The organism is Actinomadura macra NBRC 14102 (assembly GCF_001552215.1).
GTDB lineage: Bacteria > Actinomycetota > Actinomycetes > Streptosporangiales > Streptosporangiaceae > Spirillospora > Spirillospora macra.
The window spans coordinates 112,507-168,800 of record NZ_BCQT01000023.1 but is presented as its reverse complement, the minus strand read 5'-3'; the positions used below and the strand labels follow the sequence as shown (position 1 = coordinate 168,800).

Sequence of the window (56,294 nt, the reverse complement as noted above, 5' to 3'; positions counted from 1 at the left end):
CGACGTGAGCGGCGGCCTGGCCGACCCGGAGATGCCGAGGGTCGTCGCGGCCGCGGGCGTCCCTTACGTCGTGATGCACTGGCGGGGTCACAGCCACGACATGCAGACCCGCGCCGTCTACGCCGACGTTGTTCACGAGGTGCGTGACGAACTGCTGCACCGGGTGGACGCCGTGCTGGAAGAGGGAGTCGATCCGTCCCTGATCGTGCTCGACCCGGGGCTGGGTTTCGCGAAGAGCCCCAAGGCGGGTCACAACTGGGCGCTGCTGGCGCACCTGGATGCGCTCACGGCCACCGGCTATCCCGTCCTTGTGGGGGCATCCCGCAAGAGCTTCCTGACGACTCTCCTGGCGGAACCCGACGGGACCCGTCGTCCCTTCGCGGAATGCGATGACGCCACTGTGGCGACCTCGGCCCTCGCCGCATATGGCGGGGCGTGGTGCGTACGCGTGCACCGCGTCCGCCCCAACGTCGACGCCGTTCGTGTAGCCGCGGCCATGCGCGCCGCCCGTCCGGTGCAGTCCCCGCCAGATGCTCATGTAGCCGAATCTGTCGCGGCGGACGGTCGCGCCGACTCCGGGAGCGACGACCGATGAGCCGTGCCGTGAACCGTGCCGATCTGGACGAGGTCCACGCCGAGTTCTATGCCGCCTTCGAGGCCGGTGACTTCGATCGCATGTCGGCCGTGTGGGCGGATGGACAGTACGCGGCGGGCGTTTCCTGCGTGCACCCGGGCTGGATGATGCTGAGGGGTCGCGACGAGGTTCTGCGCTCCTGGGCCCTGATCATGGCCAACACGCCCTACATCCAGTTCGTGTTGACCGATGTCGAATCCGATGTTTACGGCGATCACGCGGTGGTGACGTGCAAGGAGAATGTTCTGACCGCCGATGAGGACACCGAGGCGGGCTTTCTCGCCGGGGGCAGCATCGTGGCCACCAACGTGTTCGTCCGGGCGGACGGAGAATGGCGCCTCCTGCTCCACCATGGTTCACCCGTGCTCAACGTCGTCGATGCAGAGGAAGAATGAGTCTCGACCGCATTGAACTGCGTGGCCTGCGGGCCAGGGGGCGGCACGGTTGTCTGCCGGCCGAACGTGAACTCGGGCAGGAGTTCGTGGTGGATGTTTCGCTCGGCCTCGACACCCGCCCGGCCGCCGCGGGGGACGACCTGTCCCGTACCGTCGACTATGGATCGCTCGCCGGCCGCCTGGTCGCGGTCATCGAGGGCGAACCCGTCAACTTGATCGAAACGCTGGCCGACCGGCTCGCGACAATATGTCTGGAAGATGCGACGGTGGCTGAGGCCGAGGTCACCGTCCACAAGCCGAGCGCCCCGGTGCCGCACCCCTTCACGGACGTGGCCGTGAAGATCAGGAGGAGTCGCCCATGACAGCGTCCGACCGCATGCCCGACCGCACCGCGACCGGCGGCCACATGCTGGTCCAGCACCGTGTGGTGTTCTCACTGGGCAGCAACCTCGGCGACCGCCTGGACAACATCCAGGAGGCCGTTGACGCGCTGTTCGACGCGCCCGGGCTCGAGTTCGTGGCGTTCTCCCCGGTCTACGAGACGGCCCCCTATGCGCCGCCCGGCGAGACCCTTCCCGAACAGGGCGACTACCTCAACATCGTCCTGGTGGCCGATACCCGCCTGCCACCGGAGAACCTGCTCGAACGCGTGCTCAACATCGAGAACTCCATGAGCCGCGTACGCGAGGTCCGGTGGGGTCCGCGCACCCTCGACATCGACATCGTGGTCTTCGGTGACATCTCGTCCGACGACCCCGACCTGACCCTGCCGCACCCGCGCGCCCACGAGCGGGCGTTCGTGCTCGTCCCCTGGGCCGACATCGAACCGGACGTGCTCCTGGTCGGGCACGGGCGGGTCGGTGACCTGGCCGAGGCAAAGCAGGCGGAAGGAGGGCCTTCGGCCGTGCGCCGCCGGGCCGACCTGACTCTGCAGCAGCCTGCATGAGACCGTCCCGTCCGCTGTTCCTCGTCGCGCTCGTGGTCGTCCTCGGAGTGATCGCCTGGGCGGTGTTGCGAACGGCCTACGTCTCCTTGCCGCCGCTCCCGTGGACGGCGGTGCCGACGCTGCTGCTGCTGGCGCTCGGCGAAGCCTTCACCGGTGTGAACGTGCTGCGGCGTATCCGGCGCAAGCCGAACACCAAGCCGGTGGAACCTCTCGTCGTCGCACGCATGGCCGCACTGGCCAAGGCGAGCGCGCATGCGGCCGCCGTGCTCGCGGGCATCTTCGCGGGGTTCGCCGCCAGCCTCGCCGACTCCCTGGACAAGCCGACCCCCCGGCACGACTTCTTCGTCAGCGGCGGCACGTTCCTGGCCGCCGCCGTGCTCGTCGGGGCCGCGTTTTTCCTGGAGTACGCGTGCCGTGTGCCCAAGGATCCCGATGAGGAGGAGCACAGCAGGGGCGCCTCCCGCGCCTGAGCATGGACGTCCGAGCGTGCCTGGGACGGGCAGGGGCAGGTACCGGACGCGCCGAAGGGACGGCGTGGACCGCCTACTTGTCGACGTCGCCGACGACGAAGAACATCGAGCCCAGGATCGCGATCATGTCGGCGACCAGGTTGCCCGGCAGCAGCTCCGCGAGGATCTGGATGTTGTTGAACGAGGCCGAGCGGAGCTTCATGCGCCAGGGCGTCTTCTCGCCCCGCGACACCAGGTAGTACCCGTTGATGCCCAGCGGATTCTCGGTCCAGGCGTAAGTGTGGCCTTCCGGAACCTTCAAGACCTTCGGAAGCCGCTGGTTGATGGGCCCGGGCGGAAGTTCGGCGAGACGGTCCAGGCACGCGTCGGCCAGGTCGAGTGACGCGTACACCTGATCGAGCAGGCATTCGAACCGGGCGAGGCAGTCGCCGTCCGCGCGGGTGACGACACGCACGTCGAGATCGCCGTAGGCCAGGTAGGGCTCGTCTCGCCGGAGGTCGAAGTCCAGGCCGGACGCCCGTGCGATCGGGCCGGACACCCCGTACTGGAGGATCTGCTCCTGGGTGAGCACTCCCACTCCGCGTGTGCGCGCGCGGAAGATCTCATTGCCCATGATGAGATCCGCGATGTCGCTCATCCGGGCACGGACCTCGCTGACCGCCTGCCGGGCGCGTCCCGTCCAACCTGCGGGCAACTCGTCCTTCAGCCCGCCCACACGGTTGAACATGTAGTGCATCCGCCCGCCGGAGATCTCCTCCATCACCCGCTGCAGTGCCTCACGCTCGCGGAACGCGTAGAAGATCGGCGTGATCGCACCCACTTCGAGGGGATAAGAGCCGAGGAACATCAGATGGTTGAGGACGCGGTTCAGCTCGGCGAGCAACGTCCTCGCCCAGACCGCACGTGGGGGGACCTCCATGCCCAGCATGCGTTCCACCGCGAGCACGACACCGAGCTCGCTGGAGAACGCCGACAACCAGTCGTGCCGGTTCGCCAGCACGATGATCTGCCGGAAGTCGCGCACCTCGAACAGCTTCTCCGCGCCGCGGTGCATGTACCCGATGATGGGCTCGGCGGCCGAGATCCGTTCGCCGTCCAGCGTCAGCCGGAGCCGGAGCACGCCGTGTGTGGACGGGTGCTGGGGCCCGATGTTCAGGGTCATGTCCTCGGTGGCGAGCTCCTTGGCGCCCGCACCGATCCCGACGATTCGTTCGGTGGTCATGGTTGCGCCTCCGCCGCTCCGATCACCGCCTCATAGTCCCATGGCGAGCAGTCCTCGTTTTCCGGTTGACTAGGGGGCAATGAACGTGAGCCGTGGCGAACCGCCGTTCGAGCCCGCCGCACATCCGGGAACGCAGGGTGCGGCGCATCCGCCCGCGCCGTCCGGGACAGGCCGAGGCGGGATGGGGCACGGGTACCCGGCCGGCCAAGCGCCCGCCGGGCAACCTGGGGGAATCCACTCGCAGGGCGGCGCCGCGGCCGCGCCGCCGATCTACCGGGCGGATCAGGCGTTCGCACCCGGGAGTGGCCTCCAGTGGTCACCCATCTCCAAGCGCCACACCTGGCACCGGCTGCTCGCGGCGGTGTTGTGGGCCCTCCCAATAGGTGCGCTAGGGGCGTTCGTGGTCTGGCGGAACGGTGGCGGTGCGGTGGGCGGCGCGATGTGGATCGGCGCCGTCGTCCTCGCGGTGGCCCTCACGGGGATCGTCGCCGAACTCGACCGCCGGTCGTTCGGGTACGCGGAACGCACCGACGACCTCATCGTCACGCACGGCGTGATCGTGAAGAGGCTCATCGTCGTCCCGTACGGGCGGATGCAGTTCGTGGACGTGACGGCCGGGCTCCTGGGACGGTGGATGGGCATCGCCACCGTGCGCATGCACACCGCCGCCGCGGCAACGGACGCGACCATTCCCGGCCTGCCCTCCACCGAGGCGGCGCTTCTGCGCGATCGACTCGCCCTCAAGGGTGAGGAGCGGAGCATGGGCCTGTGAGCGGCCCTTATGGCAGGCCTGGTCCTCCTCCCGGTGGCCAAGGTCCGCCCTACGGCCCGTATCCGGGAGGCCAAGGACCGTTTGGCCCGCCTGGCCCGCCTCCAGGCCAGCATGGTCAACCCGGTCCGTATGGGCAGCCAGGGCCGCCGGGCCCACCGGGTCCGTACGGGCCTCAGGGGCGGCCAGGTCCGCCCTATGGACCTCCACGTCCTCCCTACGGTCCTTCTGGGCCACCACCAGGCCCGCCTTATGGCCCGCCTCGTCCGCCTTACGGGTACGGTCAGCCTCCCGGTTACCGGGCCGCTCCGCCGGTGCGGTTCTCCGAAGGCACTCACAGGCTGCACTGGGCGACCGCCCCGCTGCGTGCGTTCTTCATCCTCATCGTCTACTTCGTCCTGCTCGGCTTCCCGCTACTGCTGACGCAGACGGACGAGGGCATCACCATCGAGCTCACGCCCGAAGTGATCGGCAGGTTCCTGATCGTGAGCGTCCCCATGACCATGATCGCGGTCGTGTCCGGCCTGTGGGCGTGGCGGGGACTGCGATTCCGGGTGGACGGGGACGACCTGGTCGTGGAGACCGGGGTGCTCCGCAAGCGCAAGCGCCGCATACCGCTCTCCCGGGTTCAGGCCATCGACCTCGTCCGCCCGCTGGTCACGCGGATTTTCGCGCTCGCCGAGGTCCGGGTGGAGCTCGCCGGTGGCGAGCAGAGCGAAATTGCGCTGCGCTACCTCGGACGGCATTCCGCGCAGCAGCTCCGGGCCGAACTCCTCGCGCGCGCGGCCGGACTGCCCGGCCACACTCCTGAGGCCCCCGAACGGCACATGTGGCGCGTCCCGTTCGGCGCACTCTTCGGTTCGCTTCTCGTCCGGCTGCCCGTGATCGGGACGATCGTGCTCTTCCTCGCGTCGCTGGTCTTCCTCGTGGCGTACGCGGAGGGCGGCATGCTGGCCGTCGCCATCCCCGCGTTGCTCGGGCTGGTCCGCGCCGTGGTCGCCCCGCTGGTGATGTACGCCAACTTCACGGTCGCGTTGTCGCCGGACGGTGTCCGGCTGCGGTACGGGTTGCTGGAGACCCGCATGCAGACCCTCCCTCCCGGCCGGGTCCAGGCGATCAGCATCGTCGAACCGGCGATCTGGCGCGGCCTCGGCTGGGCACGAGTCGAGGTCACGGTCGCCGGGTACGCGGGCGAGCGGCAGGCCCTGTCTTCCACCCTCCTGCCAGTGGCGCCCCGGCATGTCGCCATGCACCTGGTGTCGCAGGTGTTCCCCGGAACCACCATCGACGCCGTCCCGCTCGTCCCCGCCTCATCGAAGGCCCTGGCGATCGACCGCGCGGACGGTGCGGGCACTGACGATGTCGTCTTCGTGTCTCGCCACGGGTGGCCGTGCCGTCGCACGGACGTCATCGCGCACGCGCGCGCGCAGAGCGTGCGGCTCACGACGAACCCGTTCCAACGGCTCCTGGGGCTGGCGACCGTCCATGTGGACGCGCCTCCAGGGCCGGTCCAGGTCGCCGCCGCAGACCGCGACCTCGGAGAGGCCCGCGCCATCGTCGAGTCGACCGCCCGCCGGGCCCAGGCCGCCCGGCGAGCTTCGGGCGACCCGACCCACTGGGCAGCCCGCTGACCCCGTTATCCACAGAACTTCATTCCACTTCCGTGCCCACCCTCCGCGACCGACCATGGAAGTGGCCGGCCTGCCCGAGGGGGGAGGGCAGGTCGGCCATCGAAATGATCAGAACGCTCACCTGACCGGGCTTCTCGTGACGCCGCATGTTTCGGACGCAAAGTAGATGTTGATCTCTCAGAGTGCGGATGCGGTGCGGCGATGAGCCCCGTCGCGATGAGGAGGTTGCGGCAATTGGCAACATCTTCTTGTGGCCACGGCGGGCACCGGGTCAGGTGGTGAGGGAAATGACTTCGTGAACGCGGGCTGCGAAGGCGCGGGGGAATGCGGTGTTGCCGTTGTGGCCACCGGGGAACTCTGTGAGAGGCACATCCAGGAGGGCGGCCAGTTCCGTTCCGCACTGGTGGTTCCAGGCATCCTTCGAATCGGCGCCGGCAGCGGCGATGATCCGTGTGTTCCTGGCAGCGATGGTGACTTCGTCGTGACCGAGGGTGCTGCGGCGGAGTTCGCTCACGTCGTTGGTCAGGTAGTAGGTCATGTTGGCTGCGCGGTCTTCGGTCATGGGCACAGTGGTGACACCGGACTCGGTCTTCATGTTGGCGGGATCAAGGCCGGTGGCCGCCGCGACCTTGGCGATGGCCTCGCGCCAGCCGCCTTCACGCGCGGCGGCCTCGATGTCGGCGAGAGTGCGGTCGATCTTCGCGCGGTCCACCGGAGGGAGCAGGCCGGGAGCCGCCGCATGCATCAATAGTGATGCATCTAGGACGATGTAAGTTGAAGGCGTGAACGGAGTCGAGCTGTTCTTGTTGGGGCGGACCTTGATGAAGGTCGGCGAGGAGGCCATGCCGGCGGCGCGTGGCGAGAGGCCTGGGGGGACCCGGGCCGTCCTGATCGTGTTGAGCGACATCGTCGCGCATCCGGACAGCGCCGTCGGTGAGATCGCCGAGCGCACCGGGCTGCCGCAGAGTCAGGTCTCGACCGCGGTCGCACGGCTCAGGGAGGCGGGCTCGGTGGTGACGGCGCCGGACCCGGGCGACCGCCGGCGGTCCTTGGTACGCCGGGCGGACGAGACGTCCGAAAGGGTGGCCGAAGTGCGGGCGACCAGTATTGACGCGGCACTGACGACCGCCCTTGACGGTCCGGAACACCTTGCGGAGGTGACGGCGGCGCTGGAGATTCTGGTGCGTCATCTCTCGCCCGCGTCCGTCGTTCATCTGCGTTCCGGCTGATCAGGAGCGTCGTCGTCGTTTCGCGGCGAGTCCGGTGAAGTCGTTCGTACGTGAGGGCGCCTCGATGCGGGCACGGTCTCCGTGTAGAGGGTTTGTACTGATTCTCGGGTAGGTGTCCTGCGGGACGGGCTTGTGGGGGATTGTGGACGGGTTCGGGGCATCCCAGGGTTCCGAACCTTGCGGACGGTGTGGGGGTTTTGGGTAGGGCCAAGAGACGGGTTCGGGGCTTATCGTCAGGGCATGAGCGAAATGGTCTATGACCCGTGGTCGCCGGAGTTTGTAGCGGATCCTTATCCGGTGTTCGAGTGGCTGCGTCGAGAACGGCCGGTGTACTTGGACGAGGCCACGGGCCAATGGGTGATCAGCCGGTACGAGGACGTGAACGGGCTGCTGCGGGACAGGCGGCTCGGGCGAACGTACCTGCACGTCGCCGGCCATGAGGAGTTCGGGCAGGAGCCGGAGGCGGCGTTCCTCAAACCGTTCTGGGATCTCGTCCGGGCCGGGATGCTCGACATGGAGCCGCCCACGCACACCCGGCTGCGGCGGTTGGTCTCCAAGGCGTTCACCGCGCGGATGGTCGAGGGTCTGCGGCCGATGATCCAGCGGCTTGCCGCGGAGCTGGCGGGTGAACTGGCGGCCAAGGGCGGCGGCGATCTGCTCGCCGAGGTCGCGGAGCCGCTGCCGGTGAACGTCATCGCCGAGATGCTCGGGGTTCCAGTGGGGGACCGGCACCTGCTGCGGCCCTGGTCGGCCGACATCTGCGGCATGTACGAGCTCAATCCGTCCGAGGAGGTGCAGCGGGCGGCCGTCCGGGCCGCCGCCGAGTTCTCCGAGTACCTGCGCGAGCTGTCACGGTCCCGGCGGAACGAGCCGCAGAACGACCTCATCAGTGCGCTCGCCCAGGTCGTCGACGACGGGGACCGGCTCACCGAGGACGAGCTAATCGGCACCTGCGTCCTGCTGCTCAACGCCGGGCATGAGGCAACGGTCAACTCGACCGGGAACGGCTGGTGGGCGCTGTTCCGCCACCCCGATGAGCTGGCGCGGCTGCGGGCCGACCCGTCGCTCGTCCCGACGGCCGTCGAGGAGTTGCTGCGGTATGACACGCCGGCGCCGATGTTCGAGCGCTGGGTGCTGGAGGACATCAAGGTCGGCGGGGTCGACATTCCCCGCGGGGCCGAGGTCGCGTTGCAGTTCGCCTCCGCCAACCGTGATCCGGAGGTGTTCGCCGACCCGGACCGGCTCGACCTCGGCCGGGACCCGAACCCGCACATCACGTTCGGCCTCGGCATCCACTACTGCCTGGGCGCGCCCTTGGGCCGGATCGAGCTCGCCGAGTCCTATGGCGCGCTCCTGCGGGCGGCGCCCGATCTGCGGCTGGCCACCGAGCCGAAGTGGAAGCCCGGCTTCGTCCTGCGCGGCCTGGAGGCCCTGCACGTCGAACGGTGACGCGGGCGTGCTCAGCCCGGCGCGGCCAGGGAGGCGGGCAGGGGAATGGTGACGGTCTGGGCCAGCCAGCCGAAGCCGCCCAGGCCGGCGGGGTCGGTCAGCTCGGCGTCCTCGCCGGCGTGACAGAGGGCGGTGAGGTAGGCGCGGGGGTCGCGGTGGGCAAGATCGATCGGCGGGCGGACGCCGGACAGGCCGAGGCTGCGCAGAGCGGCGCGCTGGGTGGTCAGCCGGCTGGACGTGGCGCCCGCGCGTTCGCCCGCGAGGGCGCACGCGTCGAGAGCGACGTGCGCGGTGACGTCGCATGACCCGTCCGGGACGGCGGGGACGGTCGAACCGTCGCGGTAGCCGGTCAGTGTCCCGGACAGCGGACGGGAGCCGAAGGCGTGTGAGTAGTCCACGGCCACGGCGAGGCCGCTGCGGACCCGTCCTATGACCGAGGCCCATGCGGCGCAGCGCGGATGACCGATCTCGGCACGGTCGCCTGGTTCGGGCAAGGGCCACCAGCGTTCCAGCCAGTCGCGGTCCTCGTCGGTGGGGTCAGGGCCGGTGCGTTCGGCTCCGCTGGACGGGTCGACCAGGACGGTCCGGATACCGTCCGGGGTGCGTTCGACCACGTCCAGCGGGATGTTGTCGAGCCACTCGTTGGCGACCACGAGCCCGGTGATCTCCGGTGGGAGGTCCGGGCGCCAGGCGATCGGGGCCGGGAGTTCGGGGGGCCGGGGGGCGATCTCGACGGCGGTCGGCGCGAGCCGGTCGGCGAGACCGGGGGGTAGGCAGGCCAGGATGTTGGCGAGGAGCCGGCCCGAGCCGGCGCCCACGTCCACGAGGTCGAGCCGGTTCGGGCGGCCGAGCGCGGTGTCGACCTCGACCAGCAGGCGGGCGATGGCCGCGGCGAAGCGCGGGGAGGCGTGCACGGAGGTGCGGAAGTGCTCGGACGGGCACTCACCGCGGCGGTAGAAGCCGCCGTCCCCGTACAGGGCCCGCTCCATCGCGGTGCGCCATGTCAGCCATTCGGTCACCAACGCCGCCACTTATGTGACGTTACCGTGCGTGGCCTCGCAGGGCGGGCCATCCCTGCGGCGGATCCGGCTCCAACTTCCGGCTGATCCGAGGCTGACCTGCGTGTACATACGCTATCGGCATGGTCGGCAGGTTCTGGGAGTGGCTGCGGGGCAAAAAGCCGCTGGTCGATGCGTTCCTCATCGTGCCGGTCATGATCCTGTCGCTTCCGGAGCTGCTCAACGGGGGGCCGGGAACAGACACGCTCTGGTTGGTGACGGCCGCGCTGCTGGCCCCGCTGGTCCTACGCCGCACGTTCCCCCGGACGGTCTTCGCCGTGATCGCGCTGGTGTCGTTCGTCCAGTGCGTCGAGGGTTTCAGGATCGCCCCGGCGAATATCGCGGTCCTGATCGGCGTCTACACGGTCGCGGCCGGGTGCGCGTTCCGGTGGGGGTTGGCGGCGGCGCTGGTGGCGGAGGTGGGGACGGTCATGGCGACCGTCCAGTACTCGCAAGGCGGTGACGACAGGAAGACCACGTTCGTCGTGCTGACAGTGCTGGTGGCGGGTGTGTGGGTTCTCGGCCTGCACATGCGGACGCGCCGCGCCTACCTGCGGTCGGTGGAGGAGCGGGCCGAGCGGCTGGAGCGCGAGCGTGATGCCGAGGTCCAGATGGCGATGTCCGCCGAGCGGGCCCGCATCGCTCGCGAGCTGCACGACGTCATCGCCCACAACGTCAGTGTGATCGTGGTGCAGGCCGACGGCGCGTCCTACGCGATCGACACCGATGTCGGTCGGGCCCGTCAGGCGCTGGAGACGATCTCCTCGACCGGGCGGCTGGCGTTGGCGGAGATGCGGCGGCTGCTCGGCGTGCTGCGGGAGAGCGACGATGTGGGGGCGTACGCGCCGCAGCCGGGGGTCGAACAGCTGGACGAGCTGGTCGAGCAGGTCCGTTCCTCAGGGCTGCCCGTGACGTTCGAGGTGGACGGCGCGCCCGCGTCGATGTCGGAGGGGAGGCAGCTCACGGTGTTCCGGATCGTCCAGGAGGCCCTGACCAATACGCTCAAGCACGGTGGCTTGCAGGTGGCTGCGGACGTGCGGCTGCGCTATGGGGGTGACGCCGTGGAGGTCCGGGTCGTGGACGACGGCCGTGGTGCCGCGGCCACCGATGACGGTCGCGGCCACGGTCTGGTGGGGATGCGGGAGCGCGCGGCCGTGTACGGGGGCAGTGTCCGGGCGGCGCCGCGGCCGGGAGGCGGTTTCGAGGTGGTCGCGCGGATCCCGATTCGTGAGGATGGCCGCGTGATCGGGTGATGCGGGCTGTCCGGGGTGGTAGGGCTTGGCGACGGTGATCGGTTCTTGGGAGGCAGGGTGGACGAGGTGGACGAGGTGGACGAGGCGCCGATCCGGGTGGTCCTGGTCGATGATCAGGAACTGGTGCGGGCCGGGTTCCGGATGGTGCTGGACGCGCAGCCCGACATCGAGGTCGTCGGCGAGGCCGCCGACGGTCGGCAGGCGCTCGACCTGCTGCGCGTGACCCGGACCGACGTCGTCCTGATGGACGTGCGGATGCCGCGGATGGACGGCATCGAGGCGACCAGGCGCGTCGTCGCCGCGTCCGGCCCGAAGGTGATCATCCTGACGACGTTCGACCTGGACGAGTACGCGTTCGCGGCGATCAAGGCCGGCGCGGGCGGGTTCCTGTTGAAGGACGCCGGCCCGGCGCAGCTGATCGAGGCGATCAAGTCGGTGCACTCGGGTGACGCGGTGGTGGCGCCGAGCACGACCAAACGGCTGCTGGACCGGTTCGCGCTGCATCTGCCGGATGCGGAGGAGAAGGCGATCGGCGCGCTGGAGAGCCTCACCGACCGGGAGAACGAGGTGCTGGGCCTGGTCGCGCGCGGGATGTCCAACGCGGAGATCGCCGAGCGGCTGTATGTGTCGGAGGCGACCGTCAAGACGCACATGGGGCGGATCTTGATGAAGCTGGGCCTCCGAGACCGGGTGCAGGCGGTCGTCTTCGCCTACGAGACAGGTCTGGTCAGAAGCGGCCAAAGAGGTAACTCTCTGTAATAGAAATGTTGCTCCTTGGCGGCTATTTTCCACCAACTTGGAGCATTCACTTCTGTTGCCAGAAAGTAACTGGGTAACTACCGTACGCGACGCCCTCCGTCCGGAGGGCGTCGGCACTGTCAATCGGGTCCACTGCACAACCCGACGTACGGGAGGATTCTCGTGATCAAGAAGCTTGCCGCCACCGGCATCCTGGGCTTTGCCGTCGCCGGCGCCGCCCTCGCCGCCGGACCTGCCTACGCCGGCGGGCCCGACCACGGGCACGACCACGGGCACGACCACGGCCACGGCCACGGGCACGGGCACGGGCACGGCCATGACGGCCACTTCTCGAACAACCACACCAGTGGCAACTTTTCGATCCTGGGCGGCAACCAGGTCTTCGCCCCGATCTCAGTTCCGGTCAACGTCTGCGGCAACGCCGTGGCCGTCGTCGGCATCGCGGGGGCGAGTTGCAAGGGCGGCGCTTTCGTCGACAACTGAATCGCCGATCCACCACCGCCGGGCGCCCAGGCCGGATCCTCGGCGATCGTGACCGTCCGCGCGAGTGCCCGGCGGTGCGAATGCCGGGAGTCCCACCGGGGCTCCCGGCATTCGCACGTCCGGCGTCGGCGCGTCGGTGTAATGGCTGATGGCTTCGTACGTCTCAGGTCGTACGGGCCGTGGTGGACGCGCCGCAAGGCTGACCTGAAGCGTGGCCGCGGGGCTGATGGCGGGGAGCGCGCCGATTCCTAGCGTTGAGCAGGATCGTCCGCATCCACGAAGGAGTCGCCGTGACCAGCACGTTCACCAGCCCGCAGGGGAGGAACCCCGACGCCTCCACGGCGGCCGTCATGGCCGACGGCGTGTCGAAGGTGTACGGGTCCGGCGACGCGGCCGTGCACGCGCTGCGCGGCGTCAGCATCGGATTCGTCAGCGGCGTGTTCACCGCGATCATGGGTCCGTCCGGGTCGGGGAAGTCCACGCTGATGCACTGCCTGGCGGGGCTGGACACCGTCACCAGCGGGCGGATCATGCTCGGCGACGCCGAGATCACCGGGCTGAGCGACCGGCAGCTGACGCTGCTGCGCCGCGACCGGGTCGGGTTCGTCTTCCAGGCGTTCAACCTGCTGCCCACGCTGACCGCCGAGCAGAACATCCGGCTGCCGCTCGACCTCGCCGGCCGCAAGGCGGATCAGGCGTGGTTCGACCAAGTCGTGGATGTGGTGGGGCTGCGCGACCGGCTCGGCCACCGGCCGAGCGAGCTATCGGGCGGCCAGCAGCAGCGGGTCGCGTGCGCGCGTGCGCTCGTCGCCCGGCCCGATGTGATCTTCGCGGACGAGCCGACCGGCAACCTCGACTCCCGCTCCGGCGCGGAGGTGCTCGGCTTCCTGCGCGCCTCCGTGCGGGAGATGGGCCAGACGATCGTCATGGTGACCCACGACCCGGTCGCCGCGTCGTACGCCGACCGGGTGGTGTTCCTGCGCGACGGGGAGATCGTCTCCGAGATCGTCCAGCCGACCCCGGACGCGGTGCTCGACCAGCTCAAGAGGCTGGGGGCGTGATGCTGAAGACGACGCTGGCGGGCCTGCTCGCGCACAAGCTGCGCCTGCTGCTGACCGCCGTGGCCATCACGCTCGGCGTGGGTTTCATCTCGGGCACGTTCGTCCTGACCGACACGATGGACAAGGGGGTCGCCAAGACCTTCGCGCGGTCGGCCGGAAAGGTGGACGCCGCGGTCCTGCCCGGGCCCAATGCGCCGATCGAGCCGGGTGGTTCGGACGGGCAGGGCGGTTCGGACGAGCCGGGGGTCCCCACCGATGTCCTCCGCCGAGTCCAGGCGCTGCCGGGGGTGACCGAGGTGCAGGGCGCGGTGCGCGGGGACGCCGCACTGGTCGGCAGGGACGGCAAGACGATCGGCGACTTCCCGACCGCGGGGATCTCGGTGCAGGCCGGGCGGCTGCTGCGTGTCGAGGTCGAGAAGGGGCGCCCGCCGTCCGGGCCGACCGAGGCCGTGCTGAGCACGCGGGCCGCCGAACGGACGGCGTTCAAGGTCGGGGACGCGGTGACGGTCCTGGACCATGACGGCCGGCCGCATCGCTTTTCGGTCGTCGGCATCGTTGACTTCGGCATCGACCAGGAAGCGGACGCACAGGGCGCCGTAGGCTTCGACGCCGCGACGACCCTGGCGATGACGGGCGCGAAGTACTACGAGGAGATCGACGTCCTCGGCGCGGACAAGGCGGCGGTCGCCGCGGCGGTCGGCGGGTCGTACCGCGTCTACACCGGCGACGAACTGGCGAAGAAGCTCGCCAAGGAGGCGGGTGCCGACACCGAGATCATCCGGGCCGGGCTGCTGATCTTCGGTCTGGTGGCGATGTTGGTCTCCGCGCTCGTCATCTACAACACGTTCTCGATCCTGATCGCGCAGCGGATGCGGGAGATGGCGCTGCTGCGCTGTGTCGGCGCGACCCGCCGGCAGGTGTTCGGCGGCGTCCTGGTCGAGTCGGCGGTGGTCGGGCTGGTCGGCTCGCTGCTCGGCATCGTCGCGGGCGTCGGGCTCGGCGCGGGCGCGGTCGCGGGGATCGGGCGGCTCACCACGCAGGTTCCGGTGGAAGGGCTGGCCCTCGCCGGACGCACCGTCGCGATCGGCCTGACGGTGGGCGTCGTCGTGACCGTCCTGTCGGCGCTGCTGCCCGCCCGCGCCGCCACCCGCGTCGCGCCGGTCGCGGCGCTGCGTTCGGAACTGGAGCCGGGCACCGGGCGGTTCCGGCTGGGGCTCGTCCGGACCGCGCTGACGATCCTGCTCGCGGTGGCCGGGATCGCGCTGAGCCTGCTCGGAACCTTCCAGATGCCGAAGGGCACGGGTGCGATGTACACCGTCGCGCTCGCGGGCGGGGTGTTCTTCCTCGCGGTGATCGCGGGGATGCCCGCCCTGGTGCGGCCGTTCGGGCGCGTCGCCGGAGCGTTGCCCGCGCGGCTGGGCGGGGTGCCGGCACGGCTGGCGGTGGAGAACGCGCGCCGTACCCCGCGCCGCACGGCCACGACGACGATCGCGCTGACCGTGGGCGTCGGCCTGATGAGCCTGTTCGCGGTGATCGCCGCCAGTGGCAAGGCCACCTCCACCCGCTCGCTGGCCGAGCAGTACCCGGTGGAGTTCCAGGTGCAGGCGCGCAACGGCCATGAAGCCGGCCAGACGCCGCACGCGCTCACCGAGGCGCTGCGCAAGCGGACGGAGTTCTCGCTCGTCTTCGAGCTTCTCAGCAAGGACGCGCAGGTCGGGAGCAGGAAAGCCGAGGTCGCGACGGTGACCGGTCCGGCGCTCGGGACCGTCCTGAAGCCCCGCCTCGTGGACGGGTCGGCGGCGGCGCTGCGGCCGGCCGGGCTCACGCCGGGGACCGCGGTCGTGGAGAAGAAGTTCGCGGACCGGGGACACCTGCGGACCGGTGAGACCGTCCAGGTCAAGACCGCGCACGGCACCGTCCCCGTGAAGATCGTCGCCATAGTCTCCACACCGGCGCCGGTCGGCGAGGTCCTGGTGCCCGAGGCGGACTTCACCCGGTACTTCAGCCTGCCGGACGAGTCGACCATCTACGTCAAGGACCGGGACGGAGTGCCCGCCGACACGGCGCGCAGGATCGTCGAGGACGCTGCGCGGCCCTACCCGACCGCGAAGGTGTTCTCGTCCGCGGAGTTCGAGGAGAGCGTCAGCAACGCGATCGACATGATCTTGATGATCTTCGGTGGGCTGCTCGGTCTGGCGATCGTCATCGCGCTGTTCGGCATCGCGAACACGCTGACGCTCTCGGTCGTGGAGCGGACGCGCGAGTCGGCGCTGCTGCGGGCGCTCGGTCTCACCAAGCGTCAGCTTCGCCGGATGCTGTCGGTCGAGGCCCTGGTCATGGCCGTGATCGGGGCGTCCACGGGGGTCGTTCTCGGGGTGGCGTTCGGCTGGGCGGCGACCCACGCGATGTCGGAGACCTCGGTCTTCTCGCTGCCCTACCTCCAGGTCACCGGTTTCGTGGGGCTGGCCGGGGCCGCCGGGATGATCGCGGCGGTCATGCCCGCCCGCCGTGCCGCCAAGGCGTCGATCGTGGAGTCCCTGGCCACCGACTGACCGCCCGCCGGATCGCATCACGCTGCGTGATCGGCTGGGAGAGGGGACGGGCGGGCTCCGCCCCACCGCGGGGACGACTCGCCGCGGTGGGGCGGAGGGGATGCGGACGGCCCCGGCGCGGTGAAGGCGGGTCCGATCCTTGACCGCGGGCCCTCTGCCGTGGTGTGCGGGCCGGGCGGGGCACCTTTGCGACCCTCACTCCAACTTCACTCTGAGTGACAATGTCGCCACGAGTCGGAAGTGGCATCGCCGATGTGTGATGGTGTTCCGGGCGCGGGTAGTGTCCGCGCCCCGCAAGGTCGTATCGCAAGGTCGCATCGCAAGCCCCGCCGGACGCCGGGCCCAGGACTCGCGGGTACATTGGGTCGCGCACGTCCGGTACCTACCGAGGACTGGAACGAACAGATGGATCCACACGTCACGCCCGCTTCCGCCACGCCCGGAAACGGGCCGGACGGCGGGACCGAACGCCCCGAGGACAGGCCGGCGCGGCTGTCGGTCGGCGTCGTGGGCGCCGGACGGGTCGGGACGGCGCTCGGCGCCGCGCTCGTCCAGGCCGGGCACCGCGTCGTGGCCGCGGCGGCGGTGTCCGAACGGTCGCGGGCGCGGGTGGCGGAGCGCCTGCCCGGCGTCGACGTCGTGACCCCGCACGAGGTCGTGGCGGCCGCCGACCTGGTCCTGCTGACCGTCCCCGACGACGCGCTCCCCGAACTGGCCGCCGGTCTCGTCGCCGCCGGCGTCCCGGTCACGGGCAAGCTGGTGCTGCACACGAGCGGCCGGTACGGGGCGTCCGTCCTGGACCCGGTCACGCGGGCAGGTGCGCTGCCGCTCGCCCTCCACCCGGTCATGACGTTCACCGGGCGCCCCGACGACGTCAACCGCCTCACCGGCATCTCCTTCGGCGTCACCGCGCCCGAGCCGCTGCGTCCGGTCGCGGAGGCGCTGGTCCTGGAGATGGGCGGGGAACCGGTGTGGATCACCGAGGAGCGTCGCCCGCTCTACCACGCGGCTCTGGCCGGTGGTGCGAATCATCTGGTCACGCTGGTCGTCGAGGCGATGGACCTGCTGCGCGAGGCGGGGGTCGCCGAGCCGGCCCGGATGCTCGGTCCGCTGCTCGGCGCGGCGCTCGACAACGGGCTGCGTCTCGGCATCGGCGGGCTCACCGGGCCCGTCGCCCGCGGTGACGCGGGGACGGTGGCCGACCATGTCGCCGAGGTGGGGCGAGTGTCACCCGAGAGCCGCCGCGTATACGTGGCGCTGGCCCGGTTGACCGCCGACCGGGCGCTCGGTGCCGGACTGCTGAAGCCCGAGGACGCCGAGCGGCTCCTCGAAGCACTGGCCGACTGACAGCGAAGATGTGGATGAGCCCGGCGTGACCCGGACCGATCAGGGAGGATCCGTGAGCGAGGGTGCGAGGAAGCCGGTCGTCGCCGAGACCCGTGAGGAACTGTCCGCCGTCCGGTCGGCGGTGGAGGGGACCCTCGCGCTCGTCCCGACGATGGGCGCGCTGCACGAGGGGCACCGGTCGCTGATCCGCATGGCCCGGCAGAGCGCGGACGTGGTGGCGGTGAGCATCTTCGTCAATCCGCTCCAGTTCGGGCCGGGCGAGGACTTCGACCGCTACCCGCGGACGTTCGCCGCCGACCTCCAGGCGTGCGCGGACGAGGGCGCGGATGTGGTGTTCGCGCCGTCCCGCGAGGTGATGTATCCGGCGGAGCCGCAGGTCACGCTGAGGTCGGGGCCGATGGGCGCCCGGGTGGAGGGCGTGACGCGGCCCGGCCATTTCGACGGCATGCTCACGGTCGTGCTGAAGCTGCTGAACCTGGTGCGCCCGGACGTCGCGGTCTTCGGCGAGAAGGACGCGCAGCAACTGGCGATGATCCGCCGGATGGTCGCCGACCTGAACGTGCCGGTGGAGATCGTCGGCCATCCGACCGTCCGGGAGCCGGACGGGCTGGCGCTGTCGAGCCGCAACCGGTACCTGTCCGCGGCGGAGCGCGGTACGGCCCTCGCGTTGTCGCGGGCGCTGCGGGCGGGCGAGGCGGCCGTCCAGGGCGGCCCGGACGCGATCAGGGGCGCGGCCCGTGCCGTCCTCGACACGGCCGTCCACGCCGCGCCGCCGCTCGGGCTCGACTACCTCGTCCTCGTGGACCCGGCGACGTTCGTCGAGGTCACGGCGGCCCACCATGGTCCGGCCGTGCTCGCGGTGGCCGGCCGGGTCGGCGCGACCCACCTGATCGACAACCTTCCCCTCCAGCTCGGCAGCCCGAAGGAGCGCTGAAATGTTCCGGACGATGTTCAAGTCGAAGATCCACCGTGCCACGGTGACGCAGGCGGACCTGCACTACGTCGGGTCGCTGACCATCGACGAGGATCTGATGGACGCCGCCGACCTGCTGCCCGGCGAGCAGGTGCACGTGGTGGACATCGACAACGGCGCCCGCCTGGAGACCTATCTGATCGCGGGCGAGCGCGGGTCCGGTGTGATCGGCATCAACGGGGCGGCGGCGCGGCTGGTGCAGCCCGGCGACCTGGTGATCATCATTAGTTACGCGCAGCTCAGCGACGCCGAGGCGCGCGAGTTCCGGCCGAGCGTCGTGCATGTCGACCGTTCCAACAAGATCGTCTCGCTCGGCTCCGACCCTGCTGAGCCCGTGCCCGGCGGGTCCGGCGTGCGCGGTGACCTCGTCCGCTGATCCGCTGTCGCTGATCCGCCGTCGCCGTCGCCGTCGCCGACTCGTCGATTCGCCGATTCGCCCGTGAGCGGCCGCGCACCGGCCGGTGTGCGGTCGTTCCGCGGGGCGCCTCCCCGTCTTCACCGAATGTGACTTACGTCCGAAAACGGGACCGGCCATGGGAGCTTTCCGGGGTTAATGTCACAATGACGAGAACCGAAACCCCCGAGGAGGGCTCGTGATCCCTTCCGTTCTGGCGGCCCCCGCCCCCGGCTGGACCACCGAGACCGACGTCGTCGTCATCGGATCCGGTATCGCCGGCCTGGTGACCGCGCTGCGCTGCCGGCCGCACGGGCGGGTGCTGCTGGTCACCAAGGCATTGCTGGACGCGGGATCGACCCGCTGGGCGCAGGGTGGGATCGCCGCCGCGCTGGCCCCCGACGACAGCCCCGGCGAGCATCTCGCCGACACCCTCACCGCCGGGGTCGGCCTGTGCGACGAGGACGCCGTCCGCGCCCTCGTCACCGAAGGGCCGGGCGCCGTCCGGGGGCTCATCGACCTCGGCGCCGCGTTCGACCGGGCCAGCGGCGGCGGCATCGCGCTCACCCGCGAGGGCGGCCACCACCGGCGCCGCATCGCCCATGCGGGCGGTGACGCGACCGGTGCCGAGATCAGCCGGGCCCTGCTCGCCGCGCTCAAGGACTCCGGCGTCGAGGTCATCGAACACGCCCTGGTCCTGGACCTGCTCCGGGACGCGGCCGGACGTGCCACCGGTATCACCCTGCACGTCATGGGCGAGGGCCAGCCGGGCGGTGTCGGCGCCGTCCGGGCCCGCGCCGTCGTGCTCGCCACCGGCGGTCTCGGCCAGGTGTTCTCCGCCACGACCAATCCCGAGGTGTCGACGGGCGACGGTGTCGCGCTCGCGCTGCGCGCCGGCGCCGCCGTCACCGACCTGGAGTTCGTCCAGTTCCACCCGACGGTGCTGTGGCTCGGCGAGGGCGCGACGGGGCAGCAACCGCTGATCTCGGAGGCGGTCCGCGGCGAGGGCGCGCACCTCGTCGATCACACGGGCGCACGTTTCATGTCCGGACGCCACGAACTCGCCGAGCTCGCGCCGCGCGACGTCGTCGCCAAGGGGATCATGAACCGGATGCGCGAGACCGGCGCGTCCCACATGCTCCTGGACGGGCGGCACCTCGGGGCGACGATGTGGGAGAACCGGTTCCCCACCATCCTCGCCGCTTGCCGGCACCACGGAATCGACCCGGTGACGGAGCCGATCCCCATCGTCCCGGCCGCGCACTACGCGAGCGGAGGCGTCCGTACAGACCTCTACGGGCGGACATCCGTGCCGGGCCTCTATGCGTGTGGCGAGGTCGCCTGTACGGGCGTCCACGGCGCTAACAGGCTCGCCTCCAACTCTCTCTTGGAAGGGCTCGTCTTCGCTGGACGCATAGCCACCGCGCTCTCAGCCGACCTCACCGCTCTGGTATCGGACGAGCCCTCCATGGGCGACTCGTCGGACGCCTCGCCCGTAGGTGGCGCGCGCGCAGACGGCCTGCTTGCCCCGAGCACACGCGGGGACGTTCAGCGCATCATGACGTCCTCTGTGGGAGTGCTACGCGGCGCCGAGGGGCTCGCTGCGGCGGCACGTGAACTGGCCGACCTGCCCATCCGCTCCGGCGCCGACGTCCGGCCGGGCGTGGAGGCGTGGGAGGCCACCAACCTGCACACCGTCGCGTCCGCGATCGTGGCCGCGGCGCAGCGTAGGGAGGAGACCCGGGGCAGCCACTGGCGGGAGGACTTTCCCGAACGCGCCGACGCGATGTGGCGCGGCCACCTCGTCACGCGCCTGGACGGTAACACCCTTACGACGACCTACGAACCCTGGCGACAGAGCCGACGGGAAGGAGATCGCGGATGACACCGGAGCTGGAGGAGGCGCTCAGGGCCGCCGGGCTCGATCCACAGGCTGTGGAAAACCTTGTCCAGACGGCGCTGGCCGAGGACGGCGAGGTGGATGTCACCAGCGAGCCGATCTTCGCACCCCAGGACACCTCGACCGGGGACTTCACCGCCCGCGAGGCCGGCACCGTCGCGGGCGTCCCGGTCGCCTCGGTCGTGTTCGAACTGCTGGGCATCACCTACGAGACGAAGGTCGCGGACGGGGAGCGCGTCGTCCCCGGCCAGATCCTCATCTCGGTCGGCGGCCCGACCCGGGCCGTACTGCGCGCCGAGCGGACGGCCTTGAACCTGCTGACCCACCTGTCCGGAATCGCGACCGCCGCCCGCCGCTGGACGGACGCGATGGAGGGCACCACGGCCAAGGTCCGCGACACGCGCAAGACCCTGCCCGGCTTGCGCGCATTGCAGAAGTACGCGGTGCACTGCGGCGGCGGGGTCAACCACCGGATGGGACTGCACGACTCCGCGCTCATCAAGGACAACCACATCGCCGCCGCCGGAAGCATCACCAAGGCGTACGAGGCCATCCGCGTCGTCTACCCGTCCCTGCACGTCCAGGTGGAGTGCGACACGCTCGGTCAGGTCGAGGAGGCCCTCACGGCCGGCGCCCGCTCGATCCTGCTCGACAATATGACGGACGCCGAAATGTCAGAAGCGGTCAGGCTTGTGGCAGGGCGGGCGGAACTGGAGGCCAGCGGTGGGCTTACCCTGGACAGGGCCCGAGACGTCGCCGTGACCGGCGTGGACTACCTTGCGGTCGGCGCGCTGACGCACTCGGCGCGCGTGTTCGACATCGGCCTTGACTTCTCCTGACCAGCGGGGACCTGATGCTGCTCACCATCGACGTCGGTAACACCCATACCGTCCTCGGCCTGTTCGAGGGCGATGAGGTGATCGAGCACTGGAGGATCAACACCGATCCCCGGCGGACCGCCGATGAGATCGCGGTGGTCCTGCAAGGCCTCGTCCAGCAGAGCCCATTGCTCGCCGAGACCGACATCAGCGGCATCGCGCTGTGCTCCACCGTCCCGTCCGTCCTGCACGAGATGCGGGAGATGTGCCGCCGCTACTACGGCGACGTGTCCGCGGTGATCGTGGAACCGGGGGTCAAGACCGGGGTGCCCGTCCGGATGGACAACCCCAAGGAGGTCGGGGCCGACCGGATCGTGAACGCGCTGGCCGCCGTGCACCTGCACGGCGGGCCCGCGATCGTGGTCGACTTCGGCACCGCCACCACGTTCGACGCCGTCTCCGCCAAGGGCGAGTACGTGGGCGGCGCCATCGCGCCCGGCATCGAGATCTCGATCGACGCGCTGTCGTCGCGCGGCGCCCAGCTCCACAAGATCGAGCTGGTCAGGCCCCGCAGCGTGGTCGCCAAGAACACCGTCGAGGCGCTCCAGTCGGGGATCATCTTCGGTTTCGCCGGGCAGGTCGACGGCATCGTCGAGCGGATGTCGGAGGAACTGGCGGACGTGCCGGAGGAGGTCACGATCATCGCGACCGGTGGCCTCGCGCCACTCGTCCTGGAGGAGTCCCGCAGCATCGACGTGTTCGAGCCGTGGCTGACCCTCGTCGGCCTCCGCCTCATCTACCAGCGGAACACTCCCTGACCACCCTCAGGACGCACTGACGTCCAGGGGCAGTACAACCAGCCGAACCCGTCGAACTAGCCGAACCCGTCGAACCCGTCGAACCCTCGGACCCACCGGGCGCGCGGGTTCGCGCGCCGGGCGCGCGGACCCGTGAAAGCGGTTCGCGGGGCATCGGACGGGCTCGATAGCCTTGAGGCGTGAGTGACGAGACCAACGACACCGCTTCCAAGGGGGACTCCTCCGGCGCCGGGCGGGACGAGCTGCCCGAGCAGATGCGCGTCCGCAGGGAGAAGCTCGACCGCCTCCGCGAGAGCGGGATCGACCCGTACCCGGTGAACTTCCCGCGCACGGCGACCATCACCGAGGTCCGCGCGAAACACCCCGACCTGGAACCGGGCACCGAGACGGGCGAGAAGGTCGGCGTCACCGGTCGCGTGATGCTCGTCCGCAACACCGGCAAGCTGTGCTTCGCCACCATCCGCGACGGCGGCGGCGACATCCAGGTCATGCTGTCGCTGGCCAACGTGGGTCAGGAGCAGCTCGACTTCTGGAAGCGCGAGGTGGACCTCGGCGACCACATCGGTGTCGAGGGCGAGGTCATCACGTCCCGGCGCGGCGAGCTGTCCGTCATGGCGGACCGTTTCGCGATCACGTCCAAGTGCCTGCGGCCGCTGCCCGACAAGCACGCCGGCCTCACCGACCCCGAGGCGCGGGTGCGGCAGCGGTACGTCGACCTCATCGTCAACGACGAGGCACGCAGGATGGCCCGGATCCGCAGCGCCACCGTGCGCGCGGTGCGTGACTTCTGGCACGAGGAGGGGTACCTGGAGGTCGAGACGCCGATGCTGCAGCCGATCCACGGCGGCGCGGCGGCACGTCCGTTCCAGACCCATATCAACGCCTATGGCATGGACCTCTACCTGCGCATCGCGATCGAGCTGTACCTCAAGCGGCTCGTCGTCGGCGGCATCGACAAGGTCTTCGAGATCAACCGGAACTTCCGGAACGAGGGTGCGGACTCCACGCACAACCCCGAGTTCACCATGGTGGAGGCGTACGGCACCTACCTCGACTACAACGACATGGCCGACCTGACACAGCGGATGTACCAGCAGGCGGTCGTCGCCGCGCTGGACACCACCGTGGTCGTCCATGACGGCGTCGAGATCGATCTCGGCCTGCCCGAATGGCCGCGGGTCACCCTCCACTCCCTGGTCTCCGACGCGCTCGGCGAGGAGATCACGCCGCACACGCCGATCGAGGCCGTCCGCAAGCTGGCCGACGGCCGGGAGATCAGCTGGGACCCGAAGTGGGGGCAGGGCAGGCTCGTCCAGGAACTGTTCGAGGAGCTGGTCGAGCACACGCTCGTCCAGCCGACCTTCGTCATGGACTACCCGGTCGAAACGTCGCCGCTGACCCGCCAGCACCGCGAGGAGCCGCTGCTCACCGAGAAGTGGGACCTCATCGGCTTCGGGACGGAGCTCGGCACCGCCTACTCCGAGCTGGTCGATCCGATCGAGCAGCGCCGCCGGCTCACCGAGCAGTCACTGCTGGCGGCGGGCGGTGACGCGGAGGCCATGCAGCTGGACGAGGACTTCCTGCGCGCGCTGGAGTACGCCATGCCGCCCACCGGCGGGATGGGTGCCGGCATCGACAGGATGATCATGGCGTTCACGGGCAAGGGGATCCGCGAGACGATCCTCTTCCCCCTGGTGAAGCCGGAGTGATCCGGACCGGGAGCGACCGCAGGCCGCGCAGGACGAGGTTCTCCCGGTAGGCGAGGGGCTCTCCGGTGCTGAGGGCCACGTCGTGCTCGAACAGCCTCCTGAGGGCGATCTGGCCCTCCAGGCGGGCCAACGGTGCGCCCAGGCAGTAGTGGATGCCGTGGCCGAACGAGAGGTGGCGTGGCGTGTCGCGTCCCTCGGTGTAGCGGAGCAGGTCGAGCCGGTCGGGATCCTCGAACGCCGCCGGGTCGCGGTTGGCGGCGCCCGTCAGCAGCAGGATCAGGCGTCCGCGCTCGATGGGAGTGCCGTCCAGCTCGGTGTCCTTCAGTGCGGCGCGGAGGGTCAGCTGCACAGGCGGGTCATAGCGGAGTAATTCCTCCGCTGCCGCCGGAACGGCTTGGGGACGGGCCCGGAACGCCGCGAGCTGCTGCGGGTTGCGGAGCAGCGCCAATGCACCGTTCCCGATGAAGTTGACGGTCGTCTCGTGCCCCGCGACGAGGAGCAGCACGCATGTCGCGACCAGTTCGTCCTCTGACAGGACGTCGCCGCCTTCCGAAACGCCGACGAGTGCGCCGAGCAGGTCGTCACGCGGTTCGGCGCGCCGCTCGGCCGCGAGGGCGCGAAGGTAGGCACCGAACTCCTCGCGCGCGTCATTGCGTTGCGCGATCTCCTCGTCCGGCAGCAGGAAGTCAGGGTCCAGACCGCGGGCGAGGCTGTCGGACCAGCCCTTGATCAGGCCGCGGTCCCGGGCCGGGACGCCGAGCATTTCGCTGATCACGATGATCGGCAGCGGGTAGGCGAGCGCCGCGATCAGGTCGGTATCGCCGCTCGTGCCGTTCCCGGCGCTCAGGCCGTTCCCACCGGTCGTGCCGTTCCCACCGGTCGTGCCGTTCCCGGCGGTCGTGCCGTTCCCGGCGGTCGCGACGGCGGCGCGGGTCGCGTCGTCCAGGAGTTCGTCGACCAGCGCCTCGATCCGAGGCCGCAGCCGTGCGACGAGTCGCGGGGTGAACGCCTTGCTCACGAGACGTCGCAGCCGCGTGTGGTCGGGTGGGTCCATGAGCAGGAACGAGCGGTTCCGCGCGGGTACCTCGCGCCACAGACCGCCGTTGTCGGGCCGGTGCCCGAAGGCCGGATCGCGCAGGACCCGCTCGCACAGCTCGTAGGACGTGGTCACCCACAGGCCCACCGAGGTCTGCTGGAGCCGCCCGCCGTCCGCCAGCCCCCGGTAGCTCGGATAGGGGTCGGCTCGGAAGGCCGGATCGGACGGGTCGAACCCGAGCACCGCCGCCGCTTCGACCGCCGCCGGTTCCGCCGCTTCCTCCATGGCCTAAGTCACCATGATCTCGGACACCCTGTCAACAACCGTCCCGATATCCGGGCCCCCCGCGGTAGGGGTTTCCGGTCAGGCGGACTCGCGGATCACCAGTTCAGGGGTGAGGACGACTTGGCGGTGTTGGTGCGACTTGCCCTCCCTGATCTCGGCCATGGCCAGTTCGGCGGCCTCCTCGCCCAGTTCCCGGCGCGGCTGGCGGACGGTCGTGAGCGGCACGGCGGCGCTCGCGGCCAGCTCGATGTCGTCGTAGCCGATGACGGCGATGTCCTGCGGGACCCGGACGCCGAGCCGCGTCAGCTCGTTGATCAGCCCGATGGCCAGCAGGTCGTTCGCACAGAACACGCCGTCCGGCAGCGGCGTCATCGCCATGATCCGCTGCGCCGCGACCTGGCCTTCGGCCGGGCTCAGTGCGTCCTGAACAAGGGTGTTCGGCTTACCGAAACCCGCCTCGACGAGTGTCCGCGCGGCGCCGTCGCGGCGCTCGACGCAGGGCCGCGGTTCCGGCGCGCCGGTCACGAACGCCACGTGCTCGCGGCCCAGGCCGAGCAGGTGCGCGGCGGCGATCTCTCCGCCGGCGACATGGTCGACCTGTGCCGAGCACACGTCCTGCCCGTCCCGGTCGATCAGCACGACGCTGAGACCGGCGACGCGTAGCCGGGCGATGTCGCCGGAGTCCAGCCCGACGGGAATGATCAGCACGCCGGCGGCGCGCTGATCCTCCAGCAGTTCCAGTGAGCGTCGCTCCTTGGCCGGGGAATGGTCGCTGGAGAGCCAGAGGGCGTCATGGCCCGCCGCGTTGAGCGCTTGCTCCGCGCCACGCACGACGTCGGTCGCATACGGGTTGGTGAGGTCCTCGACGACCACGCCGAAGGCCCGGCGTGGTTCGTCGCCGAACTCGCCCGCGGTGCGCTCAGGGCGCTGCCGGAGCCGCCGGGCGGACTCGTTCCGCACGAATCCGAGCTCCTCGATGGCCGCACGGACGCGGTCACGGGTAGCTTCGGCCACGAGGTCTGGCCGGTTTAGGACATTCGAAACGGTCCCAACTGATACTCCCGCACGTCTTGCGACCTCACGAATACTGGTCTGTGGCAACTCGCTCCTCGTCCGCCCCGGATCTGTTTTCGCAGGTAGTGGAGTTTTTTCTGACCGACCCCCGCCCAGTTGATCACACAAGGCGACCATACGAGCACAGACAGCATTTAACCAACGCTTGACGGGCCGGATCCGGCCGCCTAGCGTTCCGAGCCGAAGCGTAGCTTGAAACGATTCACGATCTTCGTCCGCGGCGAGATTTCGTGGGTCCACCGAGAAGGGACGGTTCGGATGGCTGGCGATCATGATCCGTCCCCGACGAGACGCACCCCAAACCGGCGGGGCCTCCCCACACCCTCGTGGGCTGGCCCGGACCTGGGAGCACGTCATCGTCCGGATGACCAACGAGTGAATCGTCACCCGGAGTTCCCCCGCTCGACCCCGCAATCGGCCTATCGGCCACCTCCGGCCAAGCGCGTGAGACAGAAAAGGAACCCGATGATCTAAGTCCGGAAGGCTCCGGACCCGGCAACCCAACGCGTACAGATCGAGGCCCAACCCGTGCCTGTGCAGCGGACGGCTGCATCCCCGCGGTCATCAACCACGGACGAGGGAGGACGGAGTGGAACAGGCCACACTGCTGCGACGTGGCACCGACGATCTGCGGCTGAACGAAGAAGAGATTCGGCTGCTCGCCCAGATCGCCAGTGGTGTCACCGCCGATGTGGCGGCACGCAAGCTTGAACTGAGCGCAAGGACCTTGCGCCGCCGGTTGCGAACGATCTGCGACCGGCTGGAGGTCAACACCCCTATCGAGGCCGTGGTGTGGGCGGCCCGAAGGCAGCTCATCTAGCAGGCGTGCACGACGACGCCCGCCAGGGGACGGCGGGCGTTACAAGGAGGACCCAGGCGGCCAACACTCGCGAACTCCGTCCGACCCCGCAGCGGCGGCGCCGGCGCTCTGACAGGTAGGTCCCTGCAGGAGGCGTCGCCGCGGACGTTGTTTCGTGCACCACCGTTTTCTGCACCACCGGTTTCTGTAACACCGCTTTTCCAGCATCACTGTTCCGCGCGCTGTTTCACTAGCACCACGGTTTGAGCGTCACCCGTTGCGGCGGTTCGGGCCCGGACCAAGCCCACCGCCCATACGGCAGCACACCCGCATGGCAAGCACTTTTGCCAGGCAAGCACTTTTGTACGACAGGAACATTTGCACGACCGGCATCTTCGGCCGGCAGGCACCTCACCGTCGGCGGCTCGGCACGGGCGCGCAACCGTGCACGAGCGCACAACCCTGTACCAGCACATCCCTCTGCACGGACTACACCTGCCCAGGTCACACATACACCCAGCACTGGACACACCCTGCACGGCAGGCACCTCTGCACGGCGGGCACGCATGCATCTCACACGCGCCCGCTCGGCGTACGCATCCTTGCTCGGGGCTCAGGCGACCCGCACTCCGCCCGCGAAGGGGCGTCCCGCGATGGGGGCGATCTTCACGACGTCACCGGTGTGCGGGGCGTGGATCATCTTGCCGCCGCCCACGTACATCCCCATGTGATGTAGATCGGAGTGGAAGAACACGAGGTCGCCTGGTTGGAGCTGGTCCTCGGAAACGTGCGTGCCGGCGTTGTACTGGCTGCCGGTGTAGTGCGGCAGGTTGATGCCGACCTGCTTGTAGGCCCACATCGTCAGGCCCGAACAGTCGAACGTGGACGGGCCGGCCGCGCCCCACACGTACGGACGCCCGATCTTGGTCATCGCGTATCGCAGCGCCTGCGCGCCCTTGCCGGTGCCGATGACGGGAAGCTTGGCAAGCTCCGTGGGGTCCCGCTTGACCAGCTTGCCGCGGATCTTCTCGTAGGTCTGCGTGACCTTCTTGCGCTGGGAGTCGAGATCCGCACGGAGCTGGGACACCTGGCCCGCGCGCGCTTCGGCGGCTTTGCGCGCACGCTGGGCGGCCTGCATGGCCTGCATCAGCCCGAGGACTTTCGAACTGTCCCGGGTGGCGAAGAAGTTCAGTGTGGCGGCCTGGTCGAGGACGGCCTGAGGGTCCTGGGAGGCGACGAACGTGACCGTGGGGTCGGAGCCACCCTGCATGTAGCTGGTGGCGGCGAGCGCTCCGACCTTGTCGCGGATGCCCTTGAGTGACTCTTCCTGGCGCTTGGCGTTGTCGGCGGCGACCTTCGCGGCCCGCTGCGACTGCTGGAGCTTGACCTTGAGCCCGTTGTACCGCTCGGTCATCTGCTCCAGTTGGTCGGCGAGCTTGAGAGCCTGGGACCGGAGATCCTTCGTCGAGGGCTCCGGGTCGGCGTGCGCGACCGCGACGGTGTGCGGCGCCATCACGTGCGGTGCGACGGAGACGGCGGCGAGTGCCCCCGCGACGGCGATCGATCGTCCCCGGAACCGGGCTGCACATCCCTGTCGGGGACGCGCAGAGCGTGAAAATGATGCAGACCGCGACGGCTCCACCAATTCTCCTCTCCTCGTCCGCCTACCGGGTTAGCTGACGGGTTCGGGCCGGAGCAGCCCGTCCGCGGGCACGCGTGATCATCCACGCGTGGGTGCGGATTCACCCCTTCCGGATGTCGGCCCCAGGACGGTTCCCGGGGCGCTCCGGGAGTGGGGTCCCCGGCTCCACGGGGCGCTGGTTACGACCCGGGGACTCGGCGGGTCGGCCTCCGCCATGCGGCAGGCCGACGTCAGCGCAGGACACTAACGGAAGCCGCATTGGATGCCAACCAGAACATGCGAACTCCCAGGTCATGGTGTTAGTTCGCGGCATGGCGCCGGTTCTGTCCAGAGTCGGCCTTGTGCTTCAGATCACTTTTCGCCATAGCCGTCCCTTGGAACTAGTTGTTTTTAGCTAGTTACTTGCGGCCAACGCGATGGGCGGGCCGGGACCGACGTTCAGTGACCGTCCGCCGTTCGATAGTGTCGCCTGTTTGTGGAGGTTGTGATCAGGCGTGCCCGTACCGCCGACGTGCAGGAGATCCGCAGGCTGGTCGACCTGCACTCCTCGTCGGGACGACGCCTGCTCAAGAAGTCCACGGTGATGCTGTACGAGGACGTGCAGGAGTTCTGGGTCGCCGAGGACGTCCAACGCAGGCCGTCCGGGACGCTCGTGGGCTGCGGAGCGTTGCACGTGATGTGGGAAGACCTGGCCGAGGTCCGCTCCGTCGCTGTGGACAAGGGGTGCGAGGGGCGCGGCATCGGGCACCGGATCGTCACGCGGCTCCTGGAAACGGCCCGGGAACTGGGCGTGCGGAGGGTGTTCTGCCTTACCTTCGAAGTGGAGTTCTTCGCGCGCCATGGCTTCCAGCAGATCCTCGGGACTCCAGTGGCGCCAGAGGTGTACGAGGAACTTCTCCGCTCCTACGACGAGGGCGTGGCCGAGTTCCTCGACCTCGATCGGGTCAAGCCCAATACGTTGGGCAACACCCGGATGCTGCTTCGCCTGGAGGACTGACCCCCAATGAGTGATTCCCACGACCGCGGACGGCCTTACCAGCCGCCACAGGGGCAGGGTTCCTACGGACCGCCACCCCCGTACCAAGGTCCTCCACAGCGGCAGCAGCCACAGCAACAGCCACAGCAACAATGGCAGCAGCAGCCGCAGCAACAGCAGTGGCAGCAGGACCAATGGCAGCAGCAGTCGTACGAACAGCGGTCGTACGAGCAGCACGAGCCGTCCTATGACGAGTACGGCGGCTCCGGGGACGCCGCCGACCTGCCGCTCGCGCCCATCTACCGGCGCGCGGGCGCGCGTGTCATCGACAACGCGCTCGTCGCGGTCTTCGGCTTCGCGCTCGTCCTTCCGATCACGGTCGGGGCGTTCGGCTTGGGCAAGGCCGGCAGCAAGGCGGAGGACGAAGGGGGCATCTGGAACTGGCCCATCATCTTCACCCTCTTCTTCGTCCTGTCGGTACTGCCGTTCATCTACGAGGCCGTCCAACTGTCGATGTGGGGACGGACGCTGGGGAAGCGCATTCTCGGCCTAGGCGTCGTCCAGGTGCGGCCAGCCGGTGCCGCGGTGACGACCACCCAGGCGGTATGGCGCGCCGCCGTCACCCATGTCGCCTACCAGGTCGGTGTGTTCTTCTTCCTCATCATCGCGGTGATGGTGTGGAGCTACGCCGCATACGGGATGCTGCTCGTCTGGGCGGGTGCGTTGATGGCCCACCTCTGGGCGATCTGGGACCAGCCGTTGCACCAGGCACTGCACGACCGTTTCTCCGGGACGATCGTCATCGACGAGCGTGTGGACGACTCCGAGTATCACGAGTACGCGGAGTAGATCTGCGATGGACGCCTCACAGCGTTCCGGTGAGCCGTCCGAGGCGGATCTGACCGTCCCGGACGAGGAATCGCTCGCACGCGCCGAATCCGGTCACGTCGATCCGGGCCTCGTAGATCCGGCCCCCGCCGATCCGGATTCCGTCGATCCGGATCTTGGCGATCCGGTCATCGATCCGGATCTCGCCGATCCCGGACAGCGTCTCCTCGCGCGCATCGTCGACACGCTCGTCGTCGGGCTGCCCGTGATCATCGTCGTCCGGGAACTGGTGTCCGGGCAGCGCGTGGACGTGGTGGCGCCGCCCGCCGTGGCGGGATGCCTGCTGGTGTACGAGGCCGTCCAGTTGGCCGTATGGGGTCGAACCCTGGGCAAGCGGTTCGCCGGTATAGAGGTCGTCGCGGCGGCCTCACAGGCCGATACAGGGCCCGCGACGGTGCGCCGGCGCCCGGGACGCCTCGGGGCTCTACGGGCCCTGGCGCGGACGGCGGTCTACACCCTGCCGATCGCGGTCCGGCCGGTACCGGTCCTCGGCCTCCTTGCGAGCATCTTCTGGGTGGCGAACGCGGGGCTGCTGTACGAGGGCACGCGCCGCCAGGCCCTTCACGACAGGCTCGTCGGCACCGAAGTCCGGAAACGCGCGTCCGATGACCCGCCGCCTGCCTGACCCTTCCCGACCGATCCTCCACGGCCTGCGCTTAAGGACGCCTTGCCGTGCCCTTAAGGCGGTGCTGCCGCGCCCTAATGTTGCGCTATCGCGCCCTTACGCGTTGTGATGCTCGGCTAGATCCGGCTCTGTCACGCTGAGGCTCCACCGGGCAGTTTTGCACCGCACCATCAGACGGCGTGCTGCCACGTCTTTGGAAGGCAACACTGTTCCTTCCCAAGCGGCCCAGTCTTCTTCTCAGGATGTACAGGTGCCTCCTGACAGACGGCCGCTGCGTGCTTCCGGTTGGCTTCCAGGGCGCGCCCCATGTGCCTTCGCGCGAGTGTTAGAGCCGTCCAGGGCGCGGTTTTCGCGGTGATGCGCGGTCTTCGTTCACGAGGATCCGCGCAAGGGGCCGCTGGGTGTGTTAAGGCGCTCTGGGGGGCGACGGGAAACAGGGCTCTCAGGGCGAATGCCGCGCTCGTTCCGGTTACGGCCGCGAATCGAGGAGGATGTGTCCTGTCCCGGACGCGCCCTCCGCTTTGAGAGACGCTTCCCACACCCGTGGCGGCGCGGCTTCTTAGGACGATGGACTAACCCTGCATGGGACGCCGTCTCGCTTGGAACGGGCCTTTCGGTCGATGCACCCCGGCGAGCGCGGCTACGGATCGACGCGGCGCGCCCGTGTTCCGGACCTGGGGTTGAAGAAGCGGGGCAGGGAGTGGGATTGTGCCGCTTATCCGCTGATTTCGCGATGGGCTGTCGCCGGCCTGGTCGAGCAGGGATGGCGGATCGTGACTTCCCGTCACTCGGAGGTGGCAACAGATTTTCGTCGGCGGCGAGCTCGCCGTTATCCAGCGACATGCGCCGGTGGAGGGCGCCGGCCCTCCAGACGGCCAGGTCGTGGTCGCCTTGGACATTCCCTGGCCAGCGTACGGTAAGTCCCGTTACGTCAGGGTTAATCGTTGGCGCCGAGGTCGGTGTTGCCCTGCCTGTTAAGGTCCGTGCGGGCTCTTTTCCGGCCCGACGGCGCAGGCTCGGGAAAGCGACACGTCCCGAAACCCAGAGCAATCCGCGATCGGTGGCCCAGGTCAGGACCGGTGGACGGTGACGCCGGTCACGCCGAAATCCCGGCTGCGGCCCCACCCGTGTGCACAATTTCCTCGCAGGTGGCCCGCCCGACGCACGGTGCCCGACGCGGTCACGGTGGATTCGGTGGAGTCATGATTACGAAGAGTTACCCAGGTCCAACAACTTCATCGCGAGTGTTGAATTGTCATCGGCGGAGTTCTCGGTATATCTTTGTCAACCGAATGCAAGTTTGCTCCAGCCGAAAGGTCTGTCCCCATGGCACAGAAGGTTCAGGTGCTTCTCGTCGACGACCTCGACGGTGGCGAGGCGGACGAGACCGTAGCGTTCTCGATCGACGGCGCCTCCTACGAGATCGACTTGAGTGGCGCCAACGCAAAGAAGCTGCGGGATTCCCTGCACCCGTTCGTGGAGAAGTCGCGTAAGGCGGGCACGGGCACCCGTCGGCGCCGCCAGCGCGGCGCGTCCAGCCGCGAGCGCAGTGCCGAGATCCGTGCCTGGGCCAAGAACAATGGCATCAAGGTCAATGAGCGCGGCAGGATCCCGGCCACAGTGATCGAACAGTACGAGGCGGCCAACTGATCCGCCCGCCCGTCGGCCGGCCCGTCTCCGTTCGCGAGGCGGGCCGTTCGCTTGTGGCGTAGCGCCCGGCGGGTTAGCCGGGACCGCGGGGAGGTAGACCTCGCGCGGGGCGGAACACCGCTCCATTCGGCAATCCCTGGACGTGCCTTGATCGACCTGCGAAAACCCCCCGTTCGCTTGGGGCGTAGCGGGAACATGACGCACCGATGCGGTAGTTGGATGAGACTGAACAGCGCTTAGCTGGGGAACGTCTTCTGGTGGGAGTGCACCGGGCGGCCTCCTCGGGGCGGGCTAGCATGCGGAAGGACAGTTCCGGACGTTCCGGACTCTGCCCAACCGCTCTGTGAGGAGCGACGAGATGTTCGAGAGGTTCACCGACCGCGCGCGGCGGGTTGTCGTCCTGGCTCAAGAAGAAGCCAGGATGCTCAACCACAACTACATCGGCACCGAGCACATCCTCCTTGGTCTGATCCACGAGGGCGAGGGTGTCGCTGCCAAGGCACTGGAGAGCCTGGGCATCAGCCTTGAGGCCGTGCGCCAGCAGGTCGAGGAGATCATCGGCCAGGGCCAGCAGGCGCCGTCGGGCCACATCCCGTTCACTCCGCGCGCCAAGAAGGTCCTTGAGCTGTCACTGCGCGAGGCGCTGCAGCTCGGCCACAACTACATCGGCACCGAGCACATCCTGCTGGGGTTGATCCGTGAGGGCGAGGGCGTCGCCGCTCAGGTCCTGGTGAAGCTCGGCGCCGACCTCAACCGGGTGCGCCAGCAGGTCATCCAGTTGCTGCACGGCTACCAGGGCAAGGAGCCGGCCGCCTCCGGTGGTCCCTCGGAGTCGGCCCCGTCCACCTCCCTCGTGCTCGACCAGTTCGGCCGCAACCTGACGCAGGCCGCGCGTGAGGGCAAGCTCGACCCGGTCATCGGCCGGGACAAGGAGATCGAGCGGGTCATGCAGGTGCTGTCCCGCCGCACCAAGAACAACCCCGTCCTGGTGGGCGAGCCCGGCGTCGGTAAGACCGCCGTCGTCGAAGGTCTCGCGCAGAAGATCGTCAAGGGCGAGGTGCCCGAGACGCTCAAGGACAAGCAGCTCTACACGCTCGACCTCGGTGCGCTGGTCGCCGGCTCCCGCTACCGCGGTGACTTCGAGGAGCGCCTGAAGAAGGTGCTGAAGGAGATCCGCACCCGCGGCGACATCATCCTGTTCATCGACGAGCTGCACACGCTCGTCGGGGCGGGCGCCGCCGAGGGCGCGATCGACGCCGCCAGCATCCTCAAGCCGATGCTGGCGCGCGGTGAGCTGCAGACCATCGGCGCCACCACCCTGGACGAGTACCGCAAGCACCTGGAGAAGGACGCCGCGCTGGAGCGCCGCTTCCAGCCGATCCAGGTCGCCGAGCCGTCGCTGTCGCACACGATCGAGATCCTCAAGGGCCTGCGGGACCGCTACGAGGCGCACCACCGTGTGTCGATCACCGACAGCGCCCTGGTCGCGGCCGCCCAGCTCGCCGACCGCTACATTAGCGACCGGTTCCTGCCCGACAAGGCGATCGACCTCATCGACGAGGCCGGCTCGCGGATGCGCATCCGCCGCATGACCGCGCCGCCGGACCTGCGCGAGTACGACGAGAAGATCGCCGACGTCCGCCGCGAGAAGGAGTCCGCGATCGACGCGCAGGACTTCGAGAAGGCCGCCGCGCTCCGCGACTCCGAGAAGCAGCTGCTCGGCCAGAAGGCGCAGCGGGAGAAGGAGTGGAAGGCCGGCGACATGGACGTCGTCGCCGAGGTCACCGACGAGTTGATCGCCGAGGTCCTCGCGACCGCCACCGGCATCCCGGTCTTCAAGCTGACCGAGGAGGAGAGCACCCGCCTCCTGCGCATGGAGGACGAGCTCCACAAGCGCGTCATCGGCCAGGAGGACGCCATCAAGGCGCTCTCCCAGTCGATCCGCCGTACCCGCGCCGGGCTGAAGGACCCCAAGCGTCCCGGCGGCTCGTTCATCTTCGCCGGCCCGTCCGGCGTCGGTAAGACCGAGCTGTCCAAGACCCTCGCGGAGTTCCTGTTCGGCGACGAGGACGCGCTGATCCAGCTCGACATGTCCGAGTTCATGGAGAAGCACACCGTCTCGCGGCTGTTCGGCTCCCCGCCCGGCTACGTCGGGTACGAGGAGGGCGGCCAGCTCACCGAGAAGGTCCGTCGCAAGCCGTTCTCGGTCGTGCTGTTCGACGAGATCGAGAAGGCCCACCAGGACATCTTCAACTCGCTGTTGCAGATCCTGGAGGACGGCCGTCTCACCGACGCGCAGGGCCGTGTCGTGGACTTCAAGAACACCGTCATCATCATGACGACGAACCTGGGGTCCAAGGACATCTCCAAGGGCGTCTCCATGGGCTTCGCCCGCGCGAACGACGAGCAGGGCTCCTACGACCGGATGAAGGCCAAGGTCGGCGAAGAGCTCAAGCAGCACTTCCGTCCCGAGTTCCTCAACCGCGTCGACGACACGGTGGTCTTCCACCAGCTCACCCCGAAGGAGATCATCCAGATCGTCGACCTGATGATCGCCCGGGTGGACGAGCGGCTCCGCGACCGGGACATGGGCATCGAGCTGCGGCAGGAGGCCAAGGACCTGCTCGCCGAGCGGGGCTATGACCCCGTCCTCGGCGCCCGGCCGCTGCGCCGGACGATCCAGCGGGAGATCGAGGACAACCTGTCCGAGAAGATCCTGTACAACGAGCTCAAGTCCGGCCAGATCGTCATCGTGGGCACGGAGGGCTCCGGCGAGGAGGCCAAGTTCACCTTCAAGGGCGTCCCCAAGCCGTCCACCGTCCCTGACAGCCCGCCGCCCATCGAGGGTGCGGTCAACTTCAACAAGGACTGACCCGCCGCCTCTGAGGCCGCACGAAGGGCCCGTACCCCATTCCGGGGTGCGGGCCCTTCGACGTTATCCCCAGAATCCCGTTCGACTTCCTTCACCCCGGCCAGCCCCAGAGCATGAGACGTAACACCAAGCGCGACTGAGGGGGAGCCATGTGCCGATCACGGCGACAGGAGACGGGCCGGCGGCGCCAGACAGGGCGAGTGGCGGGGCGAAGCGGCAGAAGGTCAGCTGAGGCGGCGGCGGATGCGCTGGATCCGCTCCTCGGCCTGGACGGGATCGGCGTTCCCCCGTGTTGTCCGGCGGCGGAGCTGGAACTCGACGACCTGGGCCAGTGGTGCGTCGGCCGCCTTGCGCCACCAGGAGGCCGGTGGGCGGCCGGCGAGCCGCCGCTCGAACTCGTCGTCCTCCAGCCCCGCGGGGGCCTTGAGCGCCGTCCTGACGACCTGGCTCGCGCGATGGCGCGCCGCGCGGTGTCCCTGCTTGCGGCGTCGCGGGATGTTCTTGCGGGAGCCCTTGTCGTTCTCGCCGTAGAAGTTGCGGCGGTCCTTCACGTAGCTCAGCCGCTTCTTCTCCTGCGGGCTCTTGCGGCTCATGGAGGGGACGGTAACGCGGGCGCCCTGATCACGGTCAACCGCTTTTCGGGCGGCGGCCGAATGTCAGAGGCGAACATTAGAATTCGAACATGCGATCGAATGTGGTCGGTTCGGCGGCCGAATTCCGGCGACGTAAGGAGCAGATCACGCGGGCCTCCCTGCGGGACGTGCGGGCCCCGGCGCCACCGCAACTCCCGATCCTGCGGTCTCGGCTGCAAGGAGAACTGCTCGCCCGCCTGCTGCTGGGCCCGGAGCGCGAGATGACGATGCTCGATCTGGCCGTGATGCTCCGGGCCGACCTCGGCTCCGTGATGCGAGAGGCGGAGCGGCTGGCGCACGCGGGCGTCCTGACCCTGCGACGCACCCTGGCGGGACGCGTGATCGCCCGCGACACCTCCAGCCCGCTGCACGAACCGCTCGCCCAGTTGATCATGTTGACGTTCGGCCCCGCGGCCGTCGTCGCGGAGGAGTTCGGCCGGCTTCCCGCCGTCCAGGAGGTCCATCTCTTCGGGGTCTGGGCCGAGCGCTATGCGGGCATCCAGGGCGTGCCACCCGTCGACATCGAGGTCCTGGTCATCGGGCGGATCAGCCCTGACGTCGCGTTCGACGCCGCGCAGGAGGCGGCGGCCCGGCTCGGCCTGCCCGTCCACCCGGTCGTCCGTACGGCCGCGCAGTGGCGGGCCGACACCGACCCCTTCCTCCGCGAGATCCGCGCCGCTCACATGATCGACGTGACCCCCAGGCCGAGGTGACGCGCAGGCGCGGGGTCAGGGCGTCAGCCAGGTGTTGATCTCCTCGTGCAGGCGGGCCTTGGTAGACGCGGGCGCGAAGGACGCGTCCACGGCGTTGCGGGCCAGGCCGGCCAGCACGGTGTCGTCGTAGCCGAAAGTGTCTCGGACGCGGGTGTACTCGATCGCCAAGGGGGTGCCGATCAGGGCGGGGATGTCGGTGTTGACCGTGACAAGGAGGCCGGCGTCGCGGAGCCGGGGCAGGGGGTGCTCGGCGAGGGACGGGGCGAAGCCGAGGGCGACGTTGGAGGACGGGCAGACTTCGAGGGGGATCTTCCGGTCGCGGACCTCGGCCACCAGGTCCGGATCGTCCAGGACGCGGATGCCGTGCCCCAGACGTTCGGTGCGGTCGTCGAGGGCCTGCCGGATGCTCACCGCGCCCTCGCCCTCACCCGCGTGGTGGACGATGTGGAGGCCGGCCTCGCGTGCGGCGGCGAAGACCGCGGCGAAGGGGCCGGCCGGGAAGGACTCGTCGCCCGCCAGGCCGACCGCCACGACGTCATCATGACGTTTCGCCAGGTCAAGGGTGCGCCAGGCGCGGTCGAGCGAGCGGCGGCGGGAGTGGTCGAGAAGCAGACGGACCTCGGTCCCGAAGGCTTCGCGCCCCGCGGCGAGGCCCTCGCGGACGGCGGTCAGCGGCATGTCGAGGTCACCGAGGCGTTCGCCATGCGCGGCCGCGGTAAAGGACGCCTCGGCGTAGCGGGTGCCCTGGCGGGCCTCGTCCTGGCAGAACTCGTAGGCGACCCGGCGGAAGTCGTCCGGACGGCGCAGGCATGCACGCACCAGATCGTTCTGCGCGAAGAACGCGGCGAAATCACCGAACGTACCGATGTCGTCGGGCACCCGCACCCCGTTGGCCGCCCCGATGTCGCGGAGCGTGTCCCACCGAACGGTGCTTTCGAGGTGGACGTGCAGGTGGACCTTGGGCAAGGTGAACAGATCACGCACGGACGTACGCTATGAGGCGGTGACATCGCCCGCGAGGCATTTTTCTGCGGTGCTGGTGCTATTGGGGGGCGACCCCCAGACCCCCGACTGCGCGGCTCGCCACTGCTCCGCGTGCTGGTCTCGTAGCCGAGAGCTTGGTTCACTGCTTGCTCCGCGAGTCTGTGCCGCCCCCAACCGTGCGATGATTCGGCCGGTGAGCACCCCCCGAAGCCACGCCGAGATGACCTCCCCTGATTGCGCCACCACCTGGCCGGACGGCTGGACGCTCGTGCCATGAACCGTGTCTACCGCGTCGCCGATGGGCGGCGCATCGACGGTGTCGCGCGCCCGGTGTTCATCCACAACTTCTCGTATCACCTGACGAACCTGCTGATCTTCGCGGACGGGGCGATCCACTGCTGGGAGTGGGTTGACCTGGACGGGCTGCGCAAGAAGCTGGACAGCGGCTGGGTCGTGACGGACGTACCCGAGGGCGGGGAGATCAGCGCGTTCGAGCTGGGCCGCTGGAAGGCCGTCGATGCGCGCTTCGGTCTCACGGCCGAGATGCTGTTGGCCGAGGTCGCCGACGACATCGAGCGGCTGAACGGCCGTCCGGACTCCACGGGACGGTGCCTGGCGAAACTTGACCGCTACCTGGAGACGCGCGAGGAGGAAGACCGCCGCGCTCTGCGTGAGGCTTATCTAGCGATCCCGTCGCACAAGCGGCACTACGCGCTAGGGGACATGGACGCCAAGGACCGTCCGCTGGTCGTCCTGGCCACCGACATCGGAGAGCGGCCGATAGGCGGCTGGTTCCAGGAGCAAGACGACACGGTCACCGAACGCCTACGTGAGTGGGCGTTCCAGTACTTCGTCGACCGGGACCGTGTCCGTGTGAAGTACGAGAACAAACGGCCTGCGGACGACCCCGAAGAACCCCCCGCCGGGACGGTTCATCTGGGTGGACTGGTGTTCCCCAGGGGCTGGCCAGAAGACGTGGGGATCGCGGTGCTTCAGAACGAGTTCCCGTCCCCGATCGAAGTCGGTTCCGTGATCTACCCGACGGTGACGCACGCCTACTGGGCGCTGTCCACGGCCGATCCGGAGGCACGGGAGCGGATCCGGGCGGCTGAGCATCCCCATGAGGCTCAAACGCTCGCGGAGGGGACGTTACGGGTCGGGAACTGGTCGCAGGCGCGGACGGCCGTGATGGCGGGCCTTCTTCGCGCGAAGTTCGCTCAGCATCCCGAACTGGCCGAGATCCTGCTCAGTACCGGTGACGCTCCGATCGGTTACACCGGCGCCGATTCCGACTATTGGGCCGTATGGGGCGAGCGAGGTCGTAACTGGATCGGACGGCTGCTGGAACTCGTCCGCTCCGAACTCCAGGCGCAAAGGTCCGGAATCGAGATTCCCTGCGCGCCCGCTTGAGGCGCAGGTCAGCCACTTGACGCGGTGGATCTCCAGCGGACCGTCTCATCGTCCCCCTATGATCACGAACTTGCGCCGAAAAAAGGGGGACATCAGTGAGGCGTACGTGGGTGCACGGCACTGCGGGAATCGTGACGGCGGCGGCTCTGGCGGGCTGTTCAACGGGGCAGGCCACGGTCGATACGACACGGGTCGCGGACGTGAAGCAGGCGAGCAAAGTGGCGCAGCAACTGCGACAGGCGATGAACGCAGTGAAGTTTCAGGAGGTCCTCGACACGGCGCCTCCCAGCTCCGCGCAAGTTCGTTCCATGCAGAACCCTGTGGACAAGGAAGCCAATCCCCGGGCGCGTGCGTTCGCCGCGGCGGACCCAAAGCCGATCGTGCAGCAGCCGCAGATGGACGCGACCATCATCGAATTGGACAAGCGTGGACGGCCCGTCTCGTCCGGCACCGTCCTGATGAGCCCGCTCTACAAGGACGGCGTCGTCGTCCCGGTCGACCGGAACCTTTCCACCAAGAGTGTCCGCTGGCGTCAGTGGGATGACGCGGGCTGGTACAAGAACAAGGGGCAGGGCACCCTCGACGTGGTTCCGGGGAGGGAGAACGCGCCCATCGACCACATGCTCGACTATCCGGCATCCGTGCTGAAGCTTATGGTCAATTTCGGGGTTCTCCGGCTGGTCGACCAGGGCAAGGTCAAGCTGGACGACACCTACGCCTACAACCCCACTCAGATCAGTTCCCTCTGCGGCGGTGCCAGCAGCAGGACCATCCGCCAGTACATGGACGCGTCCCTTACCTACTCGTCCAATGCGGCGTCCTGTGCACTGATCAAGATGCTGCATGACAACCAGGCGATCGATCCGCTGAACAAGACCTTTCAGGACCTCGGTCTGGAGACTCTCCAGCTCAAGGGCACCAACCCGGTCAACGGCGGGCGCTGGTCCAACTCCATCACCATGAGTTCGCTCGATACGGCCAAGCTCCTGACCCTTGTCAATGGCGCCCCCGGTCGCGTGTGGACGGCACCTGACGGCAAGCCGGTAACGAGCGGGGTGCTGAGCACCGCGTCCCGCAAGTTCTTCCGTTCCGAACTCGCCCAGCAGGGCTTCAACGACATGTTGTCGTCCACAAACCGGTGCGGCGGTAAATACCCCGCGGCCGGTATCCCGAACGCCGCCCCGGCCCGCTGGATCGGGACGGACGGAACGGTGACCGTCGATGGGAACAAGTTCGGTCGTGACGTCCGTCCGTGCAACAAGAAGGCCGAAGTCACGTTCGCGCACAAGACCGGCTGGGTGAACAACACGGCCGCCGATGCGGGTATCGTCCGGGCCCTGCCGGGCAAGGGCGGCCGCAGTTACGTCATCGTCGTCTTCTCGAACCTGGGCACGCAGTACATCGACGCGTCGCGTCCCGCCACCCCGCCCGGCATCTACCCGTACACCTACACCGAGAAGTTCGGGAAGCTGGGCCGTCTCCTGGACACCTACGAAAAGCGTCGCCGCTGACCGGCATCACGCTGGTCGCCGGACGAGCGTCCTCAAGCCGGTGTTGGTCAGAAAACACCCGCCCGGCTTGAGGTGCTCGTCGGCACGGCAGAAAGCAGGGATCGTCGGCCGACTTCCCCGAGCGTTTCAGCGGTTCGATGGGCATAGGTGTGGCGGTCATGGCCATACCGCGCGCTCATTTCAGCCTGGCAGGGCGTACCGGCCGTCCTGAAGAGGATCTATCAGCCCGTCGGCAATGAGGGCGTCCAATGCGCGTTCGCGTTGGACGGGATCCGCCCAGACGACGTCCAGCGCGGGCTTCTCCACCGGGCCTTCGGCCTCGCGGAGGACGGACAGAAGGCGGCCCCTGCACTGGCGGTCAGTGCCGGCGTAGGTTTGGCCGCGGCGGGGCGGTCCGTCGTAGGCGGGCCGACCGTCGGCATGCCAGGCGCACTTGTCGAGGACGGGGCAGTCGACGCAGCGGGGCGTGCGGGCGGTGCAGACGAGGGCGCCGAGTTCCATGACGGCGACGGCCCAGCGCGCGGCGGTCGGCGGGTCGAGGGGCAGGAGGGACTCGGCGAGCCGGATCTCGGCTTTCGTCTGGGTCTTCGGCGGGTACTCATCGCCGGTGAGCAGGCGGGCGAGGACACGCCGGACGTTGGTGTCCAGCACCGCGTGACGCTGCCGAAAAGCGAAACTGGCCACCGCGGCGGCCGTGTAGGCGCCGATTCCGGGCAGAGCCAGAAGATCCTCGTGTGCGGACGGGACCTGGCCGCCGTGCCGCTCGGTGATCGCGCGGGCGCTCTCGTGCAGCCGCAGCGCGCGGCGCGGGTAACCGAGCCGCCCCCACGCACGGACGGCCTCACCGGACGGTTCGGCGGCCAGTGCGGACGGCGTTGGCCAGCGTTCCATCCAGGCGTGCCAAACGGGCAGGACACGGACCACGGGCGTCTGCTGGAGCATGATCTCGCTGACGAGAATGCCCCAGGGGGTGGCATCGGGGGCGCGCCACGGGAGGTCCCGTGCGTTCGTCTCGTACCAGTCGAGGATCGGGTCTGTGTAAGTGAGGTTCATGGCGGATCGCCATTGTGGCACGCGGCGGGTCGCGGCTATGTGCGGGTTCGCCGAATGCATACTGACCGTATGGGGGCGGATACCGGACGTGGCTCGGGTGGCTCTGGGCTGGATCGGTATTGGCGGCGCCGGGCCGTCGCCCTGGCCGGTGCCCTCGTCGTGGTCGCCGTCCTGGCCTGGGCTTGCACGGGCGGCGGAGGCGAGAGGGGGCGGGTCCGGGACGCGGGCGCGGTGGAGAACCGCCCACCGCCGACCGCGATGCCGACCGTCACCGTCACCAGGACGGTCACCCCGTCGCCCGACCCCGTCGAGGACGGCGGACCCTGCGAGGCGAAGAACCTGGTCGTCAGCCTGGCCACCTCCCGCGACACCTACGCCGGACAGCAGGAGCCGCGATTCCACGTCTCGGTGGTCAACGCGGGCAAGAGCGACTGCACCTGGACCGCCGGGTCATTGGACGTCCGCGTCACCTCGGGCCCTGATCGGATCTGGTCATCGGCGCAGTGCCGCGGCGGCGACCAGGCCCGCCGCACGCTGCGGCGCGGTATCCCTTATGTCGACGGCGTCGGCTGGAACCGCAGGCGCGGCTGCAAGGGCGACGGCGGCCCAGTCCGTCCCGGCACCTACATCGTGAGCGTCAAGGGCGCCAAGAAGCAGGTCTTCCACCTCCGCTGAACTAGCCGCCCAGCCCAGCCCCGCCCAGCCCTAAGCGGTAGACCCCCCGGCAGGTGAAGCCTCAGCCACCGGCCTGAACCGCACCCGGGAGGGTTGAGCCTCAGTCGACGGCTTGAACCGCACCCCGGCAGGGTTGAGCCTCAGCCTGCGGTTACGGGACAGGCACGCGGAGCGAGCTCTGCGAGCGCAGCGGGCATGCCCGGCGCGCCGCGCCCTCGGACGAGCGCCAGCGAGTGAGGAGGTGGCGAGCCCGCAGCCGGGGGTCTGGGGGTCGCCCCCCCCAGGAAAACACAGCTAGACGTAGCGTTCGAGGATGGAGGATTCGGCTAGGCGGGAGAGGCCCTCGCGGACGCTGCGGGCGCGGGATTCGCCTACGCCGCCGACGGCTTGGAGGTCGTCGATGCTGGCGGCGAGGAGTTTCTGGAGGCCGCCGAAGTGCTCGACGAGGCGTTCGACGACCATGCTCGGGAGGCGGGGGACCTTGGCCAGGAGGCGGAAGCCCTTGGGGCTGACGGGCAGGTCGAGGGCGTCCGGCCCGGCGAAGCCCATGACCTCGGCGACGGTGGACAGGTCGAGCAGTTCGTTGGCTGACAGGACGTCCAGCGCCGAGAGGATGGCGTTCACGCCGCGGGCGCGGGTGTCGGCGGACGGGTAGTCGCGGACGATCAGCTCCCGGTCCACGTCGACGCCGGAGACCAGTTCGTCGAGCTGGAGGGACAGCAGGCGGCCGTCGGTGCCGAGCTCGACGACGTAGCCCTCGATCTCGTCGGCGATGCGGCGCACCATCTCCAGACGCTGGACGACGGCGCTGACGTCGCGGACGGTCACCAGGTCTTCGATCTCCAGTGCGGAAAGGGTGCCGGAGACCTCGTCGAGCCGGAGCTTATAGCGCTCCAGTGTGGCGAGCGCCTGGTTGGCCTTGGACAGGATCGCCGCGGAGTCTTCGAGGACGTAGCGGGTGCCGTCGAGGTACAGCGCGATGATGTGCATCGACTGGCTCACCGAGATGACCGGGTAGCCGGTCTGGCGGGCGACGCGCTCGGCGGTGCGGTGGCGGGTTCCGGACTCCTCCGTGGGGAGTGAGGAGTCCGGTACGAGGTGGACGGCGGCGCGCACGATGCGGCTGTGGCTGCTGTCGAGGACGATGGCGCCGTCCATCTTGGCGAGTTCGCGCAGCCGGGTCGCGGAGAACTCGACGTCGAGTTCGAAGCCGCCGGTGCACAGTTCCTCGACCGGTTTGTCGTAGCCGAGCACGATCAGTCCGCCGGTGTGGCCCCTGAGGATTCGTTCCAGTCCGTCACGGATCTGGGTGCCCGGGGCAACCGCGGCGAGTGTGGCGCGGCGTCGTTCGTCATGACCCTTGTCGTGTGATGGCACCTGGCCCCCGGAGGTCGCTGGACGGCGTCAGTTTACCGAGGAGGGCCGCGAGCTGGTTCCTCCGCTGGTCGCAACCGCCTGACGTGTGGCGTAATACTCTGACGCTACGAACGTTACGGCGCGGTAAAGGCGACTTGGAGCGCCTGCTGGACGCTGTCGACCTCCATCACCTTCATACCCTCGAAGCTGGACAGCTGCGGGTCGGCGCGTTTCAGCGGTGACCCGTCGGCCAGTTCGAGGGAGCCGCGCGGGACGACGGCGTGCTTGAAGCCGAGCCGGGCCGCCTCGGCGAGCCGCCGCTGGACGCCCGGGACGATCCGCGCCTCGCCCGCGAGCCCGACCTCCCCGAGCGCGATGAGGCTGTTGGACAGGGCCTGCTCGACGGTGGACCCGGCGACGGCCAGCGCGAGCGCGAGGTCGACGGAGGTCTCGGTCAGCCGGACGCCGCCGACCGTGGAGACGTACACGTCCTGCTCGTGCATCGATATCTTGCAGCGCTGGGCGAGGACGGCGAGGACCATCGCGACGCGGGAGGTGTCCAGGCCGGAGGTCGCGCGGCGCGGCGCGGGCAGGTGCGACTTGGCGACGAGCGACTGCACCTCGGCGACGAGGGGACGGCGCCCCTCCAGCGTGACGGTCACGCACGTCCCGGGGACGGGTTCGTCCCGGCGGGTGAGGAACAGGCCGCTCGGGTCGGGCAGCCCGACGATGCCGACCTCGGACAGGTCGAAGCAGCCGAGTTCGTCGGTGGGGCCGTAGCGGTTCTTCACCGCGCGGATCATGCGCAGCCGGGAGTGCCGGTCGCCCTCGAAGTAGAGGACCACGTCGACCAGGTGTTCCAGCAGGCGTGGCCCGGCGATGGCGCCGTCCTTGGTGACGTGGCCGACGAGCACGACGGTGATGCCGCGCTCCTTGGCGACGCGGATGAGGTTGGCGGCGACCTCGCGGACCTGCGTGACGCCGCCGGGCGCGCCATCCACCTCGGACGTGCCGATCGTCTGGATGGAGTCGACGACCAGCAGTGTCGGCTGGACGGCGTCGATATGGCCGAGAATGGCTGACAGCTCTGTCTCCGCCGCCAGGTAGAGGTGATCGGTGATGGCGCCGACCCGGTCGGCGCGCAGCCGCACCTGCTGGGCCGACTCCTCACCGGTCACATAGAGGACGGGTGAATGCGACGCCTCGGCCGACGCCTGGCGTGGGACGCTCGCCCCCTCTGTCTCCGCCGCCTGGCCTGTGGAGGCCAGTGCCGCGACCTCCAGCAGCAGCGTGGACTTGCCGATGCCCGGTTCGCCCGCCAGCAGCAGGACGGCGCCGGGCACGATGCCGCCACCGAGGACGCGGTCCAGTTCGTCGAGCCCGGTGGGCCTGGTCTTGGCGGAGCGCACGTCGACCTGGCCGATCGGACGCGCGGGCGAACTGACCGGCCCGGCACTGACCACCCGCGCCGGGGTGGCCGACGTCGCCTCGGTGACGGTGCCCCACGTCTGGCACTCACCGCAGCGTCCGACCCACTTGGAGGTCTGCCAGCCGCATTCGGAGCAGCGGTAGGCCGCCCTAGCCGTCTTCGCCTTCGCCATTCGCGAAGCCTAAGGCCCTCCACCGACAGAAGGGACGCCATCACACAACGCGAAACATGCCACCGACCTCAACCGCAGGCACCCAGCTGTAAGAGCCCGAACCGTCAACAACCGGAAACGTTGCGATCGCGTGCGAAGCCAGGTTCGAGCGAAGCGAGAACCTGATCGCGGAGTGAGCCCTCTGGGGCGAGTCGGGAGCGATGCAGCGATCGCCGTAGTGCCCGTTGAAGGAGGGCGCTCCAGCGCCTGATGCCGAGGGCACTGCAATGAACACAGCTCTAGTTTCTGACGCCGAGGGCACTGCTAATGAGCTCGTTTACGACGTTCGGGCGTTCCAACATGGCCATGTGTCCGGCGGTCGGGATGACCTCCAGCCGTGCGGACGGGACACAGCCGGCGATCTTGAGGCTGTGTTCGACCGGGGTGAGGATGTCGTTCTCCGCGCCGATGACCAGGGTGTCGGCGCCGCCGAGGGCCGTGCAGTCGCTGATCACGTCTGTGGTGATCATGGAGCGGAAGAAGTGGACGAGGGCGTCCATCCGCGTGTCGGTCATCATCTCTTCGGCGAACGCGATGGCGGCGGGGCTGGCCTCGGGGCCGAAGGCGATCAGGTCCTTGATCAGGATGCGGCCCTCCCGTCCGAGGTGGCGGACCTTCTCGATGGCCGCGGAGCCGGCGCCGAGCGCGTGCAGTGTTCGGGGCAGGACGCGGTGGGAGGCGCGGGCGAGCAGGGCGGGCAGGCCGAGGGTGATCTCGCCGAGTCCGCCGGACGAGGTGCACAGCAGCCCGATGGCGACGATCCTGTCGCCGATCAGGTCGGGGTTCTCGTCGGCATATCGCATGATCGTCATGCCGCCCATGGAGTGCCCGATCAGCACGACCGGTGTGTCTGCGGGGACGGTGGTCTCGATGACGGCGGCGAGGTCCTGTGCCAGCCGGTGGATGGCGTAGCCGTGGCGGGAGCCGCCGTCCGAGCGGCCGTGGCCGCGCTGGTCCCAGAAGACGAGGCGGCCGTGGCCGCGCAGGGCCTTGCGCTGGAAGTGCCAGGAGTCCTGGGTGAGCGTCCAGCCGTGCGAGAAGACGACGGCGAGGTCGGTGCGGTCTTCGCCGTCGATCTCGGCGTACAGCCGGGTGCCGTCGCTCGCGCGGACGGGGACGGGGCGTCCGCGCAGGGAGCCGAAGGGTTCGCCGGCGTAGGGGTCGGGTCGCAGTTGGAGGCGGCGCATGGCGCGGCGCTGGGCCGCGAGCCCGGCGCCCGCGCCGGCCGCGCCCACCGCGCCGAGGGTGGTGGCGGCGAGGACACCGAGCCGCGGTCCGCGCCGTGGGGTCGTCCCGGAGTCGATACGGCCCGTTCTGGCGGCACGGCCCATGGCCGGTTCCTCCCATTCCTGGGGTCATGGGGCGCCGGCCGGGGTCGGGGGGCGGCGCCGTGAACGCCTGCGAGATCTATTGTTGTACGAGGAGTCCAGTAGTCGCCAGAGCGTGCTCCCGGGTGTGACCGACTAGTCAGTAACTCAGGGGCAACGCCACCACAGATTGACCGCGTAGTCCACCTCAAGGCCCTCGTGCTCGCGCAGGCAGGCGTCCGCGAGGTCCGGCGGGAACTCGATCCGCAGCACCGCCGCCAGGTCATCGCGGCTCTGGAAGGACCACCGGATCATCAGGGGTTCCCGGGTGTAGCCGCGCCGTGTCCAGAACCGCTCCACCTTCCTGGGGTCGTACTTCGGCAGGCTCCGCCGGAACCAGCCGCCGAACGTGGACCGTGTCGCGTCGTTGTCGATGATGAAGATCGCGCCGCCACGCCGGACGACCCGGTCCAGTTCCGCCAGGCCCGGTTCGCAGCCCGGCCCGAAGAAGTACGCCCATCGGACGTGCACGACGTCCACCGACGCGTCCGGCAGCGGCAGCGCCTGCGCCACGCCCACCCGGACCGTGACGTTCGGACGGTCCCGCACCCGGCGCCGCGCCGCCGCGGCGAGACCCGCGTGCGGCTCCACCCCGATCACGCGCTCCGCCTCGTCCGCGAAGACGGGCAGGTGGAAGCCGGTACCGCAGCCGAGGTCGAGGACCGTTGCCCCCGTCCATGGACGGACGGCCCGCATCGCCGCCGCCAGCACCCCGTCCGGATCGACCGCGCGGTTCTCCACCTCGTACACCTGCGGGGAGTTCCAGATGTTCGGGCTCGGTACCGCCCCCGGAGCTATCTCGGCCACGCAAGCAGAGCGTAGTGGGATGTCGTGGACCCGCCGGGAGCCGGGTGAGGGCAACGAGGATCACTATGAGCGAGGGTTTCATCGCCGCCGAGTGCGCATAGGCTTTCCGGTACGAACATTGCCGAGCGAGCATTCCTGGCGAGGGAGCCTTGACCCCGCAGCACAACGGTGCCGTGCCCTTCGAAGACAGGTCCTTCGAGGACGGGACTCCGGTCCTCCGCGTGCCGGACGCGCCGATCACGCTGTCCACCGCGTCGGTCTACCCGGAGAAGGTCCCGAGCGCCTTCGAGATCGCCGCGCTGCTGGGGTACGACGGCATCGAGGTGATGGTCTCCACCGACGCGTCCTCCCAGGACCTCAACGTCCTGCGCAGGCTCTCCGACTATCACCAGGTGCCCATCAAGTCGATCCACGCGCCCTGCCTGCTGCTCACCCAGAGGGTCTGGGGACGCGAGCCATGGGGAAAACTGGTGCGCTCCAAGGAGGTCGCTGAGGAACTGGGCGCGGAGGTCGTGGTGGTCCACCCGCCCTTTCGCTGGCAACGCGACTACGCCAAGGACTTCGTCGAGGGACTTGCCCGCATGCAGGACGAGACGGACGTGCTGTTCGCGGTCGAGAACATGTTCCCGCTCAAGGCGCGCGGTGCCGAGGCCGGGATGTACCTCCCCGACTGGAATCCCGTCGACCAGGACTACCCGTACGTGACGCTCGACCTCTCCCACACCGCGGTGTCGGGTTCCGACGCCCTCGACATGGCGGACAGTCTCGGTGACCGGCTCCGCCACGTACATCTGGCCGACGGGGTGGGCATCACGAACAAGGACGAGCACCTCGTCCCGGGTCGCGGCGGCCAGCCCTGCGGCCCGATGCTGGAGAACCTCGCCGAGAGCGGGTTCCGCGGGCACGTCGTCCTGGAGGTCAACACCCGCCGCGCGTCCAGCCGCGCCGAGCGCATGGAGGACCTCGCCGAAGCCCTCGCCTTCGCCCGCCTGCACCTTGCCGCCGCGCACCGTACCTGGGAGGTCAGCGCGGCCGGCGAAGTGACCCGCAGGGGAGCGCGATGACGGAGCCGGCGCGGCCCGCCCGGGGTCGCGGCCCCGGCCGCCGTCCCGGTCCCACCGAGACGCGCGAGACGATCCTCGCCGCCGCCCGCGACCTGTTCGCAGAGAAGGGCTACGACGGAGCCTCCCTGCGCGCCATCGCCCGCGCCGCCGGCGTCGATCCCGCCCTCGTCCACCACTTCTTCGGCAACAAGGAGGGCGTGTTCATCGAGGCGATGCGCTTCCCGGTGGACCCGTCAGTCCTGCTGCCGCGCATCCTCGCCTCACCCCGCGACCGGCTCGGCGAGGCCATGGTCCGCATCTTCCTGGAGGTCTGGGGCGACGCCGACCGCCGCGCCCCTCTCCTCGCCATGCTCCGCTCGGCCATGACCAACGAGCGCGCCGCCGCCCTGACACGCGAGTTCGTCACTTCTGCGCTGTTCGGACGCGTCGGCCAGGCAACCGGCGTCCCCCTCATCAACGCGCAGGCCGCCGCCGGCCAGATGATCGGCCTGATGATCCTGCGCTACGTCCTCCAGGTCGAACCGATGGCCTCCGCCACCGAGGACGAGGTCATCGCCCTGGTGGCCCCCACCTTGCAGAGGTATCTGGGGGAGTAGCCGGGCTGCGCGCGTTGGCTCGGGTTCGCTTCAGCGAGGCCCGGAGACGGCTGATGAGGCAGCACGGGCGCGCGTCCTGTTCTTCGCCCGCCCGCCGGACGGCGGCGGCCATGGCATGCGGTGCCAGCCGCGCGCCGATCTGTGCGACAGCTCCGGGGAGGTCGTGGCAGGGGGCCAGGGTGGCGCCGGTGGAGTCGATGAACCAGGGGACTCCGCCCTCGCCCGCCGCGACACGGATGCTCTCCCCGATCGTCGGGAGACAGGGCGAGAGCACATGCAGCCGTGCAGGTGCCCGGTCATAGCGGCGGCGCACCGTCCATCCCTCAGTGGCCAGGACTCGCGCGAGCAGATCGAGATAGGGGGCGGTGGTCACTGGCCGTCCCTCGCGATCTGCTCGATCGCCGCCCGCATTTCCACGATGGGGCCGATCTCCCGGCCGTCCGACGCCCAGCGGAATAGCCCGCGCTTGCAGGTGATCAGCTGTTCGCGGGCGTCGAGTCCGGTGACCAGTAGGGTCGTCCCGTAGACATGCGCGGTGATGTCGCGTTCGCGCAGTCCGGCGGCAAGGTCGCGGATGGCATGCCGGGAGTCGATCGCGTCCGTCTCGTCCAGCAGTTCACGCAGCATTGCGTGGTTGTCGCTGCACATGCCGATGATCCCGCCATGCCCCGGTGCGAGAGCGCGGCCCGCCTGCCAGCGGACGCCGAGCGTCGCCTCTTCGCTCACCTCTATCAGCCAGGTGGGGAAGTCCTCGGACAGGGCGCGCCTGATCTCATTGCGCCCGGTCATCGTTCCTTCCCGGCGTCGTCGCCCTCGCGCAGCATCGTGCGCAGCTCCTCGGCCGTGTCGGCGTCGAAGGTGGCGCCTTCAATGCGCGACAGGTCCTCGCTGACAAGGGTCACCCGTGTCGCCCACCATCGGCCGGTGTCGGTGGTGTGGATGATCGACCACGAAGGGAACTCTTCTCGGAGCGCCGCCTTCTTCGCTTCGATCTCGGGAGCGGACGCTACGGCTCGCATAAGCCGGACCTCATTTCCGGTCATGCCCGGGAACCCCCGGTGTTGGCGCACCGGCCCGGGCCGCTCTGTGTCTGGTGTCACCGTTCGGCCTCCACGAGACCCCATCCGCGATTAGCGTGAAAGCACTGCGACCTGCCGAGGAGCGCCCGACAGCGGCAGGCAGTAGGGGTATTCAGGTCGAAACGGGATGGGTCGATGGCGACTTTCGGAGAGAAGCTCTGCGAGCTCATGGCCGAGCGTCAGATCAGCCAGCGCAAGTTGTCCAACCTCGTCCCGTGTGATGACGGTTATGTGTCCAGGCTTGTCCGGGGTTTACGGATGCCCTCGGAGGAGATGGCAGCCCGCTTTGACGAGATCCTCGGCGCGGACGGATCGCTCGCCGCGCTCAGACCGGATCCCCCGAAGCCGAAGCGGTCGGGCGCCGCCGCCGCGGGTACCGTGATGCTTGGCATCAATCCTGACCTTTGGGACGACGACATGGAGCGTCGCGCACTGCTGCAACTCGCCGCGTTAGGGATGAGCGCAGGCGCGCTCGGCTCAACCGGGGAACCGGTCCGTCAACTGCTCGCCTTGGCGCTCAACAGCGAACCTCGTGGTGTCGATGAGTGGCACCTGACCCTGGCGGATCGCCTGTACGCGATCCTTACTCGTCCGCCCGCGCAGGCCCGCGATGGGCTGATGGTCGATCTGGTCGCAGCCCAGCGTCAGATACAGGCCGCAGAGCCGGGCGCGCCGGGGGAAGCGATCGAGTTGCGTCGGATCGTGGCTGCACTTTCCATGATGTACGCCGACACGCTCACCCGCCTGGGCGACCACGACTCCGCCATCCATTGGTGGCGGACGGCCAAGGCCGCCGCCGATATGACCGGCGATCTTGATCTGCGGCTGATGGTCCGCTGCGAAGAGGCCGAGTTCGGGCTGTACGGCCAACGCGATCCAGCGATCATCTTGCAACTGATCGACGCCGCGGAACGACTCGCCGGCCCTGCGCCGTCCTGCAGGAAAGCAGATCTTGCTGGAACGCGAGCCAAGGTGCTCACCCTGCAAGGCAGGCATGGCGAAGCCAGGGCGGCGTTGGATTCCTTTACCGACTCCGCTGGCGGGCAGGCACGGGGCGGCATCCTCCCAACCCACAGGAGCGAGAACGTCGTGCATTTCACGGCCAGCTGGGTCCACGCGGGTGCCGGGCGCGAGTCGGAGGCCGATGAGAAACGCGAGATCGTGCTGGCCAACACTCGTGGCTATCAGTACGCCGCGAACGTCCGTCTTCACGAGGCTTTGTGCACGGTGGTCAACGGGGGGATCGATCGCGGTGCTCGGCAGGCTGCGGAGATCCTTGCCGCGTTGCCGCCGTCCCGGCGGAGCCACATGATCACTGAGACGGGGAAGGCCGTTGTGCGTGCCGTTCCGGTCGAGCGGCGGGATCGGCCGGCCGTGCGGGAGCTTTGCGCGCTGACGTCCAGCCCTCATCTGTAAGCCACAGTCGACTTGCCTCATTCCGGTTCGGCGTACCGACGCGGCCCCTTTTTCGTGGTGACGGCGTTCGGCCTCCGCGAGGCTCGATCCGCGGTTAGCGTGAAAGGCACTGTCACCTGCCGAGGAGCGCCCGACAGCGGCAGGCAGTAGGGGTATTCGGGTCGAAACGGGATGGGTCGATGGAGACTTTCGGAGAGAAGCTCTGCGAGCTGATGGCCGAGCGTCAGATCAGCCAGCGCAAGTTGTCCAACCTCGTCCCGTGTGATGACGGTTATGTGTCCAGGCTTGTCCGGGGTTTACGGATGCCCTCGGAGGAGATGGCAGCCCGCTTTGACGAGATCCTCGGCGCGGACGGATCGCTCGCCGCGCTCAGACCGGATCCCCCGAAGCCGAAGCGGTCGGGCGCCGCCGCCGCGGGTACCGTGATGCTTGGCATCAATCCTGACCTTTGGGACGACGACATGGAGCGTCGCGCACTGCTGCAACTCGCCGCGCTGGGGATGAGTGCGGGGGCGCTCGGAACCGAGCCGTTGGGCCGCCTCGTCGATCTCGCATTGACGATCGCCCCTCGTGACCTTGATGACTGGCATCTGACCTGTGACGATCATCTGCACGCGATCCGCACCCAGCCGCCTGAGGACGCCCGCCGAGAACTGGTGATCGATCTCCTCGCACTGGACCGCCAACTCAAGGCGGCCGACGTCGGCGAGCGCACCGAACTACAGCGGGTTCAGGCGTCGCTGGCAACGCTGTACGCCAACGTGCTGACCAGGCTCGGAGACCATGGGCCCGCTATCCGCTGGTGGCGCACCGCCAGGGCCGCCGCCGACGCGACCGGAGACCTCGAATTGCGGCTCGGCGTGCGCGCCACCGAAACAGGGCATGCGCGGTATGGGCAGCGGAGCCCCGCGTTAGTGCTTCACCTCGTCCAGAATTACCAACACATCGCTGGCGCCAAGGGTTCACTGGGAAGTGCACTGCTGAAGTGCTCGGAAGCAAAGGCGTTCAGTGCCCTCGGGCGACACGAGGAGGCCAATAACGCGCTCCGGACCTGCGAGGATCTTTTTCCGGCCGTCAGCAACCGGTGCGACATCATGCAGGACTACTGGACAGGTGGCCAGCTCCAATTTGCCAGCCTCGTGATCTCCGCTGGCGCAGGAGATGAAGGTCCAGTTCAGGCCGCGTTGGCCAACTCCCTAGCCGTTCTAAGTCGCACTGGCGATCATCCGTATGTGACTCAGAACCAGCTTCAAGCGGCCCTGTGCACGGTGGTCAACGGGGGGATCGATCGCGGTGCTCGGCAGGCTGCGGAGATCCTTGCCGCGTTGCCGCCGTCCCGGTGGAGCCACATGATCACTGAGACGGGGAAGGCCGTTGTGCGTGCCGTTCCGGTCGAGCGGCGGGATCGGGCGGCCGTGCGGGAGCTTTGCGCGCTGACGTCCAGCCCTCATCTGTAGTCCGAGTCGCCAGTGACTCAAGTGCCGAGACGACCTTGACCGCCGCCTGAGCGTCGGACTCGGGCTGAGTCTCCAACCCCTGCTGGGCTTCACGCCGCCTGGCAGGGGTTTTCGCATGTCTGGGTCCAGAGGGCTTGACCGGGATGGGGTGGTCGCTTAAATTCAACACATGATGAGTTTTAGTGCAGCGGTCAGCGTGCGCGACCTCCGGGTGGCGCGCGGGGGCCGGGAAGTGCTGCATGGGCTGACCTTCGACGTGCCGGAGGGCTCGGTCGTGGGGTTGCTCGGTCCGAGCGGCTGCGGGAAGACGACGTTGATACGGGCCCTGGTCGGTGTTCAGATCGTCCAGAGCGGGACGGTGACCGTGCTCGGGGACGAGGCCGGGGCGCGGGGGTTGCGGCGGCGGGTCGGGTACGCGACGCAGACGCCCGCTGTGTACGCCGATCTGAGCGTCGCCGAGAACATCCGATACTTCGCGTCGGTGTTGGGTGCGCCGCGCAGCGACGTGGCGCGGGTCATCGACGAGGTCGGGCTCGGCAAGCACCGGGATCAGGTCGTGTCGACGCTGTCCGGTGGCCAGCTCAGCCGGGCGAACCTCGCGGTGGCGCTGCTCGGCACACCGGAACTGCTCGTCCTGGACGAGCCGACCGTGGGGCTCGACCCGGTGCTGCGGCAGGAGTTGTGGAAGCTGTTCCGCGAGCTGGCCGATCGTGGCACGACGCTGGTCGTGTCCAGCCACGTGATGGACGAGGCGGGACGCACCGACCGGCTGCTGCTGATGCGGGAGGGCAGCATCCTCGCGGACGGCGCGCCCGAGGCACTGCGATCCCAGACGGGTTCGGCGGACCTGGAGGAGGCCTTCCTCCGGCTGATCAACGAGAGGGCGGGGAGCCCGACATGAGCCTTGCGATCACGCTGGCGACGATGCGGCGCATCCTCGCCCAGCTCAAGAACGACCACCGCACGCTCGGCATGCTGATCGGCGTGCCCAGCCTGCTGATGATCCTGCTGCGGTACGTGTTCGACCAGCCGGCGCTGTTCGACCGGGTCGGTCCGATGCTGCTCGGCCTGTTCCCGTTCCTGATCATGTTCATCGTGACGAGCGTGGCGACGCTGCGCGAGCGGACGGGCGGGACGCTGGAGCGGCTGATGACCATGCCGGCGGGCAAGCTGGACCTGCTGTTCGGCTACGCGCTGGCGTTCGGGGTCATCACGCTGGTGCAGGTCGGGGTCGTCCTGCTGATCTCGCTGACGTGGCTCGGCCTGGACCTGAACGGGTCGCTGGCGTCGCTGGTGCTCGTCGCGGTGCTGGACGCGCTGCTCGGCATGGCGCTCGGCCTGTTCGCGAGCGCGTTCGCGCGGACGGAGTTCCAGGCCGTCCAGTTCATGCCGGCCTTCGTTCTGCCGCAGATGCTGCTGTGCGGGCTGATCGTGCCGCGGGACGACATGGCGTCCTGGCTGGAGGCGATCTCGAAGGTGCTGCCGCTGACGTACGCGGTGGAGGGCATGCAGGAGATCAGCCGGATGCCGGACTTCACCGGGACCCTCGCGGTGGACGTCGCCGTCATCGCCGGGTTCACGATCGTGGCCCTGCTGTTCGGCGCCGCGACATTGCGCCGCAGGACCGCCTGATCCGGACACCTGCGCCGATCCGGGCCTTCGCGTCCAGGAACGGCTGGTAATCTCCGGCGCCATGACCCCCCGAGACCCCGCCGGACCGCCCGCACCGCTTCCGTCCGACGTGTCCCCGCCGCCGCATGGGGCCCCGGGCGTCGCGGACGAGCCGTCCGGTCTCGGCGCTCTCGGGACGCTCGGCGGTGCCGATGACGACGGGGCCAAGGGGCATCGCAAGCCGCGCAAGCGCCGCTGGCCGCGGGTCCTGATCGCGGTCGGGGTGTTCTTCGCGCTGGTCGTGGCGGGCCTGGGCGGGCTCGTCTGGCAGCGTCAGTCGTCCTACAACGGCAACATCGACCGGATCAAGGGCGTGATGCCGGACCAGGGCGCCAAGCGGCCGGGTCCGAATGTGGCGGGTACGGAGAACTGGCTGCTCGTCGGGTCGGACACGCGCGCCGACGCCGCCACGACCGGGGACGGCGGGCAGGTGTGGAAGCCGGGCCAGCAGCGCACGGACACCATCATGCTGCTGCACCTTCCGGCGGATCGCAGCAAGGCTTACGTGGTGTCCTTCCCGCGTGACTCCTGGGTGGAGATTCCCGGCTACGGCAACCAGAAGATCAACGCGGCGTTCTCGTTCGGCGGGCCGAAGCTGCTCATCGAGACGATGGAGAACCTCACCGGCGTCCGCGTCGACCACTACGGTGCGATCGACTTCGAGGGTTTCAAGTCGATGACGGACGCGCTCGGCGGCGTCACCGTCGACATCAAGCAGAGCGTGTACGACCCGGCCCGCAAGGTGAACTGGACGGCGGGGCGGCAGAAACTCGACGGGGAGAAGGCGTTGCTGTTCGTCCGGCAGCGCTACAACCTGCCGAACGGCGACTTCGACAGGATCAAGCGGCAGCAGGCGTTCCTCAGCGCGCTCGCCAAGCAGGCCGCGGACGGCGGGACGCTGACCAACCCGCTGAAGCTCGACCGGTTCCTGTCCGCGTTCACCAAGTCGATCAGCGTGGACGAGAGCGTGTCGGGGGGCAAGCTGCGCTCGCTCGCGCTGAGCCTGCGGCATCTGCGTCCCTCGGACGTGACGTTCATGACGACGCCGTTCCGCGGTACCGGGACGCGCGGCAAGCAGAGCGTCGTCCTGTTGGACCCCGCCAAGTCGAAGGCGCTGTTCGAAGCGGTGAAGTCCGCGGGGATGC

General features: G+C 69.2%; 53 protein-coding genes and 1 riboswitch (2 of these 54 only partly in view). Of the genes, 38 read left to right on the top strand and 15 right to left on the bottom strand.

Going from position 1 to position 56,294, the window contains the following annotated elements; genetic code table 11:
* The 5 genes in view from folP to AMA02S_RS34025 are tightly spaced (each overlapping or abutting the next) and all read left to right on the top strand, a layout consistent with a single transcriptional unit that may run on beyond the window.
* On the top strand, positions 1–595 hold the 3' portion of the coding sequence (gene folP, locus AMA02S_RS34045) for a dihydropteroate synthase (RefSeq protein WP_169806947.1). Its footprint begins 341 nt before the window's first position; the window shows 595 of its 936 coding nt (coding positions 342–936); the start codon falls outside the window, past its left edge; the stop codon is at positions 593–595.
* A complete protein-coding gene (locus AMA02S_RS34040; RefSeq protein WP_067467030.1) occupies positions 592–1,029 on the top strand; it encodes a nuclear transport factor 2 family protein in 438 nt (145 codons plus the stop codon). The genes folP and AMA02S_RS34040 overlap by 4 nt, the downstream gene beginning before the upstream one ends.
* Positions 1,026–1,391 carry a dihydroneopterin aldolase gene (gene folB, locus AMA02S_RS34035; RefSeq protein ID WP_067467027.1) on the top strand — a complete coding sequence of 122 codons (366 nt, stop codon included), beginning with the start codon at positions 1,026–1,028 and terminating at the stop codon, positions 1,389–1,391. Before AMA02S_RS34040 ends, folB begins: the two co-directional genes overlap by 4 nt.
* Positions 1,388–1,975: a 2-amino-4-hydroxy-6-hydroxymethyldihydropteridine diphosphokinase gene (gene folK / locus AMA02S_RS34030; RefSeq protein WP_067467024.1), complete on the top strand. Its 588-nt coding sequence runs from the start codon at positions 1,388–1,390 to the stop codon at positions 1,973–1,975. The genes folB and folK overlap by 4 nt, the downstream gene beginning before the upstream one ends.
* Positions 1,972–2,445, top strand: a complete 474-nt coding sequence (locus AMA02S_RS34025) for a DUF3180 domain-containing protein (RefSeq protein WP_067467021.1) — start codon at positions 1,972–1,974, stop codon at positions 2,443–2,445. The genes folK and AMA02S_RS34025 overlap by 4 nt, the downstream gene beginning before the upstream one ends.
* A gap of 73 nt (positions 2,446–2,518) precedes the next feature.
* On the opposite strand, the gene AMA02S_RS34020 is transcribed toward AMA02S_RS34025, so the two are convergent.
* Positions 2,519–3,667 carry an NADH-quinone oxidoreductase subunit D gene (locus AMA02S_RS34020; protein ID WP_067467018.1) on the bottom strand — a complete coding sequence of 383 codons (1,149 nt, stop codon included), beginning with the start codon at positions 3,665–3,667 and terminating at the stop codon, positions 2,519–2,521.
* 85 nt (positions 3,668–3,752) lie between these two features.
* Here AMA02S_RS34020 and AMA02S_RS34015 point away from each other — a divergent pair, with 85 nt between their 5' ends.
* Positions 3,753–4,439: a PH domain-containing protein gene (locus tag AMA02S_RS34015; RefSeq protein ID WP_245667946.1), complete on the top strand. Its 687-nt coding sequence runs from the start codon at positions 3,753–3,755 to the stop codon at positions 4,437–4,439.
* 311 nt (positions 4,440–4,750) lie between these two features.
* Entirely contained in the window at positions 4,751–6,067 is a 1,317-nt protein-coding gene (locus AMA02S_RS34010) for a PH domain-containing protein (RefSeq protein ID WP_245667945.1), read from the top strand.
* Between the two features lie 271 nt (positions 6,068–6,338).
* Here the strand turns inward: AMA02S_RS34010 and AMA02S_RS34005 are convergent, their stop codons facing one another.
* Positions 6,339–6,974, bottom strand: coding sequence for a hypothetical protein (locus AMA02S_RS34005; protein ID WP_245667944.1), 636 nt, complete (start codon positions 6,972–6,974; stop codon positions 6,339–6,341).
* On the opposite strand from AMA02S_RS34005, the gene AMA02S_RS34000 reads away from it, so the two are divergent.
* Both AMA02S_RS34000 and AMA02S_RS33995 read left to right on the top strand, forming a co-directional pair.
* Positions 6,964–7,296 carry a MarR family transcriptional regulator gene (locus AMA02S_RS34000; RefSeq protein WP_245667943.1) on the top strand — a complete coding sequence of 111 codons (333 nt, stop codon included), beginning with the start codon at positions 6,964–6,966 and terminating at the stop codon, positions 7,294–7,296. The two genes, AMA02S_RS34005 and AMA02S_RS34000, sit on opposite strands and share 11 nt — an antisense overlap.
* Positions 7,297–7,536: 240 nt before the next feature.
* On the top strand, positions 7,537–8,745 hold the full coding sequence (locus AMA02S_RS33995) for a cytochrome P450 (protein ID WP_245667942.1): 1,209 nt from the start codon (positions 7,537–7,539) through the stop codon (positions 8,743–8,745).
* A gap of 11 nt (positions 8,746–8,756) precedes the next feature.
* Here AMA02S_RS33995 and AMA02S_RS33990 read toward each other — a convergent pair whose 3' ends face one another.
* Positions 8,757–9,776: an SAM-dependent methyltransferase gene (locus AMA02S_RS33990; RefSeq protein ID WP_369688423.1), complete on the bottom strand. Its 1,020-nt coding sequence runs from the start codon at positions 9,774–9,776 to the stop codon at positions 8,757–8,759.
* A 110-nt stretch (positions 9,777–9,886) separates the two neighbouring features.
* On the opposite strand from AMA02S_RS33990, the gene AMA02S_RS33985 reads away from it, so the two are divergent.
* The 12 genes from AMA02S_RS33985 to lysX all read left to right on the top strand — a co-directional run bounded on the left by AMA02S_RS33985 (position 9,887) and on the right by lysX (position 23,870).
* On the top strand, positions 9,887–11,056 hold the full coding sequence (locus tag AMA02S_RS33985; RefSeq protein ID WP_067467009.1) for a sensor histidine kinase: 1,170 nt from the start codon (positions 9,887–9,889) through the stop codon (positions 11,054–11,056).
* 57 nt (positions 11,057–11,113) lie between these two features.
* The gene (locus AMA02S_RS33980; RefSeq protein ID WP_281181944.1) at positions 11,114–11,815 is read left to right on the top strand and encodes a response regulator transcription factor; all 702 of its coding nucleotides are present in this window, start codon (positions 11,114–11,116) and stop codon (positions 11,813–11,815) included.
* A gap of 162 nt (positions 11,816–11,977) precedes the next feature.
* Positions 11,978–12,298, top strand: a complete 321-nt coding sequence (locus AMA02S_RS33975) for a chaplin family protein (RefSeq protein ID WP_067467006.1) — start codon at positions 11,978–11,980, stop codon at positions 12,296–12,298.
* Positions 12,299–12,648: 350 nt separating this feature from the next.
* Positions 12,649–13,359, top strand: a complete 711-nt coding sequence (locus tag AMA02S_RS33970) for an ABC transporter ATP-binding protein (RefSeq protein ID WP_067467239.1) — start codon at positions 12,649–12,651, stop codon at positions 13,357–13,359.
* The gene (locus tag AMA02S_RS33965) at positions 13,359–15,911 is read left to right on the top strand and encodes an ABC transporter permease (RefSeq protein WP_067467236.1); all 2,553 of its coding nucleotides are present in this window, start codon (positions 13,359–13,361) and stop codon (positions 15,909–15,911) included. Before AMA02S_RS33970 ends, AMA02S_RS33965 begins: the two co-directional genes overlap by 1 nt.
* A 405-nt stretch (positions 15,912–16,316) precedes the next feature.
* Positions 16,317–17,258, top strand: coding sequence for a Rossmann-like and DUF2520 domain-containing protein (locus AMA02S_RS33960; protein WP_084265892.1), 942 nt, complete (start codon positions 16,317–16,319; stop codon positions 17,256–17,258).
* 52 nt (positions 17,259–17,310) lie between these two features.
* Positions 17,311–18,192: a pantoate--beta-alanine ligase gene (gene panC, locus AMA02S_RS33955; RefSeq protein WP_174551008.1), complete on the top strand. Its 882-nt coding sequence runs from the start codon at positions 17,311–17,313 to the stop codon at positions 18,190–18,192.
* A gap of 1 nt (position 18,193) precedes the next feature.
* Complete coding sequence (gene panD, locus AMA02S_RS33950; RefSeq protein WP_067467000.1) at positions 18,194–18,607, top strand: aspartate 1-decarboxylase; 414 nt, start codon at positions 18,194–18,196, stop codon at positions 18,605–18,607.
* A gap of 217 nt (positions 18,608–18,824) precedes the next feature.
* Positions 18,825–20,510 (top strand): L-aspartate oxidase, encoded by a 1,686-nt coding sequence (locus tag AMA02S_RS33945; RefSeq protein WP_067466997.1) that lies wholly within the window; start codon positions 18,825–18,827, stop codon positions 20,508–20,510.
* Positions 20,507–21,364 (top strand): carboxylating nicotinate-nucleotide diphosphorylase, encoded by an 858-nt coding sequence (gene nadC, locus AMA02S_RS33940; protein ID WP_067466994.1) that lies wholly within the window; start codon positions 20,507–20,509, stop codon positions 21,362–21,364. The genes AMA02S_RS33945 and nadC overlap by 4 nt, the downstream gene beginning before the upstream one ends.
* A 14-nt stretch (positions 21,365–21,378) precedes the next feature.
* Positions 21,379–22,161: a type III pantothenate kinase gene (locus AMA02S_RS33935; RefSeq protein WP_067466991.1), complete on the top strand. Its 783-nt coding sequence runs from the start codon at positions 21,379–21,381 to the stop codon at positions 22,159–22,161.
* Positions 22,162–22,415: 254 nt separating this feature from the next.
* On the top strand, positions 22,416–23,870 hold the full coding sequence (gene lysX, locus AMA02S_RS33930) for a bifunctional lysylphosphatidylglycerol synthetase/lysine--tRNA ligase LysX (protein ID WP_067467227.1): 1,455 nt from the start codon (positions 22,416–22,418) through the stop codon (positions 23,868–23,870).
* On the opposite strand, the gene AMA02S_RS33925 is transcribed toward lysX, so the two are convergent.
* The gene (locus AMA02S_RS33925) at positions 23,815–25,191 is read right to left on the bottom strand and encodes a cytochrome P450 (protein ID WP_084265890.1); all 1,377 of its coding nucleotides are present in this window, start codon (positions 25,189–25,191) and stop codon (positions 23,815–23,817) included. The two genes, lysX and AMA02S_RS33925, sit on opposite strands and share 56 nt — an antisense overlap.
* A 78-nt stretch (positions 25,192–25,269) precedes the next feature.
* Positions 25,270–26,382 carry a LacI family DNA-binding transcriptional regulator gene (locus AMA02S_RS33920; RefSeq protein ID WP_084265889.1) on the bottom strand — a complete coding sequence of 371 codons (1,113 nt, stop codon included), beginning with the start codon at positions 26,380–26,382 and terminating at the stop codon, positions 25,270–25,272.
* Positions 26,383–26,854: 472 nt separating this feature from the next.
* Here AMA02S_RS33920 and AMA02S_RS33915 point away from each other — a divergent pair, with 472 nt between their 5' ends.
* Complete coding sequence (locus AMA02S_RS33915) at positions 26,855–27,085, top strand: LuxR family transcriptional regulator (protein WP_067466985.1); 231 nt, start codon at positions 26,855–26,857, stop codon at positions 27,083–27,085.
* 593 nt (positions 27,086–27,678) lie between these two features.
* On the opposite strand, the gene AMA02S_RS33910 is transcribed toward AMA02S_RS33915, so the two are convergent.
* The gene (locus AMA02S_RS33910) at positions 27,679–28,578 is read right to left on the bottom strand and encodes a C40 family peptidase (RefSeq protein WP_067466982.1); all 900 of its coding nucleotides are present in this window, start codon (positions 28,576–28,578) and stop codon (positions 27,679–27,681) included.
* Between the two features lie 132 nt (positions 28,579–28,710).
* Positions 28,711–28,892: riboswitch (cyclic di-AMP (ydaO/yuaA leader) on the bottom strand.
* 290 nt (positions 28,893–29,182) lie between these two features.
* Here AMA02S_RS33910 and AMA02S_RS33905 point away from each other — a divergent pair.
* The 5 genes from AMA02S_RS33905 (at position 29,183) to AMA02S_RS33885 (ending at position 35,718) form a co-directional block, all read left to right on the top strand.
* Complete coding sequence (locus AMA02S_RS33905; protein ID WP_245667941.1) at positions 29,183–29,704, top strand: amino-acid N-acetyltransferase; 522 nt, start codon at positions 29,183–29,185, stop codon at positions 29,702–29,704.
* Between the two features lie 6 nt (positions 29,705–29,710).
* Entirely contained in the window at positions 29,711–30,532 is an 822-nt protein-coding gene (locus AMA02S_RS33900; protein ID WP_067466976.1) for an RDD family protein, read from the top strand.
* Between the two features lie 7 nt (positions 30,533–30,539).
* Positions 30,540–31,196 (top strand): RDD family protein, encoded by a 657-nt coding sequence (locus AMA02S_RS33895; RefSeq protein ID WP_084265888.1) that lies wholly within the window; start codon positions 30,540–30,542, stop codon positions 31,194–31,196.
* Positions 31,197–32,522: 1,326 nt separating this feature from the next.
* A complete protein-coding gene (locus tag AMA02S_RS33890) occupies positions 32,523–32,846 on the top strand; it encodes a histone-like nucleoid-structuring protein Lsr2 (protein ID WP_067466973.1) in 324 nt (107 codons plus the stop codon).
* Positions 32,847–33,204: 358 nt separating this feature from the next.
* Positions 33,205–35,718, top strand: coding sequence for an ATP-dependent Clp protease ATP-binding subunit (locus AMA02S_RS33885; protein ID WP_067466970.1), 2,514 nt, complete (start codon positions 33,205–33,207; stop codon positions 35,716–35,718).
* A gap of 224 nt (positions 35,719–35,942) precedes the next feature.
* Here AMA02S_RS33885 and AMA02S_RS33880 read toward each other — a convergent pair whose 3' ends face one another.
* Positions 35,943–36,311: a hypothetical protein gene (locus AMA02S_RS33880; protein WP_067466966.1), complete on the bottom strand. Its 369-nt coding sequence runs from the start codon at positions 36,309–36,311 to the stop codon at positions 35,943–35,945.
* Between the two features lie 89 nt (positions 36,312–36,400).
* Here AMA02S_RS33880 and AMA02S_RS33875 point away from each other — a divergent pair, with 89 nt between their 5' ends.
* Complete coding sequence (locus AMA02S_RS33875) at positions 36,401–37,063, top strand: ArsR family transcriptional regulator (protein ID WP_157431005.1); 663 nt, start codon at positions 36,401–36,403, stop codon at positions 37,061–37,063.
* A 15-nt stretch (positions 37,064–37,078) separates the two neighbouring features.
* Here the strand turns inward: AMA02S_RS33875 and add are convergent, their stop codons facing one another.
* Positions 37,079–38,047: an adenosine deaminase gene (add, locus tag AMA02S_RS33870; protein WP_067466963.1), complete on the bottom strand. Its 969-nt coding sequence runs from the start codon at positions 38,045–38,047 to the stop codon at positions 37,079–37,081.
* Positions 38,048–38,320: 273 nt separating this feature from the next.
* Between add and AMA02S_RS33865 the strand changes: the two genes are divergently transcribed.
* Complete coding sequence (locus AMA02S_RS33865) at positions 38,321–39,457, top strand: NADAR family protein (protein ID WP_067467219.1); 1,137 nt, start codon at positions 38,321–38,323, stop codon at positions 39,455–39,457.
* 110 nt (positions 39,458–39,567) lie between these two features.
* Positions 39,568–40,968 carry a serine hydrolase gene (locus tag AMA02S_RS33860; RefSeq protein WP_218005209.1) on the top strand — a complete coding sequence of 467 codons (1,401 nt, stop codon included), beginning with the start codon at positions 39,568–39,570 and terminating at the stop codon, positions 40,966–40,968.
* Positions 40,969–41,148: 180 nt separating this feature from the next.
* On the opposite strand, the gene AMA02S_RS33855 is transcribed toward AMA02S_RS33860, so the two are convergent.
* The gene (locus AMA02S_RS33855) at positions 41,149–42,021 is read right to left on the bottom strand and encodes an HhH-GPD family protein (protein WP_067466960.1); all 873 of its coding nucleotides are present in this window, start codon (positions 42,019–42,021) and stop codon (positions 41,149–41,151) included.
* A 69-nt stretch (positions 42,022–42,090) separates the two neighbouring features.
* Between AMA02S_RS33855 and AMA02S_RS33850 the strand changes: the two genes are divergently transcribed.
* The gene (locus AMA02S_RS33850; RefSeq protein ID WP_067466957.1) at positions 42,091–42,696 is read left to right on the top strand and encodes a hypothetical protein; all 606 of its coding nucleotides are present in this window, start codon (positions 42,091–42,093) and stop codon (positions 42,694–42,696) included.
* Between the two features lie 294 nt (positions 42,697–42,990).
* Here the strand turns inward: AMA02S_RS33850 and disA are convergent, their stop codons facing one another.
* The 4 genes from disA to AMA02S_RS33830 all read right to left on the bottom strand — a co-directional run bounded on the left by disA (position 42,991) and on the right by AMA02S_RS33830 (position 47,866).
* Positions 42,991–44,073 (bottom strand): DNA integrity scanning diadenylate cyclase DisA, encoded by a 1,083-nt coding sequence (disA, locus tag AMA02S_RS33845; protein WP_067466954.1) that lies wholly within the window; start codon positions 44,071–44,073, stop codon positions 42,991–42,993.
* A gap of 113 nt (positions 44,074–44,186) precedes the next feature.
* On the bottom strand, positions 44,187–45,653 hold the full coding sequence (radA, locus tag AMA02S_RS33840) for a DNA repair protein RadA (RefSeq protein WP_067466951.1): 1,467 nt from the start codon (positions 45,651–45,653) through the stop codon (positions 44,187–44,189).
* Positions 45,654–45,931: 278 nt separating this feature from the next.
* Positions 45,932–47,023 (bottom strand): alpha/beta fold hydrolase, encoded by a 1,092-nt coding sequence (locus AMA02S_RS33835; protein ID WP_067466948.1) that lies wholly within the window; start codon positions 47,021–47,023, stop codon positions 45,932–45,934.
* A gap of 144 nt (positions 47,024–47,167) precedes the next feature.
* Entirely contained in the window at positions 47,168–47,866 is a 699-nt protein-coding gene (locus AMA02S_RS33830; RefSeq protein ID WP_067466945.1) for a class I SAM-dependent methyltransferase, read from the bottom strand.
* A gap of 173 nt (positions 47,867–48,039) precedes the next feature.
* Here AMA02S_RS33830 and AMA02S_RS33825 point away from each other — a divergent pair, with 173 nt between their 5' ends.
* Both AMA02S_RS33825 and AMA02S_RS33820 read left to right on the top strand, forming a co-directional pair.
* A complete protein-coding gene (locus tag AMA02S_RS33825) occupies positions 48,040–48,930 on the top strand; it encodes a sugar phosphate isomerase/epimerase family protein (RefSeq protein WP_157431020.1) in 891 nt (296 codons plus the stop codon).
* Positions 48,927–49,526, top strand: coding sequence for a TetR/AcrR family transcriptional regulator (locus AMA02S_RS33820; RefSeq protein ID WP_067466941.1), 600 nt, complete (start codon positions 48,927–48,929; stop codon positions 49,524–49,526). Before AMA02S_RS33825 ends, AMA02S_RS33820 begins: the two co-directional genes overlap by 4 nt.
* 369 nt (positions 49,527–49,895) lie before the next feature.
* Here the strand turns inward: AMA02S_RS33820 and AMA02S_RS33815 are convergent, their stop codons facing one another.
* Together AMA02S_RS33815 and AMA02S_RS33810 are read right to left on the bottom strand one after the other, a co-directional pair.
* Positions 49,896–50,315: a hypothetical protein gene (locus tag AMA02S_RS33815; protein ID WP_067466938.1), complete on the bottom strand. Its 420-nt coding sequence runs from the start codon at positions 50,313–50,315 to the stop codon at positions 49,896–49,898.
* Positions 50,312–50,545 carry a hypothetical protein gene (locus AMA02S_RS33810; protein WP_067466935.1) on the bottom strand — a complete coding sequence of 78 codons (234 nt, stop codon included), beginning with the start codon at positions 50,543–50,545 and terminating at the stop codon, positions 50,312–50,314. The genes AMA02S_RS33815 and AMA02S_RS33810 overlap by 4 nt, the downstream gene beginning before the upstream one ends.
* A gap of 195 nt (positions 50,546–50,740) precedes the next feature.
* On the opposite strand from AMA02S_RS33810, the gene AMA02S_RS33805 reads away from it, so the two are divergent.
* From AMA02S_RS33805 to AMA02S_RS33785, 5 genes are all read left to right on the top strand, one after another.
* A complete protein-coding gene (locus AMA02S_RS33805) occupies positions 50,741–52,021 on the top strand; it encodes a helix-turn-helix domain-containing protein (RefSeq protein ID WP_067466932.1) in 1,281 nt (426 codons plus the stop codon).
* 179 nt (positions 52,022–52,200) lie between these two features.
* Positions 52,201–53,478 carry a helix-turn-helix domain-containing protein gene (locus AMA02S_RS33800; protein WP_067466929.1) on the top strand — a complete coding sequence of 426 codons (1,278 nt, stop codon included), beginning with the start codon at positions 52,201–52,203 and terminating at the stop codon, positions 53,476–53,478.
* 169 nt (positions 53,479–53,647) lie between these two features.
* On the top strand, positions 53,648–54,379 hold the full coding sequence (locus AMA02S_RS33795; RefSeq protein WP_218005208.1) for an ABC transporter ATP-binding protein: 732 nt from the start codon (positions 53,648–53,650) through the stop codon (positions 54,377–54,379).
* The gene (locus AMA02S_RS33790) at positions 54,376–55,110 is read left to right on the top strand and encodes an ABC transporter permease (RefSeq protein ID WP_067466926.1); all 735 of its coding nucleotides are present in this window, start codon (positions 54,376–54,378) and stop codon (positions 55,108–55,110) included. The genes AMA02S_RS33795 and AMA02S_RS33790 overlap by 4 nt, the downstream gene beginning before the upstream one ends.
* A 61-nt stretch (positions 55,111–55,171) precedes the next feature.
* A protein-coding gene (locus AMA02S_RS33785; RefSeq protein ID WP_084265885.1) for an LCP family protein crosses the window boundary here: on the top strand, positions 55,172–56,294 show its 5' portion. Its footprint extends 53 nt past the window's final position; 1,123 of the gene's 1,176 nt are visible here — the first part of the coding sequence; the start codon lies at positions 55,172–55,174; its stop codon lies beyond the right edge, outside the window.

Coding starts and splice junctions, on each gene's coding strand:
- AMA02S_RS33835 (WP_067466948.1), bottom strand. CDS start 47,023: ATGGGCCGTGCCGCCAGAACGGGCCGTATCGACTCCGGGACGACCCCA.
- AMA02S_RS33885 (WP_067466970.1), top strand. CDS start 33,205: ATGTTCGAGAGGTTCACCGACCGCGCGCGGCGGGTTGTCGTCCTGGCT.
- AMA02S_RS33855 (WP_067466960.1), bottom strand. CDS start 42,021: ATGAACCTCACTTACACAGACCCGATCCTCGACTGGTACGAGACGAAC.
- AMA02S_RS33935 (WP_067466991.1), top strand. CDS start 21,379: ATGCTGCTCACCATCGACGTCGGTAACACCCATACCGTCCTCGGCCTG.
- AMA02S_RS33890 (WP_067466973.1), top strand. CDS start 32,523: ATGGCACAGAAGGTTCAGGTGCTTCTCGTCGACGACCTCGACGGTGGC.
- AMA02S_RS33985 (WP_067467009.1), top strand. CDS start 9,887: ATGGTCGGCAGGTTCTGGGAGTGGCTGCGGGGCAAAAAGCCGCTGGTC.
- AMA02S_RS34040 (WP_067467030.1), top strand. CDS start 592: ATGAGCCGTGCCGTGAACCGTGCCGATCTGGACGAGGTCCACGCCGAG.
- AMA02S_RS33795 (WP_218005208.1), top strand. CDS start 53,648: ATGATGAGTTTTAGTGCAGCGGTCAGCGTGCGCGACCTCCGGGTGGCG.
- AMA02S_RS33920 (WP_084265889.1), bottom strand. CDS start 26,382: ATGGTCGCCTTGTGTGATCAACTGGGCGGGGGTCGGTCAGAAAAAACT.
- AMA02S_RS33965 (WP_067467236.1), top strand. CDS start 13,359: ATGCTGAAGACGACGCTGGCGGGCCTGCTCGCGCACAAGCTGCGCCTG.
- AMA02S_RS34005 (WP_245667944.1), bottom strand. CDS start 6,974: ATGTCGCTCAACACGATCAGGACGGCCCGGGTCCCCCCAGGCCTCTCG.
- AMA02S_RS33875 (WP_157431005.1), top strand. CDS start 36,401: ATGCGATCGAATGTGGTCGGTTCGGCGGCCGAATTCCGGCGACGTAAG.
- AMA02S_RS33820 (WP_067466941.1), top strand. CDS start 48,927: ATGACGGAGCCGGCGCGGCCCGCCCGGGGTCGCGGCCCCGGCCGCCGT.
- AMA02S_RS33910 (WP_067466982.1), bottom strand. CDS start 28,578: ATGGCGCCGCACACCGTCGCGGTCGCGCACGCCGACCCGGAGCCCTCG.
- AMA02S_RS33970 (WP_067467239.1), top strand. CDS start 12,649: ATGGCCGACGGCGTGTCGAAGGTGTACGGGTCCGGCGACGCGGCCGTG.
- AMA02S_RS33995 (WP_245667942.1), top strand. CDS start 7,537: ATGAGCGAAATGGTCTATGACCCGTGGTCGCCGGAGTTTGTAGCGGAT.
- AMA02S_RS33925 (WP_084265890.1), bottom strand. CDS start 25,191: ATGGAGGAAGCGGCGGAACCGGCGGCGGTCGAAGCGGCGGCGGTGCTC.
- AMA02S_RS33880 (WP_067466966.1), bottom strand. CDS start 36,311: ATGAGCCGCAAGAGCCCGCAGGAGAAGAAGCGGCTGAGCTACGTGAAG.
- folB (WP_067467027.1), top strand. CDS start 1,026: ATGAGTCTCGACCGCATTGAACTGCGTGGCCTGCGGGCCAGGGGGCGG.
- AMA02S_RS33810 (WP_067466935.1), bottom strand. CDS start 50,545: ATGCGAGCCGTAGCGTCCGCTCCCGAGATCGAAGCGAAGAAGGCGGCG.
- AMA02S_RS33895 (WP_084265888.1), top strand. CDS start 30,540: ATGGACGCCTCACAGCGTTCCGGTGAGCCGTCCGAGGCGGATCTGACC.
- AMA02S_RS33865 (WP_067467219.1), top strand. CDS start 38,321: ATGAACCGTGTCTACCGCGTCGCCGATGGGCGGCGCATCGACGGTGTC.
- folK (WP_067467024.1), top strand. CDS start 1,388: ATGACAGCGTCCGACCGCATGCCCGACCGCACCGCGACCGGCGGCCAC.
- AMA02S_RS33815 (WP_067466938.1), bottom strand. CDS start 50,315: ATGACCGGGCGCAATGAGATCAGGCGCGCCCTGTCCGAGGACTTCCCC.
- AMA02S_RS33800 (WP_067466929.1), top strand. CDS start 52,201: ATGGAGACTTTCGGAGAGAAGCTCTGCGAGCTGATGGCCGAGCGTCAG.
- radA (WP_067466951.1), bottom strand. CDS start 45,653: ATGGCGAAGGCGAAGACGGCTAGGGCGGCCTACCGCTGCTCCGAATGC.
- AMA02S_RS33900 (WP_067466976.1), top strand. CDS start 29,711: ATGAGTGATTCCCACGACCGCGGACGGCCTTACCAGCCGCCACAGGGG.
- AMA02S_RS33850 (WP_067466957.1), top strand. CDS start 42,091: ATGGGGGCGGATACCGGACGTGGCTCGGGTGGCTCTGGGCTGGATCGG.
- AMA02S_RS34020 (WP_067467018.1), bottom strand. CDS start 3,667: ATGACCACCGAACGAATCGTCGGGATCGGTGCGGGCGCCAAGGAGCTC.
- panD (WP_067467000.1), top strand. CDS start 18,194: ATGTTCCGGACGATGTTCAAGTCGAAGATCCACCGTGCCACGGTGACG.
- AMA02S_RS33805 (WP_067466932.1), top strand. CDS start 50,741: ATGGCGACTTTCGGAGAGAAGCTCTGCGAGCTCATGGCCGAGCGTCAG.
- AMA02S_RS34025 (WP_067467021.1), top strand. CDS start 1,972: ATGAGACCGTCCCGTCCGCTGTTCCTCGTCGCGCTCGTGGTCGTCCTC.
- lysX (WP_067467227.1), top strand. CDS start 22,416: ATGCGCGTCCGCAGGGAGAAGCTCGACCGCCTCCGCGAGAGCGGGATC.
- AMA02S_RS33960 (WP_084265892.1), top strand. CDS start 16,317: ATGGATCCACACGTCACGCCCGCTTCCGCCACGCCCGGAAACGGGCCG.
- AMA02S_RS33790 (WP_067466926.1), top strand. CDS start 54,376: ATGAGCCTTGCGATCACGCTGGCGACGATGCGGCGCATCCTCGCCCAG.
- nadC (WP_067466994.1), top strand. CDS start 20,507: ATGACACCGGAGCTGGAGGAGGCGCTCAGGGCCGCCGGGCTCGATCCA.